The following is a 57,671-nucleotide window of genomic DNA, read 5'->3' as shown; positions in this document are numbered from 1 at the left end:
AGACGCACCGCCTGGGATCGAGTGCATCATAGGTGTTTCAACCTCTAAGTATCCGTGGCTGTCCAAGTATCTTCTCATAGACTGAATGATTTTGCTGCGCGCAATAAACGTTTTTTTGCTGTCCGGATTCACGATCAAATCCAAATAACGCTGGCGGTAGCGCTGCTCTATGTCTTTTAAGCCGTGATATTTATCAGGAAGCGGGCGAAGAGCCTTCGTTAAAAGGTCAAAGGATGTTGCTTTAACAGACAGTTCGCCAACATTCGTTTTAAACATGACGCCTGTGACGCCGACGATATCGCCCAAGTCGGAGCTTTTAAACAGTTCATACTGCTCTTCACCGACGCTGTCTTTTCTTACGTAAATCTGAATTTGACCTTGTAAATCCTGAATATGCGCAAACCCGGCTTTCCCTTTTCCGCGTTTTGTCATCATCCGTCCTGCAATGGTGACTTCAATTGCTTTCTCTTCTAACTCTTCTTTTGAAAACTGGTTGTACAGGTCGATCAGTTCGCCTGATTGATGCGAGCGGTCAAAACGCTGACCGAACGGATCTTTGCCGCTCTCCCTTAATTGACTCATTTTTTCCCGTCTGACTTGCAGTTGATCGTTCAATTCTTCATGATTATGCTCTTCATGACTCATCAGTATCACTCCGTTACTTTTATTCTTTCAGGAAAAAAGCAGAAAAACTGCCAGTGAAAACTGGCAGTGAGCAGAGGTCGGATTTATCCTACTTTTGCATCCTGAAGCTCTTTTGCCTCGGCTTCAATCGTAAACGCATCCAGCAGCTGAACAAGCTCATCTCTTGTTTCACAATGGTTGATTTCGTTCCGGACCTTTGCGTTTCCTCTTATGCCTTTTAAATACCAGGCTGCATGCTTTCTCATTTCGCGAACCGCTACATGCTCTCCTTTAAGCTTAATTAAACGGTCGAGGTGAAGCTTGCAGACAGAAATTTTTTCGCGCACTTTCGGCTCATCTTTCAGCTCGCCCGTTTCCAGGTAATGAACCGTACGGTAAATCATCCACGGATTACCCAAAGCGGCGCGGCCGATCATGACGCCGTCCACCCCTGTTTCATCAAGCATGCGTTTGGCATCCTGAGGCGTTTTCACGTCACCGTTGCCGATGACAGGGATTGAGACAGACTGCTTCACTTCTTTGATAATATCCCAGTTCGCCGTTCCTTCATACATTTGCACGCGGGTCCGGCCGTGAAGAGCCACCGCTTTTCCGCCTGCGCGTTCAACTGCTTTCGCATTTTCAACCGCATAGATGTGATCTTCGTCCCAGCCCATTCTCATTTTGACCGTAACGGGCTTATTCACGGATTCAACAACGGCAGAAACCATTTCATAAATTTTATTCGGATCGAGCAGCCATTTGGCTCCCGCATCGCATTTTGTAATTTTCGGTACCGGACATCCCATGTTTATATCAATAATATCAGCTGTCGTGTTTTGATCAACAAACTTTGCTGCTTCGACAAGCGTTTCCTTTTCACCGCCGAAAATTTGCAGGCTGAGCGGCTTTTCGCGTTCATCGATGTAAAGCATTCCCATCGTTTTTGCGTTATTGTAAAGGATCGCTTTGTCGCTCACCATTTCGGCGCACACGAGGCCCGCTCCGAACTCTTTGACAGTCAGGCGGAAAGCGGAGTTGCACACCCCGGCCATCGGCGCTAACACAACCCTGTTTTTCAATTCAATATCACCGATTTTAAACATTTTGAGTCCTCCTTTCTTATTCTTCTGATGGAGATAATTCCTCCACTGTTATATTTAACGTATTGGCTACATCCCTGAGCATGCTTTCCGACGGCATACGATTTCCCCGTTCTACCTCGCCTAGTACAGAAACGGATATACCGAGCGCTTTTGCAAACCCTTCTTGAGTATAACCTTTCAGCTTTCTGTACGCACGAATTCGTCTACCCCAGATTTCCGTTTCCATATCCTTACACCTTCTTGATTTTTTGCATGATCACAAGACCCCTCAAAATCCGGATAAATCTCCAGCAGCGGGACGAGTACAAACATACGTTCATGCATTCTCGGATGAGGAACTGTGAGTTGCTCTGTCTCAATATTTTCACGATTATACAGCAAAATGTCAAGGTCTGCCGTTCTCGGGCCCCATCTGACCTCGCGGGTCCGGCCGAGCTCATTTTCGATGCTTTGCGTCAAATTGAGCAGTTCAAACGGAGAAAGAGACGTCCTGACTTTTGCCGCCATGTTTAAAAATGGGTCCTGGTCGGTATACCCGACGGGATCTGTTTCATAAATCGAAGACACGTCGGTAACCGTCACGTACGGATGCTGATGAAGGAGAGCGACGGCTTTTTTTAAATATTCTTCCCGCTGGCCGATATTGGAGCCCAGCGCAATATATGCCGTATGTGTCATGTCCGCTTTCTCGTCATTTCGATAGCTACGGATTTATAGTGGCCGGGTATCGGCGGATCGGGTTTTGTCACTTTTACGGTGCATTCCTGAACCGTCTGAAATTGTTTGAGCACGCGCCCTGCTATTGTTTCCGCTAGGGTTTCGACGAGGTTGACCGGCTCTCCTTCCACGACCTCTTTGCAAAGCTTATAAAGCTCGGCGTAATTAATGGTTGCATCAATACGATCGGTTTTCCCCGCTTCATTCAGGTCAAGATAGACCGTCAAATCGACGCGAAATCGCTGACCTAGTTTGTTCTCCTCGTCGAAAACGCCGTGATACCCGTAAAACTCCATACCTTCAACATAAACTTTATCGATGATAAGCGCCTCCTTTATCAATCATGGCATCCATCATTTTCGCCATTCTTGAGATTTGCTTGACATCGTGAACCCTGACAATGTCGCACCCTTTTTGAATTCCCAGGCATACCGTCGCCCCCGTACCTTCTGCCCGCTCCTCAGGCGGAAGGTCCAAAACGCGGCCGATGAATGTTTTGCGCGAAGTCCCCAATAAAACCGGATACTCCAGATTGCAGAACGCTTCGAGCTGGTTCATGACGGCAAGGTTGTCCTTAAACGTTTTCGCAAATCCGATCCCCGGATCCAAGATGATGTGATGGTCCGGGACGCCGGCGGCTTTTGCAAGATTGATGCATTCCATCAAATCAGAAATCATGTCCGGTATCAAATTTGTATAATTCCGCTCATTGCGATTGTGCATTAAAATAATCGGCACATCGTGGGAAGCAGCGACCGGTGCCATGTCCGGATCTGCTTTTGCCCCCCATACGTCATTGATGATAGAAGCCCCGGCTTTTATCGCTTCATCCGCGACGCGGGCCTTATATGTGTCTATCGAAATCGGCGCATCGATTTCCTGAACCAGCTTTTCAATCACAGGTATGACCCTTTCCAGTTCTTCATCGGCAGAAACCTCAACGGAGCCGGGCCTTGTTGATTCTCCTCCGATATCAATGATATGCGCGCCGTCTTCTATCATTTGTTTCGCATGAATCAATGCGCGATCTATGCTGTTGTATTTCCCTCCGTCCGAAAACGAATCAGGAGTCACGTTTAAAATTCCCATAATCAACGTTTTGTCTTCATATGACAACGTATGGTGTTTTGCAATCAACCGTTTTGAACGGGCCAATGTTTGCGGCGCCATATCCTTCACCCTTTAGATCAGTTATAGTCTTTGATGCATTTTCTATCGTTAGTGTATACCTCTTGCAGACTTTTTGTCAGGCTTCCATCCTTTCCCGGAAACAGGGCATTGCCGATGTTCCGGAAAGGCACGATTTCCTGAACGGAATTGGTCATCCAGGCTTCATCCGCACCAAGCAGATGTTCCAACGGGTATTCCCCCTGCCTGACGTCGACATCCATTTTTTCAAGGCACTCCATGATATAGCGTCTTGTCACTCCGTCTAAAATCCCCGTCTTGAGTGAAGGTGTATACACGCATCCATCTCTTGTCCAAAAAATATTGGAAACAATTCCTTCAGCCACAGCTCCGCCGTCCGTCAGAAAGATCCCTTCTTTTAACGGATCATTTCCGATTTCTCTTTTTCCGTATAAATTATTCAAAAAATGATGGGATTTCAGGCGAAACAGGCCCTCCGGGGTATTTCTGCGGACGTTCAGCACAACCCCTTCCTTTTCAGCCGGTACAGCTGAAGGGTCAAAGGCATTCATGATCACCATGACGCAGGGCTGTTTGTACGAATCGGCAGAAAGCCCTGACGGAGAGGGGCCCGCAGATACATTCAAGCGGACCCTCGCATCTCCGTTTGGCGGCTGATTCAGCTCCAGAAGCCTGTTCAGCACGTCCGTTACATCATCCTTGTTAAGCGAAACTTCAATTTTCAGATCACTTACTGATTTTTCAAGCCGTTCCATATGCCGTTCCAAGAGGAATGGCTTCCCTTCATAAAGGCGAAATGTTTCAAAAACACCGATTCCATATAGAAAACCGTGGTCAAACGGAGAAAGCCTCGCTTCCCCCTCTTCCACGTATTGACCGTTCAGGTAAATGATCATGCATTCACTTTCTTTCGGTATGTCTTAATAAAGTTTTTCAGCATGTCTTTTCCGAAGGAGGTCATGATGGACTCCGGATGGAATTGGACGCCTTCAACCGGCAATTCCTTATGCCTGATCGCCATGATTTCTCCTTCTACCGTCCATGCTGATGTGACAAAGCATTCAGGCAGCGTTTCCGGCTTTACGATCAGTGAATGATATCGGGTGGCGGTCAGCGGGTTTTCAAGATTTTTAAAGATCGTTAACCCGTCGTGTAAAATCTCGGATGTTTTCCCGTGCATCAAACGTTCCGCCCTGACCACATCGCCGCCGAAGACCTGAGCGATCGACTGATGTCCGAGACAGACGCCGAAAATCGGAATCCTCCCAGCAAAAGCCCGAATTGCTTCAAGGCTGATCCCTGCTTCATCCGGACTGCACGGTCCAGGTGAAATCATCAGAAAGTCAGGGGACATGTCTTCGATATCTGCGATCGTGACCTCATCATTCCGCTTCACGACGAGCTCTTCGCCAAGCTCTCCTAAATACTGAACCAAATTGTACGTAAACGAATCATAATTGTCGATCATTAAAATCATTTCTCAACTCTCCTATGCTCTTTTTTCTCTTCTTCACTCAGCTCTATCGCCTTTTTCATCGCTATGGCCTTTTTGAACGATTCCTTGTATTCATGCTTAGGGTTTGAATCGATGACGATTCCCGCCCCCGACTGCATGAACGCATGGCCTGCTTTAACATAGATCGTCCGGATGACGATATTAAAGTGCATATCTTGATTATATCCGAACCATCCTATAGAACCAGTATAAAGCCCTCGCCGCGTCGGCTCAAGCTCCTCAATAATTTCCATCGTTCTGACTTTCGGCGCCCCGGTAATCGTTCCTCCCGGGAATACGGCATGGATTACGTCTACGGCGTCGCACTCATCTCTTATTTCCCCGCACACGTTTGACACAATGTGCATCACATGGGAGTACTTTTCAATCACCATAAATTCATTGACGCGAACCGAACCGTATTTTGATACCCTTCCAAGGTCATTTCGCTCCAGATCAACAAGCATGACATGTTCCGCGCGTTCTTTCTCATTCATGATCAGTTCGTTTGCAAGCGATTCATCCTCTGCCTCATCTCTTCCCCGGGATCTCGTCCCTGCGATCGGCCTTGTTTCAAGAAGCTTCCCTTTCTTTTTAATGAGCAGTTCGGGCGATCCGCAAATCACTTGAAAGTCGGGCGTCTCCAAATAGGCCATGTAAGGTGACGGATTCACTTCCCTTAACATTTTATAGACGTCAAATGGCGGTGCCGACAGCTTTTCTGACTGCCGCAAAGAGAGGTTAACCTGAAAGACGTCTCCGCTTGCAATGTACTGCTTTATTTTCTCCACGGCTTGTGAAAAACCGGCTTCGGTAAACGATGAAGCAAATGATGCGCCCCTGTTTTCAGCGGGCTCTTCACGTTTTACCGCTTCACCGTCCTCTAATTTCCACATCTTTTCTAGCAGATCCAGCTTCTCATGAGCTAGGGAGAGCTCGTCCCCTTCGGTGTGGGTGATCAGCCAAAGCTGCTCCTTTGCATGATCATAAACGGCCAAATCGTCGAACACGAGAAAAAATAAATCAGGCGTTTGCAGGTCATCGATTGACAGGAGCTTAAATTTTTCGATATACCGGGCATAATCATAGCTTAAAAAGCCGACAGCCCCTCCCTGAAAATCCGGAAAATCTGCAACCGTCTCCGTTTTCAGCGTTTGAAACCACCTTGTGAACTGCAAAAACGGATCTCCCTCTTTGAATATGGTCTCCCCTTTATAATGAATCGTTGTGATGCCATCTTTTCCTTTCGCTATGGCCACGGGATCAAGACCGGCAATGCTGTATTCGCCGCCTCTGGCGCTTTCCAGAAGAACATGATGTTCTTTCCCTTTGGAAAGGTGCTCATACCGCTGTAAGAAACGTTCATTGGAAAAGGAAAACGTTCTAGCTACGGGCCTTCGTTGTCTCATCGTATCATTCCTCTGCCGTTATTCTACTGTCCTTATTGTAAAGCATATCTTTTTTCTAGGAAAAGAGAATTTCGTTTCCAATCCGTAAAAAAACGCGAAAACACAAAAAACCGCCGACAATGTCGACGGCCTACAGGTTTCCGTACGTATTTATTCAAATTGATAAAGCGGCGTGCTCAAGTATCTTTCTCCGTTGCTCGGGAGCACCGCGAGCACTTTTTTGCCTTTGCCAAGCTTTTTGGCGACCTGAAGCGCGGCAAAAATTGCAGCACCTGAAGAGATTCCGCCGAGCACTCCTTCTTCTTTCGCTGCTTTGCGGGCATATTCGAAGGCTTCTTCATTTTTAACCGTGATGATTTCATCATAAACATCGGTATTCAAAATCTCAGGAACGAATCCTGCTCCGATTCCCTGTATTTTATGCGGGCCCGGTTTTCCTCCGGAAAGAACCGGCGAGTCTGTCGGCTCAACCGCGTATATTTTGATGGATGGGTATTTTTCTTTCAGCACTTCTCCTGCACCTGTGATCGTTCCGCCAGTTCCGATACCTGCGATGAACGCATCAAGACCTTCATCGCCGAATTGCTCCGCGATTTCCCGGCCTGTCGTACGGCGATGAATCTCAGCATTCGCAGGGTTGTTGAATTGCTGCGGCATGAAATAGCCGTGCTCTTTTGCAAGCTCTTCCGCCTTTTTAATGGCCCCTTTCATACCTTCCGCACCCGGCGTCAGCACGAGCTCAGCACCGTAAGCGCGAAGAAGGTTGCGGCGTTCAGAACTCATCGTATCAGGCATGACGAGAATCGCTTTAATGCCTTTTGCGGCAGCAACCATCGCCAGGCCGATTCCCGTATTTCCGCTTGTCGGCTCAATGAGGGTGTCTCCCTCTTTCAAAAGGCCTTTTTCTTCAGCGTCTTCGATCATCGCAAGCGCAATCCGGTCTTTTACACTGCTTCCCGGATTCATATACTCCAGTTTTACATATACATCGGCGCTGTCTTCGCCGGCTAGTCGATTTAATTTTACGATCGGTGTATTTCCAATTAAGTCATAAACAGAGTTTGCAACGCGAACCAATTATGAACACCTCAATTTCCGAGTATTTTTATTGGGATTATAAATAATTTATCAATATCAAAATATTTTGTCAATGTTTATTTTTTTCGGTCATAGAACCATGAAACATCCGCATCTTTCCAAAGCGTTTTGACCGATGCTTTATCACCCAATTGATCCATGGCAATCTGCCTTCGGATTTGTTTTTTCACTTGATCGTATGTAAATGCCCGCCCGTCAAGCTTTTCCTTTCGGAGGACGATCGCATAGCCTTGGCTGACTTTAAGCGGCTCTGTCGTCCATTGATCGTCTTTTAGACGTTTGGCCGTCTCTATGTATTCTGAAGGGACATTATCCCGCTGCTCGTTGACGAATCCAAGGTCTCCTCCGTATGGAGCCGTATACCGGTCTGTCGAATGTTCCGCGGCGGCTGCTTCAAAGCTTGAACCGTCCTTCAACTCTTTTAAGACCCGCTCTGCTTCGCTTTTATCTTTTACAACGATGTGCTTCAGCCGGTAGGAATCATCGAATGTGTATAAGTCCTTGTTTTTTTGGTAAAACGATTTTAATTCGCTATCAGAAATGACGACATCTTTCGTCAGCAGTTCTTCAAGAAGGATATTATGCCTGATTTGCTCTCTCCACTCTTTTTCCGTCGTGCCTTCATCCTCGTAAAAAGAATTGTATACGGCTTTGATCAGAAGAAATTCCCTGTCGATTTCGTCTTTAGAGACGCTGATTTTGTTTTTTTCAGCGAGCTGGTCGACGACCCGGTCATTAATCATATCCTCCAATGTTGATTTACCGTACCGCTCTTCCATTTTACTCAGCCATTCTTCCCTCGTAATTTCGTTATTGCCAATGTTGGCAATAACCTCCTGAGCACTTGAAGAAGAAGCGGTCATCGATTTTGTTAGGACGTATGCGATGACAATGCAATTGACGAAAAGTGCGCCCAATACGATCGGCACCAGTCTTGATTTCAAATTTGTTTCTCCCCTTTCCTGATTGTAAAAGACCCGCTAACGGGTAGCGGGTATTATATCTCATTCAGAAGCGCTTCAAGCTCTTCCTTTGTAAACAAATACGTTTCATTGCAGAAATGGCATTGCGCTTCGGCCTTGCCGTCTTCATCGATCATCGCCTGAATCTCCTGTTTGCCAAGTCCGATAATCCCTCTTGCAAAGCGCTCTTTTGAACAATTGCACGCAAAGCGGACGGGAACAGTCTCAAGCACTTCCGGCTCCTCTCCCAAGACGGCGCTAAGCACCGCTTCAGGTGTAAGGCCCTTTTGAATCAGCTTAGATATCGGCTCCACTTTAGATAAATTGGTTTCAAGCTTTGTAATGGTTGCATCATCAGTGCCCGGTAGCAGCTGAATGATAAACCCGCCGGCCGCCAAAATCGTATTGTCTGGATTGACGAGAACGCCGACACCTACGGATGACGGAACTTGCTCGGACGAAACGAGATAATACGTAAAATCCTCGCCGAGCTCTCCGGAAACGATCTCAACCTGACCCGTAAACAGCTCTCGCATCCCGAGATCTTTCACAACGCTTAATGTCCCGGAAGTTCCGACCGCTCTTCTGACGTCAAGCTTCCCTTGTTCATTCAAATCGAAATGAACGTGCGGATTTGAGACATATCCCCTTACTTCACCTTTTGCGTTCCCGTCGGCGACAATGGCCCCGATCGGCCCGCCCCCTTCGATTTTAACCGTAAGCTTGTCTTCGCCTTTCAGCATCGCACCGAGCATCACGGCCGCTGTCATCGTTCTGCCTAAAGCGGCAGAGGCAGTAGGCCATGTATTGTGGCGCCTTTGCGCTTCATGTATCGTTTCTGTCGTTCTCGCTGCATATGCGCGGACTTTGCCGTCATATGCTATGGCTTTTACTAAATAATCCATCGTCATCCTCCTAAACACTTTCCACGCGATTCCGTTCGTAAATCAGTTCCAGCCCCTTTAACGTAAGGAAGGGATCTACGACATCGATGCAGTCGGATTCATCAGCAATCAATGATGCAAGACCGCCTGTCGCAATTACTTTCGGATTTTGCCGCGATTGCCATTTCATCCGTTTGACAATGCCCTCGACCTGTCCGACATAGCCGTAAAGAATGCCGGATTGCATCGCGCTGACCGTACTTTTGCCGATGATGTTATCCGGCCGGGCAATTTCAATTCTCGGAAGCTTGGCAGCTCTCGAATAAAGGGCTTCGGTCGATATCGTGATACCGGGTGCGATCGCTCCGCCCATATATTCCTTATGCTCATTAATATAACAGTACGTTGTCGCCGTTCCAAAATCAACCACGATCAGCGGGCTTCCGTAGAGATGTATGGCCGCGACAGCATTTACGATGCGGTCTGCCCCGACCTCTTTCGGATTATCGTATTTGATATTTAATCCCGTTTTCATTCCGGGACCGACAATTTGCGGTTCGATGTGAAAATATTTGGTGCACATTCTTTCGAGCGCGAACATGATCGGCGGGACAACGGAAGAGATGATGATTCCTTCAATTTGGTCAAACATCAATCCCACATAATCAAATAAAGAACGAATGAGCATGCCGAATTCATCCTCTGTTTTATGGCGGCTCGTTTCGATGCGCCAGTGATATTCGAGCTCTCCGTTATGATATACACCGAGAACGGTGTTCGTATTTCCCACATCTATAACAAGTAACATCTTATCACCACTTTTGACTAGTTTCTCTTACTTGGACATAAAACATTCTACCATCATACAATACACGATGCCGATTCTTTTTGTAAACGAATCAAAACTGTCCGGGGAAACCGATGTCCGAACGAAAAACAAAAAAACTGCCAAAAGCAATGTTTGGCAGTTTTTCTTTCAAGAATGGAAAGCGAGCCGGTTACTCTTTTTCATCCTCTTTTTTCTCTTGATCTTCTCGTTTGTTGATGTTCACTTTCACATCATCTGTTTTCTCATGATCAGCTGAAACATCGCTGTCAGGAAGTCTTCCGTTTTCGTACAGATGCTTGATTTGCTCAGCATCGAGCGTTTCAACTTCCAGCAATGTTTGGGCGATCAATTCAAGTTTTTCGCGTTTCTCGGTCAGGATCTCTTTCGCGCGTTCATAACATTCTTTAATGATACGCTGAATTTCCTTATCGATTTCGTACGCGATCGCATCGCTGTAGTTTTGGTCATTGTTGAAGTCGCGGCCTAAGAATACCTGGCCGCCTTGCGACTGTCCAAACTGAAGCGGACCAAGTTTTTCGGACATACCGAATTCCGTTACCATCCGTCTTGCAATGTTCGTAGCGCGCTGGAAGTCGTTATGGGCTCCCGTGCTGACTTCACCGAAGATAATCTCTTCAGATACGCGTCCTCCAAGCAGGCCGACGATTTTATCAAGAAGCTCCGGCTTCGTTTGGAAATAACGGTCTTCCCTAGGCAGCATGACGGCATAACCGCCCGCTTGGCCGCGGGGAACGATCGTTACTTTGTGCACCATATCGGCTTCGTCCAGCACCAGGCCGATGACGGTGTGACCCGCTTCGTGATATGCCACGATATTGCGTTCTTTTTTGGAAATAACCCTGCTTTTCTTGGCAGGACCTGCAATGACACGGTCTGTCGCCTCATCAATGTCAGTCATGTCGATTTTCTTTTTGTCATGACGGGCCGCTACAAGAGCAGCTTCATTGAGAAGGTTCTCAAGGTCCGCGCCTGAGAATCCAGGCGTTCTCATCGCAATCGCTTTTAAGTTTACCGATTCATCAAGCGGTTTATTTCTCGCGTGTACTTTCAGGACAGCTTCACGTCCTTTAACATCCGGACGGTCAACCGTGATTTGACGGTCAAAGCGTCCCGGGCGCAGCAATGCAGGGTCTAGGATATCGGCGCGGTTTGTCGCAGCGATAATAATGATCCCTTCATTGGCGCTGAATCCGTCCATTTCAACAAGCAGCTGGTTCAGCGTTTGTTCACGTTCATCGTGACCGCCGCCAAGGCCGGCTCCCCGCTGGCGTCCGACGGCATCAATTTCATCGATGAAAATCAGACAAGGCGCATTTTTCTTTGCATTTTCAAACAAGTCGCGCACACGGGATGCACCGACCCCGACGAACATTTCAACGAAGTCTGATCCGCTTATGCTGAAGAAAGGCACGCCCGCTTCACCCGCACAAGCTTTCGCCAACAATGTTTTACCGGTTCCCGGAGGTCCGACTAAAAGCACGCCTTTCGGAATTCTCGCTCCGAGCTCAACGAATTTGCGCGGATCTTTCAGGAAGTCAACGACTTCTACCAGCTCTTGCTTCTCCTCATCCGCTCCTGCCACATCTTTAAATTTGACGCGTTTCTTTTCTTCGGTATAGAGCTTCGCCTTGCTTTTACCAAAGTTCATGACACGGCTACCGCCGCCTTGAGCCTGATTAAGCAGGAAGAAGAAAAGAATGAAGATAATAACAAAAGGGATTATGGTGGTAAAGAAGGTCACCCATCCGCTCGTTTCCTGAGCAGGTTCAACTAGCACCTTCATTTTCTTAGCGTCGGCAACAATCTGGTCTGCCCCGCTTCCTTCAGGTACATGGGTCAGGAAATACTGGTCTTTGGCATAATTTTTCAGCTGCCCTCTGACCTCATACACACCTCTCACAGGCTGCATGGAAACATTAGTAACCTTCCCGTTTTCAAGGTTTGAAACAAAGTCACTGTACGTCATATTTTCGGTTTTCGGATTTGCGGTTTGGAAGTAGCTCACAACTCCGATCACAACTAATAAAATAAGTAAATAAAAAATGGTATTACGGAAGACCCGATTCATTCCTTACCTCCTCCCACAGTAAGCACAACTATGTTCAATAGTATCATAGAAAATCGTTCCAATACAACAGATATCCCTTACCCAATCAGCTTTCATAAACCGCCGGTTTTAGCACTCCGATGTACGGCAAATTGCGGTATCGTTCCGCATAGTCAAGACCGTATCCTACAACGAAAGCATCCGGAACCTCAAAACCGACGTAGTCCGCTTTGATATCCGCCTTGCGCCCGCTCGGTTTATCAAGAAGGGTAACAATCTTAATCGACTTCGCCTTGCGGTATCGGAAGAGCTCTACAAGATAACTCAAAGTCAGCCCACTGTCGATGATGTCTTCAATAATCAAGATGTCACGGCCCTCTACAGACGTATCCAAATCCTTAATGATTTTAACCTCTCCGGAAGATACCGTGGAATTGCCGTAGCTTGATACATCCATGAAATCCATTTCCAAATAAGTATCAATATGCTTGATAAGGTCAGCCATAAATGGCATGGCCCCCTTCAATACACCGATGGCCAGCGGGAACTTGCCGCTATACTCTTCCGTTAAGGACGCGCCGAGCTCCTTGACTTTCTGCTGGATCTCATCCTCGGAGATCAAAATATTCTCAATATCGTGTTTCATTCTTTGCTAGCCCCCTACACTTTTCATGCTGTCTATATTGTAATACAATGCGATCATTGTTTGTAACATCAAGTTCCTCAAAATCGGTTTTTTTCAGACCCGGTATCCAGATAATCCTTCCTTCCGCGTCTGTCACAATGGGCCAGCTGTCTCTTTTCGCAAGAGGCACTTTTTCATCAATAAATATATCTTTTACCTTTTTTGAGCCGTTCATCCCTTTAAGTTTGATTCTGTCCCCTTTTTGCCTTGTCCGCACATAAAGGGGGAAATGAACCTGCCTGGGACTTGTTGCGAAAACATCATTTCCTCTCAACGCAAGGTCTTTGCCTTGTCTTGACACATGAAGGGAGGAGCCGCCCGGAAGCATCAGGTCTTCTTCGTCTGCTCCATTTATTTCATAATGATAGGAAATATTTTCACATTGCAACGGGTGAAATGTAAACAAACATGTATGATAAGATTTGACCACTTTTAACCCATTTGGAAAATCAAGCGAACCGGACGGATCTTTTTTTGAAATCCAATCCAGAAAGACTTTAATATGATGGGCTGAAAACGCAGATGGAACGTTTTCATAAAGATAGTTTAATATTAGTTGAACTCCTCTTCTTTGTAAAGGCAAAGGCAGTTCAAGAAGCCGCTCAGCGCTGATCGTGACGCTGGAACTTGACTTGTCTGTGATTACTGTATTCATTTTATCTTTCGTTAATGCCTGTAAGTATATTTCATCTTCAGCCAATGAATCGCCGACTGTTTGAAAACGCTTATGGACATCTTCCGACTCCGCCTTCAAGAAAGGGAGAACATGATGCCGGAACCTGTTCCGCGTATAATCATCTTTATCATTGCTCGGATCTGTTCTAAACGGTACATGATTCGCCTTGCAGTAATCCAAAATGTCTTTCTTGGAAAGACCGAGAAACGGCCTGATCAGCCACCCCTCTCCAAATCGCCGCTTTGGCCGGATGCCGGCTAGTCCTAAACCGACGGTTCCCTTCGCCAACTTCATCAGCATCGTCTCGATTTGATCATCTCCATGATGAGCGAGGGCCAAATATTCCGCACGATGCTTTTCCATCAGGTCTTTAAAGAAGCGAAAGCGCACTTCCCTTGCCGCCGCCTGTTTGTTGAGATTTTTTTCGGCTGCATACTTTTGAACGTTAATCTGCAGCGCCTCGCAAAGAATGCCCTCTGCTTCGCAAAATCCCTGTACAAACCGCATGTCCTGTTCAGACTCAGCGCCTCTGAACATATGATCGACGTGTGCGGCAATCAGTGTCGCTGAAGCAGGAATCGTATATTTCAACGCATGAAGCAGAGCCATCGAATCAGGTCCTCCGGAGACCCCGGCAATGATCGTCGCTTCGTCAAAAGACAGATCGTTTTTTTTCATAAACTCTTCAATACTTTTCACGATGTCCTCCCACTAAAAGCAGGCTGTATTTCAAAAGATATAAATATCCTAACACTTTCAATCATTCCCTGCAAAGAAGAGCTATCGCCGGATCATCTGCTCACATAAAAAAGAGGACGATATACGCAAAATAGAGAGCGAGGACGCTGACGACAATCAGCAATGTTTCAAAGATGCCCCCGGATTTCCGGCTCTTCCTTTTCAGTTTACGGCCGCTTCTCATCTGCTGACGCGACACGGCCGGTCTCCTTTGTGCCGCGCCATTCGGCGGAGCCGACACAGAAGAAGCATATCCGGTTCTTGATGAACGCCGGCTTTCGCTGCCGTCGGGGCGGCCGGCCTCAAGCAGGCCCTTCTTCATGTCATCAGCCGTTTTGTATGCTCCTTTAAAAGCCGATACCAGAACCGTTTTGTATGCTTTTAAAAACGGATGGCTGTCGATGACTGAAAGAAGCTGGCCCATCGGATTTCCGGTTTTTTTGAATTCTTTTTTCACCGCGCAATTTATCATGATCATCGCAACGGAAAACAAATCATACGAAGGTTCGGCCTTACGTGTCCCGCACGCCCAATACCCCCTGTCAAAAAACTCGGTGTATTCCTTTATTGCCCGGCCTTTCTTTGTCGTTCCCCCGACATCGATGCAGCGGATTCTTGCGGGGGACCCCGTTACGATCAGATTTTCAGGTTTTAAATCTCCAAATACCCACCCTTCGCGATGGATGATGGATAAATTGGACAGAAGCTGGCTGATCAATACAGGAATCCACTCTTCCCCTTTTTCGGCGATATAACGCAAAAGAAGCGGACCCTCTATATATTCCATGACATAAAATGAAAGTTTTTTGCCGGTGCCGGATACATGCATATCGTCCACGTCAAAAAAAGAAGGCCCCATTGCTCTTGCCTGGGCCTTTGAGAAAGATTTGAGAACATTCACTTCCGAGGTAATCGATAGGCTGTCTTCGCTTACTTTCAACGCCACGCGGCCTCCTTTGGAATCGGCCAGATAAACAACGCCATTAGCCCCTTTTCCAAGCTGTCTGATGATCTTATAGGAATGATTGTTCCACTTTCCAACAATGGTTGAACCCGGCTTTAGATTACCCGCCAAACTCGTTGAAGCGTCTTTCATCATCTTCTAACATGCTCCTTCTCGAGCCGATTTTTTTAAAATGCTGAATCGCTTCCCGGATTGCCGGCCCTGTCGGCGTAATGCCCCCGGCGGCAAGCTTCGAAAATATTGAGGAAAGGGATTCAAACTTTGGCGTCCAATCAAGCACGAGTTCGACCTCTTGTTTTTTCCCGGGAAATATAAACATCGCAAATTCGTTTTCGCCGATCCGGGAATTCAGACTGATGGACAGATCGATTAAAGCCTCTTTGACCGTCGGCAGCTTCGGGTTCATGCTGGCGCTCGTGTCGACAAGCACAAGGACGTGTAAATGAACGGTTTCTCCAAGTTCATCAACGACCTCCATAACCTCGCCGCGTTTATCCGGAGGCAGTTCATCCATTTCTGCATGTTTTCCGAGAATCTGTTTGAGCTCATTGTTCACAACGCCTTGGAGTGTTTGGGTCATTGCTTTTTTCGTGACCATCTGCACCGTCTGTGACAGCTGTGACGCATACACCACCTGATGAACGCCGCCTCCGGCGAGTGCGATGCCTTCGACTTCCTTCATTGCTTCTTGATCCATTGTATTCTCTTCCATAATTCCGATGACATTCACGGTTATTCCCTGCTCTTTTGCAAAGGCTGCCATGGCCTGCGGATCTTCACCGCGGTTTGAACAGCCGTCGGTAATCAGCAGGATTTGATTTAAGTGCCCCTTTTTCATTGCGATTCCTCCTGGACAAAGATATCTATTTAATTCCATCATCGCCAGAAGAAATCTGATTTATACGAATGCTAAGAAATCTCTTGGTTCTTTTGAAAAAAAGCAGGTGCAGGAATTGAAGCCCACTTCGGCGTATTATGGTCTATTCTGATGACGATCACCGTCATATCGTCCTCGATGAGCCCCGATCTCGTCCGGATCACCTCTTCCATGATTAAATCTGCGATTTCCTGAGGGTCTTCGGTTTTGAGCGACTTCAACTTCCTTTTCATCCAGAGATCGTGGTTTTCCACATGCCTCGGTCCTTCAAAAATGCCGTCGCTCATCATGATCAAAATGTCACCGGCTTTTAGCTGTTCGCTGACGACGTCAACGTCAAACTCGGAAATAATGCCGATCGGCAAATTGCTCGCCTGGACTTTGATGATTTGATCCGCTCTCTTAATAAAGCTCGGCGTTGAACCGATTTTTAAAAACTTGCAGCTTGCATCCTGGAGGTCGATGATCGATAAATCCAGCGTCGAGTAAATTTCGTCGGTCGTTCTTAACGACAGGATGCTGTTTATCGTCTTAATCGCGACTTTTTCGTCAATGCCCGACTGAAGGATTTTCTCCAGAAGCTTAATCGTCTCATTGCTTTCAAAGTGCGCTCTTGCGCCGTTTCCCATGCCGTCGCTGATGGCCGCGGCATACTTGCCGGCTCCGAGTTCCATCATATTGTAGCTGTCGCCGGAGACAAGGCCGCCGCCTTTTGCCGCATGGGCTGCACCCGTTGTCACGCGGTACGATTTCGCTGAGCCGAAGGCGACATGGCAGTATCCGTTTGGATGGCCGGCACATTGTTCTGCCTTGACGATAATTTGCTCTTCAAGAATATCGGAAAGCATCGGCGCAATGATTTTTTCGCATTCCCCGTGCCCGTTGCAAAACGGAATGCTCATTTCGATGTCAATGTTTCCTTGATCAAGGCAGTAAATTTCAACTTGCTGAATTTCAACGCCGAAATGCTGGAGCGCTTCCCTGATTTGTTCTTCCTGGATGAAATGCTGTTCCCTTTCCCTTTTTATTTCCCGAGAAAAGTCGGCCATCACCTGAGAAACGCCGAGAAGCTGCTCGGCAACAAGCCGCCTGCTGTCATCAACCTTTTGTTTTAAAGCCTGATTGGCTCTAAAATGAGTCAGCTCGTCCTCTATCAACGCTTCAACCTGTTTTGATTTTGAACAGTGCTGGTGAAATTCTTTTTTCAGCTTGCGGTTTTTATAATATTGCTTTTCTTCCGTTTCTTGCATAACCCGCTTCATTAAATCATATGTTTTATCAAAGTTCTGCACCCAGCATTTATTTTTCTTATAGCATGATTGACAGGAATGTTCCGTCACGGCGCTTAAAAACAAATCGATTTCCTTCTCTTTCACTTCATCCTCTGAAACGGTATGGTAAAAGGTAGAAAAACTGTCAGATAAAGCATGAAATACGCTTGAAAACTGATCAACTTTTTGAGCCGTGACATCGCGGATTTTTCTCGCGTATTGCTGCTGCTCCTGCGCATGCTCCGTCGTTCCCGGAATATGCTTGGCCACTTTTTTTGTAATCGACTGGGGTGTTAGCAGAAACAGCCCGATCGCGATCAGCGATTCATACAGCGTCGGTACAAGCTCGGCCGAGCCCCCGCCGTAAAGGGAAATCAGCAAAGAGCCGATCAGCAGGCCGACCGCCGCTCCCGCTTTTTTCCCCTCTTTCAGCAGGCCGCCGAGCAGTCCGGAAAAGGCGAGCAGGCTCATCTGGTATAGGTTTCCGATATTCGAGAGGCTGAGAATCAGCCCGGTCACAACCCCTACTGTACAGCCGATGCTGGCTCCGCCGATAAACGAGAAAGTTAGCACGACATAGCGGGCCAATATCAGTTCAGCCTGCATGCCTTGAAACGAAACCCCCGTAAGCCCGGTGAGAACAGATGCAATTAAAATCATAAAGCAAATGATCTCTTCGATTTTCAATGAATGCTTCGCCCGTTTAGATGTAACGATCGGCAGGCTTTGCAAAAAAATCAGCGTTAAAATAAACGATAATCCGGCTTCGACAAACGCCATAATGTAATGATAGCCTGAGACCGTTCCGTATTGAGCGTAAACAAAGCCGCACCTTGTCAGCGCCATCGCCAAAAAAACGACGACAGGCAATGTCCTGACACGGTCTTTTATAATAAGAGAGGTCATTTTTGAGCATACCGCAAATGATACAAGCGCCGCGAGAACGAACAGGGAATGCTGCGGGGATATGCTTAATGCGCCCGCCAGCAGCGCCAGACATGCCATGAGGGACTTGTCCTTTTTGATCAAAAGCATTGCTCCGAAAAATGGAAGAGCAAAGGGAATCACCTCTGACAAAATGAAGGCTCGTCCCAATAAAAAACCGATGACCATATAAATCAGCCCTTTATAAAAAAAGAGCGAATACAAGTGCTGCATCATGAGCTTTGTCATTTTGCCGAACCATGCATACATTTTTTGAACAAGAGGCCCCGCCATCGGGCTGTTAACTCTTCTTTCCGCTTTTTCCATGCTCTCATCTCCCACTGGATTATTCATTGCTTGCCATTATAACGAAAGATGAAATAGGATTTTGTCAAAAGAAGGTAACGATTCGAAAGAACTCTTCGACGGTTTCTGTAGAAAGCTTCAATCTCTCTTGGTAAGTCGAGTTCATTCTTGCTATTTTGCAGATTCAGCTATCTTTTAAGCAACAAAAAAACCGGTTTCCATGTGAAACCGGTTTTCGCGATGACCCGTACGGGATTCGAACCCGTGTTACCGCCGTGAAAGGGCGGTGTCTTAACCACTTGACCAACGGGCCTTCATAAAAGTAGCGGCGGAGGGGATCGAACCCCCGACCTCACGGGTATGAACCGTACGCTCTAGCCAGCTGAGCTACACCGCCATGTATTCAATTTGTTCTTTTAACGCACAAGTTCTATAATACAAAGGTTTATTCGCTCCGTCAATAGAAAATTGAATAAAATTTTTTCCAAAAAATAAAAAGGCATCCGTTGGGATAAGACGAATGCCTTTCGTTTATATAGAAAGCAGCAAGTTAACCTCTTCTTGCTCCGCGCCCTCCACGTTTTGATTCCGTGTTGCGTTTTAGAGACGATAAGCGATCTTCACTATCTTTCAAGAACTTATTCATTTTCTGTTCAAACGTTTCTTTAGAGCGGAAATCATTTCTAGGTCTTGATTGAGGACGGTCTACAGCCTTTTTGATGGACAAGCCGATCTTTCCATCTTTTTCTACGTTGATGACTTTCACTTCTACTTGATCTCCGACCTTCAGATGATCATTAATGTCCTTCACGTAATTATCGGCGACTTCACTAATATGAACAAGACCTGTTGATCCTCCAGGCAATTCAACAAACGCTCCAAAATTTGTAATACCTGTTACTTTCCCTTGCAACTTGCTGCCAACTTCAATCGACATAAAAAAAGTGCTCCTCCTTAGACTTAAAAAAGATCATTTGTTTAATTATACATAAAGAAAAAATTAAGTGTCAACAAGGCTACTTGCTCTTCTCGTCAAACTTGAAGATGATCTCGCCGTTCTTTGACAGGTAGTAATCCTTTCTGGCAAGCTCAGCGACGTAGTCCTCGTCCTTCAGCTTGACAATCTCATCCTTCAGATCGGATTTTTTTGCTTCCAGCTTATCCAATTCTTTCAAAAGCTGCGCTTTTTTCGCTTCCTTTGCATTGATATCGGACGCCTGCGACCATAGCGACCCGGCAAACACGATCGCCGCCAGCAGCACGACAGCTCCAAACACCGTCAACCGTCTGTATAGACCGCGTCTTTTTCTTTTTAAATACTGCTGTTTCCGTTCCATTTGTTCTTTATACTCATTCTGTATCTGAGATATATTGCGTTTCTTAAAATCGTTCAATATCAGACGGCCTCCCTTCACTTTTTCGAAAATTTCGTTTTGATTGTTATGAATAGTTTCTTTCCTTTTTTGAAAATTCCTGCTCCCTTTTGAAAAAAGCGCTTCAATGCCTGCCTAATGCGGACAGGAAGGAGCCTGAAGCATTGGCGGATAATAAAATAGAGCGGGTAACCGGCAATTTTTATAATCTTATATAAACATACCGCAAAAAATCGAAAAAGAACATAGATATATTTCAACGTTAACAGAACAATCGCAAAAATGGCATGAATCGTCCACACTACGGGACGGAACAGCATCATCTGCATCATTTTTGTGAGCATTCTGTAGATGAAGACGAAGAACGCGATCGTCCATTCCAGGATTTTGATGTAGACTCGCTTAAAAAGGCTTTGATATGCGGCAAAACCTAAAAGGACGGCTAAAAAAATATAGGTGCGGAATTCGCCTTCATTCACGCTAAGGAGAACGTAGAAAAACAGGAGACCTTGTACCATCCAAAACAGCAGGTCGTGAATGAACAAGAGCCACCTTGCCGTTTTCGGGCGAACCACAAAACGAGTGTAAGTATCAAGGGAAGCGCCCAGCCATGTCCCCATTCCGGCCATGGCCAGCATCGTGTAGAACTGTGTGGTCAGCGTCATTTAAACAACTTGCTAAAAAATCCTTTAGCTTTCTCCCCTTGCTGCTCATCCAAATAGACGAGATCAAGCACTCTTCCTTTAATGGAAACAACGCCTTTTTCTACATCCAGATTCTTCATCTGTAAGTTTTCGCCTCTGACCGCAAGCATCCCCATGACGGTATCAAGCAAAAACTCCTCATTGTCAAAACTCTCGACCTGTTTGACACCGGAAATATCTAACAGCTTGCGGCCTTTCATCATCACGTTATGTTCAGGAACAGATGACCCGCCGGAAGGGTTGTGCTGATCGTAATATAAACTCATCGATTCATCCCCCATATCCTCATACTTAGATTCGTTACTGCATTGTATGAGAGAGGGGATTTTTTTAGAACAAGCCTATTCTCCTCCGAGTTTTTCCTCTTTCAGCACGGTGTACATATTTGCCGCTTCTTCCTTTTTCGTCGTATCCTTCAATTCATTTACTTTAACGGTTACAAGTTTCTGGCCGAAGCGGACCTCTAGCTCGTCTCCTTCTTTTACGTCAGTGCTCGCTTTCGCCTGGTGGCCGTTGATCGTGATCCTGCCCTGATCAGCCACTTCTTTTGCCAGTGTGCGCCTTTTAATCAGTCTTGATACTTTGAGAAATTTGTCAAGCCTCATGGCTATCATCCCCTTTCCATGTCTTTCGCTTTATTCCAAAGTTCGTCCATTTCCTCCAGCGTCATGCTTTCAAGATCTTTATCGGAACGCTTGGCCGATTGTTCAATATACGTGAACCGTCTGTAAAACTTGGAGTTGGTCATCGCAAGCGCTTCTTCGGGTTCAATTTTATAGTAGCGGCCGATGTTGACGAGGGCAAATAAAAGGTCGCCGAATTCTTCCTTCATTTTCTCGCTGTGAGATTCGGCTTCGGACACTTCGAAAGAAAATTCTTTCATTTCTTCATTGACTTTGTTCCACATATCTTTCACGTCAGACCAGTCAAACCCGACCTTAGCGGCCTTTTTCTGAAGCTGGTTTGCTCTTGAGAGAGCCGGCAGCGGCTTCGGAATGCCGTCAAGAATCGATTTTTCAACTTCCTGTTTTTCTTGTTTTTTAATCTCTTCCCAGTTCGCCATGACGTCAGCCTCATTGCGTACAGAGATATCTCCGAAGACATGCGGATGTCTTCTGATCATTTTTTCGGTAATGCCGAAAATAACATCGTCGATGGTAAAAAGGCCGTCGTCTTCTCCAATCTGCGCATGGAGAAGAACTTGCAGCAGGACATCTCCGAGTTCTTCAGCGAGATGGTCCGGATCATCTTCATCGATCGCTTCAAGCACTTCATAGCATTCTTCTATTAAGTATTTTTTCAGCGATTGGTGAGTTTGTTTCCGGTCCCAAGGACAGCCCTCAGGCCCGCGCAATTCCCGGATAACGCGGCGGAAAGCCGAAAATTCTTGATACAGCAAAGCTTCGTCTTTGACGGGCGGAACATAAACGCTCGTCAAATTGGTGATGCCGACACTCCTATCCAGCTCATAAAGAGGCACCCTTCGGATCTCTTCCATGCTGCTTCCGGCCGCCGTTACAATGACGACTTCATAATCGTCGGGAAGCTTCTCCATCAATGTAAGCTTCACCTCCGAAGCCGTCATTTGATCATAGACCTGGCAAATGATCAAATGATGCCGAAGCTCGATTTCGTCTGCCGAAAATCCGACGGCGTCAACGAATTGGAATCCTTCGATCGGGTCGATCTTCAGGGCGTTGAACGTCGCATCAAGAAAACTGTGGCCCCCCTCCACCGCTACCTCAACCTGATGAAGATGTTGTTTATCAAGCAAAAGCTGAACGGTTTTTTCGGCTACAAACGGATGTCCCGGCACGGCGTAAAGCACGTCCTGGTGCTGCGCCTCCCGAAAAAGCGCCTCAGCGATTTCCTCGTACACCTCTTCAAATTGGTCGTGCTTTTCATACACATCATCAAAGAAATGAATCTTCGGTATTTCGTTTTTCAACTCTTCTATTAAAGGATGGTCTTTCGTCCTGACATAAAGCGTCTCTGCCCGGGTAAGACGTTTGTAAACGCCGAGGGTTAACTGGTTCATGTCGCCCGCCCCGAGGCCGATAACGGTTATTTTACCTGCCATGTTCGCCGCCCCTTTCTTTTTTTATCTCAACAGCTTGCTTACAAAAGGCACAAGCTCAAGTTCTTTCTCCGTAAACACGCGACATTTTAAGATGCTGAACAAATAGGCTCCCCCGCCGATGAAAACGGCAGTCATGCTTTCAACCGCCGATACCCATCTGCTTTCTTGCGGGATCACTGCTTCAAACGCGTACAGCCAAATCAATAATACGGCAGACATGATCAAGGCGGAGACGGCCATTCCGGCAATTCTATAATCCGAAAGCTTGAACAGGCCCTTCCTGTTCAGACGGAAAAGGTTGAGTCCCGCAACAGCTGCAAACGACATCACAGTCGCTGATGCTGCTCCGGAGATCCCGAAGGCGGGAATCAGCATCACATTCAGAACAGCCTTGAGGAAAAATCCTGATAAAACGGAGGCAGCCGGAAAAAAGGTATCTCCGAGACCCTGCAAAACGGCGGTTATCGTCATGGCAAGCGATGCAAAAAAGATCGACACGCTGAAGATTTGAAGCGACGCCGTTCCCTCGCTGTTTTTAAACAGCATGGTGTTCACCGGTTCCAAAATGCAAATGAGACCTGCCGCTGCCCCGATTCCGATGACCAGGCTCATTTTTAAGGAATACCGCGTTTTTTCCCGAACTTCCGTCATCTCCTGCTGTTTCTTCGCTTTCGTAAGGGACGGGACGAGAGCCGTCGAAATGCTCGCCGCAAAAACGGTTCCAAGCTGCAGGAGCGGCTGTCCCCTGTCATAAACGCCTTTTGTGTGCTTCGCCTCAACCTCACCGATGCCTTGACCGGCAAGCAGGGAATATAAGTTCAGCGCATCTACAAGCTGGATGAGAATCATCATAAGACTTGTGACACAGATGGCGACCGTATACAGGCAAAGCTGTTTTAAAATGGCCGTCGTGCTGATACCGGCCCGTACGTCAGGCAGATTCCTTTCCCCCTTGACCCAAAACACCGCCAATATCAAAAACGCCGTAAGGCCTCCGACCAGAGATCCAAAGGCAGCCCCGGCACCGGCGTCATATAAAGAATGGCCATTCTTGATCAGCCACCATGTAAAATAGAGAATCGCAGCAACACGGAACATTTGTTCTCCGATTTGAGAAAATGCCGTCGGCAGCATGAGCTCGTTTCCTTGAAAATATCCCCGGAATAAAGAGACGAACGGAAGCAGCAAATATGAATACGAGACGGCGCGAATAACCTCGGCGAGGCCTGGATCGCCCATCAGACCGGCAATTCCTTTCGCTCCGTTAAAAAGGAGAAGAAAAAAGCTAATGCCGACGACGGATATAAACAGCATGGATACGCGAAGAATTTTTGTTTGGCTTCCTGCTCCAAAATCATTCAAAAGCTTCGAGATAATAACGGGAAAGCCTGATGTCGCAAGCATTACCGAAATCCCAATCATCGGATACACTTGCTGAAAAATATAAAAACCGACATCTCCCACTATGTTTTGAAATGGCACTCTGTAGACAGCGCTCAATATTTTCGATAGAATTCCCACCAATGATAACACAAAGGCGCCTTGCCAAAGCCGTCTGCTTTGGACGTTTGAAAAGCTCATCTGCAAGCTCCTTTCAATGTGTTTCTCTTTAGAAAAACACAACGAAACGAGCTTATTATACCACATCCCGCATTATTCACCTTTAATTAAAAAAAGAACAGCCCGAAGGTGTGCTGTTCCAGTTGGTTGTTTCGGCATTCCGCTTTATCAGGAATGACAAAGGAAAAGGAATGAGACCTATTGTTCCATTTGGCGCGCTAAAAAACCTGCGGCAGTTTCAACTGCCTTATGTTCCACTTCACCAATCGACTGGTCTTTTGAAAAAATGACAACGGCTCCGATCGGATCACCGTTCGCAACGATCGGACCAATTGTATATGAAGCGACTTCCTCGTCAATCCCATCAATAAGCTGAATCGTTTTCGCATCCCCTTCCAGGACAGAGTTGCGCTGATCCATTGCTTTTTCAACCATATCGCTGATCGATTTATTTAAATAGTCTTTTTTAGAGCTTCCTGACACAGCAATAAACACATCCCTGTCGCAAATCAAGACGGAATGGCCCATGCTGTCATAAAGGGCGTCTGCGTACTCCTTCGCAAAATCTCCAAGTTCGCTGATAGGAGAATATTTTTTTAAAATAACCTCGCCATCGCGGTCGACAAAAATCTCCAGAGGGTCTCCTTCGCGAATGCGTAGTGTTCTTCTTATTTCTTTGGGAATGACGACCCGCCCCAAATCATCAATTCGACGTACGATACCAGTTGCTTTCATCTGTGCTGCCTCTCTTTCATTTGATGATATATCTGGTGGATAAAACAGAGCTGTGTATTTACTAACACTCTCCACTCTTGATTGATTTTAGTATCCGTCACATCAAATGTAATATACGTGAGAAACAACAAATTTTTACGATGAAGCGATCGTTTGTTTCTTGACGTTTTCCAGTCCTTTGAGAATATCCAGCAATGTTTCGAGCCATTCTTCCGGCTTGCGGTTTTTAACTTGTATCGAGATTTTCAGCTTTTTGCCTTCCATCCCGAGGCCGATCTGCCTGCCGTATTTGCTGCCAAGCTCAAACAGCTTTTGTCCGTCAATCTCGGCGCTCGCCTTCTCGTCGATCGTCAGTCTGACGGCGTCTTTATCCTGTTTGATCAGCTCGACGCGCTCTTTTATGGCGTATACTTTCATTTCCGCGATGGCAAATAAATATTCAACTTCCTTCGGATATTCGCCAAAGCGGTCGATCATTTCATCTTGAAGCTCATCTTTTTCTTCAATCGTTCCAATGGCTCTGAAGCGTTTATACATATCTATTTTCTGCTTGCCGTCCGTGACATACGATTGCGGAATATAGGCGTCAAGCTCCAAATCGATTTCCGGCTCAAAGCGTTCGATTTGCGCCGTGTCTCCCTTGCGCGCTTCGATCGCTTCCTTGAGCATTTGCGAGTATAAATCAAAGCCGACGGAATCAATGAAGCCGTGCTGCTGTGCACCGAGCAGGTTTCCGGCTCCGCGGATCGTCAAGTCGCGCATGGCGATTTTAAAGCCTGATCCAAGTTCTGTAAATTCTTTAATAGCCTGAAGCCTTTTTTCCGCCACTTCGGTCAGAACTTTGTCTTTTCGATACGTAAAGTAAGCATATGCGACCCGGTTGGAGCGTCCGACGCGTCCCCTTAGCTGATAAAGCTGTGAAAGCCCCATTTTGTCGGCGTCATGCACGATCAACGTATTGACGTTCGGAATATCGACGCCTGTCTCGATAATCGTCGTACTGACGAGAACATCGGATTCTCCCTCCAAAAAGTTGAGCATGACGGATTCGAGTTCATTTTCCGTCATTTTGCCGTGGGCATACGTCACCTTTGCATCGGGGACAAGCATCGAAATTTCCTCCGCTTTTCTTTCGATGTCCTCGACGCGGTTGTACAGAAAGTATACCTGTCCTCCCCTGGCAAGCTCGCGCTCGATCGCTTCCCTTACCAAGGCGCCGTTGTATTCGACAACATACGTCTGAACAGGAAAACGGTTTTCCGGAGGCGTTTCGATGACCGACAAATCCCTGACGCCGAGCATGGACATATGAAGGGTTCTCGGTATCGGTGTCGCCGTTAAAGTCAAAACGTCGACATTCGCTTTAATCCGTTTGATTTTTTCTTTATGCGTAACACCGAACCTTTGTTCCTCATCAATGATGAGCAAACCGAGATCCTTGTACACGACATCCTTTGATAAAAGCCTGTGGGTTCCGATCACGATATCGACCGTGCCGTTTTTCAAGCCTTTGATCGTTTCCGACGATTCTTTCCGCGTGCGGAAGCGGCTGAGCAGGCCGATTGTGACCGGATAATCTTGAAAACGCTCCAATATCGTTTCATAATGCTGCTGGGCTAAAATCGTGGTCGGCACAAGGATGGCAACCTGCTTGCCGTCAGCGACTGCTTTAAAAGCGGCTCTGATGGCCACCTCCGTCTTGCCGTAGCCGACATCGCCGCAAAGCAGCCGATCCATCGGGCGTTCTCTTTCCATATCTTTTTTAATTTCGTGAATCGATCTGAGCTGATCCTCAGTTTCCTGATAAGGAAAAGCCGCTTCAAATTCGCGCTGCATTTCGTGATCGGGAGAAAACGCGTATCCTTTGCTCGCTTCCCGCTCTGCATAAAGCTTGATCAAGTCGTCAGCGATATCTTGAACGGACGATTCCACCTTTTTCTTGACCCGCTTCCACTCGCTTCCTCCCAATTTGTACAGCTTTGGTTCTTTTCCTTCCGAACCGACGTATTTCTGCACCTGGTCAATTTGATCGACAGGCACGTAAAGCTTATCGCTTCCCTGGTAGTGAATATTTAAATAATCCTTGTGGATTCCGTTGATTTCAAGCGTTTCAATACCCAGATATTTACCGATTCCGTGGTTGACGTGAACGACATAGTCGCCGATTTGCAGCTCCGAGTAGCTCTTAATTCTCTCCGCATTCGTCATTTTTTGTTTGCGCGCTTGCTTTTTCACGCGCTTTTTAAAGAGTTCTTCCTCCGTGATGACGGCAAGCTTCATCAATGGAAGCTCGAAGCCCGTTTGTAGGCCGCCTTCCATGATATAAATCTGGCCTTGTGCGAGCGCTGTATTTTCATCGGCTTGGGCAGCTTCTATCTCATAATCTTCCAGGACGGATGCAAGTTTTTCGGCGCGTTCCCGGCTGTCCCCAAGAAAAACTGTCGTATATTTGGATTTTTTAAACCGTTCGATCTCGTTTTTGAGCACATTCATCTGCCCGTGAAAACTTTGCATTTGTTTGCTTGAAACATTCACGATGTTTTGCGGGCTTGTATGCTGAACATGCCTTAAAAACAGCGAATAGTACAAAATCGGGCGGGGCTGTTTTGCCATGAGGCTGTGAAAAGGAAATGACATCGAGATGTCATGAAGAATCTTGCCTTCTTCAAGAAGGCTCGTGATCCATTCGGCCTCTTCCTTTTGCAGCTGTTCTTCCATTTCGTGAATGCGGCTGACTTCGTCTAAAATAAGCAATGTATGAGACGGAAAATAATCTAGCAAACTAGCAGGCTTTTCATAGAAATACGAAAGGTATTTAACCATTTCCTGGCCGATGTTGCCTTCTGTAAGCCGTTCTTTATCCTCCTCGATGTTTTGATTGAGGATTTCTTTTTGTTTATCAAGCTTCAGCTTTTTCAGGCTGTCAGCAAGGCCTTTTTCCAGCTTCTCGAGAGCCCGTTTCCGGTCTTCTTCACGCACGATCAATTCTTTGGCGGGCCCGATCGTCACCTCATCGCGCGTTTCCAACGAACGCTGGTCATCTGAGCTGAACGTACGGATGGAATCGATCTCGGTATCAAACAGCTCAATCCGGATCGGATTGTCCTCAGTCAATGAATACACGTCGATAATGCCCCCGCGAATGCTGAATTCACCAGGAGCCGCCACCATATCGGTACGTTCGTATCCGATTTGGACAAGGGTTTGAATGAGCTTTTCCGGATCGATGTCCCGCCCCGTTTTTAAGTGAATCTGGCTGCTTTTCCATATGTCCACAGGGGGCAGCATTCTTCTGACGGCAGCCGCAGGTGCAACAACGATCGGCGTTTCACCGCTTGAAAGCCTATTCAAAACGTCCAGCCTTTGTGAACGCAGTTCAGGGCTCGCAACCGCAATTTCGGATGAGATTAATTCATTGACAGGATATAAAAGGACAGACTGATCTTTTATCAGTCCTGTTAAATCGTCTGTGATTTTTTGAGCTTGATAAAGGTTATGCGTAATCAAAAATAACGGACGGTTTGTTTCTTTTGAAAAAGCGGCTGTAAATAATGACCGTGCAGATCCGGAGAGCCCCGCAAGCAGCTGTTCTTTCAGCCCTTCGTTCAAACCGTTGACGATGGATTTAAAATCATCGCTTTTTGTAATAAAGGATTGAATATTATTCAAATGAGCCCCTCCTCTCTTCCTCAAATAGAAAAATGCTTTGGTCTAGTTTCTACACCAAAGCTTTTTATTGAATAAACGACCGATATTGATGATAATCCGGATTTCTTTCTAACGCTTCCTGACAATCTTCACATATCGTCTTTACGTGTAAATCCCCATTATCCATATAAGAAATCATATCGTTTCTTTCCTCATTTGTTAAGTGGTCAAAACCCAATTGTTTGCTGTTGACGTAAGAATGGTCAAGACTTCCTACTTTAACGCCGCAATGGCGGCAGTAATAATGCAATGCCATACGGGAACCTCCAATAACCAGTCTTTTTAAGACTAGTATGATCCGCTCCCGTTCGGCTTATACCTTTGCGTTATATTCATTCATAACTTCCAAAAAAGGTTTTTCCAAAGAAGCTTCACAGGCCTTAACCGTTTTTTGAACGGCTTCCCGAATGGCCGGCTCCTCTTCGTCCGTAAAAGCGCCAAGGACATAATCGACGATTTTCATTCCGTTTACAGGACGGCCGATCCCGACTCTGATCCTGTTAAAATCAGATGTCCCAAGATGCTGAATCATCGATTTAATCCCGTTGTGCCCTCCGGCGCTTCCTTTTGTCCTGAGACGGATTTTTCCGGTTGGAAGATCCAAATCATCATAAATCACTTTCATATTTTCAATCGGGACCTCATAGTAGTCCAAAAGAGGCCTCAAACATTCTCCCGATAAGTTCATATATGTAAGCGGCTTAACAAGTAGAACCTTTTTGCCGGAAACAAATCCGATTCCGTACTGTCCGTGAAATTTTGTTTTATCAAGGGCAATATCCCATTCCTTTGAAAGCTCGTCAATCGCCATGAAACCGACGTTGTGTCTCGTATTTTCGTACGTTTTACCCGGGTTGCCCAAACCTGCAAACACAAGCATTCTATTTCCTCCCTTAATCAAAACCCTTCCTCACCAGCCATGAGGGGGAGCGTCCTTAATTCCCCTCATTCTAGCACAAAAGACGTAACCGCGGGAGGATTACGTCTTAAGCATTTATTCATTTTTTTCCTCTTCATTGCTTTCTTCTGGTTCCTCAACTTCCTGGGCTGCTGATTCGGCTTCTGTTTCCTCTTGCTTTTGAGGAGGGAGTATGGATGCGACGACTTCATCCGGTTCATGGTTGAATGAATAATCGCCTGCCGGCCTGATATCGCCGACAGTTAATACATCGTTCACTTCAAGGTGTGAAATGTCCGCTTCAATGGCTTGGGGAATGTTCTGCGGCTTGGCTGTAACAGACAGCTCGTAAAGCGGCTGCTGAAGGACGCCTCCCTGCTTGATTCCTTCAGCTTCTCCCGTCAGATTCACGGGAACGGCTGCTTCCATTTCGGCTTCCATATCAACCACCTTGAAATCGGCATGGACAATCGAATCTTTCAACGGATCCGTCTGAACTTCAGTCACCATGACCGGGTACTGCTCACCGTTTACATCCAGATTGATAATCGTGTTTTTTCCCTCATCGCGCAAAATTTTTAAAAGCTTGACACTATCCAGCGAAACAGACTTGTTCTCTAAATCTTTTCCGTATACGACACCCGGCACAAATCCCGACAGCCGGATCTTTCTTAAAGAAGAGCGCTTGGAGCCTGTTCTTTCTTCCGCTTTTAAGATTGCCATATCCAGCACCATCCTATCGTAAGATTGGTTTTTCTAAAACCATACCCATAACGACAAAACTTTAAACCAGAATCAGCAAATTAATCGAACAGGAAGCTGACAGATTGCTTCTCGTGTACGCGGATAATCGCTTCTGCGAGCAGCGGAGCAACGGAAAGCTGCTTGAATTTCTCGATTTTCTTTTCTTCCGGAAGCTCGATGCTGTTTGTCACGACAAGCTCTTTAATTTTGGAGTTTTTGATTCTTTCAATCGCCGGACCTGAAAGAACGGGATGCGTGCAGCAGGCGTATACTTCGGATGCGCCGCTTTCGACAAGCGCATTTGCCGCAAGCGTGATCGTTCCTGCTGTATCGATGATATCATCGATTAAAATAGCGGTTTTTCCTTCAATATGTCCGATGATGTTCATGACTTCAGCCACATTCGGCTTCGGACGGCGTTTGTCGATAATTGCGATCGGCGCTTTGAGACGGTCGGCCAGCTTGCGCGCCCGCGTAACCCCGCCGTGGTCAGGAGATACGATAACAATATCATTCAAATTTTTCTGTTCAAAATAACTTCCTAAAATCGGAACACCCATTAAATGATCAATCGGTATATCAAAGAAACCTTGAATTTGCGGGGCATGCAAATCAAGTGCGATCACCCGGGTAGCGCCGGCTGTTTCAAGCAGATTCGCCACCAGCTTAGCAGTGATCGGCTCACGGGCCCGCGCTTTTCTGTCCTGACGGGCATAGCCGTAATAAGGCATCACGATATTAATCGTTTTAGCGGACGCGCGTTTCAATGCATCAACCATAATCAACAGCTCCATGATATTCTCGTTAACCGGAGCGCTCGTCGATTGAATGACATAGCAGTCACAGCCGCGGATGCTCTCTTCGATATTGATTTGCACTTCACCGTCGCTAAAACGTTTAACAGAACACTTTCCCAGCTCTACTCCGACGATCTCCGCGATTTCCGCCGCAAGATCCGGATTTGAGTTTAAAGAAAAAATCTTCAAATTGTCGTCTTCATATTGATTAGACATGGTAAACCTCCGATTTTAGGATTATTTTTTGTGTATATTCTTAACGTAGTCTTCCTTGTTGACCTGTCTTGCCCTGGCAATGGACAAAGCTTGGCCTGGTACATCGTCGGTAATGGTGGAACCGGCTGCCACGTAGGCGCCCTTGCCGATCGTAACAGGTGCAATCAGATTTGAGTTGCAGCCGACAAAAGCACCGTCTTCAACCTTAGTCATGAACTTATTTTTCCCATCATAATTAACGGTAATCGAACCGCAGCCAAGATTCACATCCGAACCAATTTCCGCATCCCCTATGTAGCTTAAATGAGAGGCTTTGCTTCGATCTCCGAATTCAGCTTTCTTCACTTCTACGAAATTTCCGATTCTGACCTCATTGCCGATTTTCGAATCAGGTCTGATATGGGCAAACGGGCCGATCGTTACGTCGTCGCCGATTTCGCTGTCTACAACCACGGATTGTTTAATGACCGTCCTGCTGCCGATCGTACTGTTTTCCAGCTCGCTGTTTTGGCCGATAACCGTATCCTCGCCGATCACCACCCGGCCTTTGATGACGGTTCCAGGATAAATGACCGTATCCCGGCCGATGACGGCCTCCGGAGAAATATACGTGTTATCGGGGTCGATTAAGCTCACGCCATTTTGCATATGGCGTTTATTGATGCGCTGCTTCATGTACTTTTCAGCTTGAGAAAGAGCGACTCTGTCGTTGACTCCGAGCGTTTCTTGGAAGTTATCAGTCTGATAAGCGGCAACAGTTTCACCTTGATTTTTGAGGATTTCAATAACGTCAGGAAGGTAGTATTCCCCTTGGACATTGTCATTGGACACCTGCTCGATCGTCCGGAAAAGAGCTTCATTATCAAAACAGTAGGTGCCTGTGTTGATTTCTTTGACAAGCCGTTCCTCATCTGTCGCATCTTTATGCTCGACAATTTTCGCAACATCTCCGTTTTCATTGCGGATGATCCGCCCGTAGCCTGTCGGATCCTCTGCAATCGCCGTTAAAATGGTCACCTTTGCCCCTTTTTCCTGATGCTCCCGGAGCATGGCTTCCATTGTTTCAGCCGTTAACAGCGGCGTATCCCCGCAAATCACGATCGTCGTTCCTTTTTCGCCGGCAAGAATCGATTTGGCCTGCTTCACAGCGTGCGCCGTGCCGAGCTGTGAAGCCTGAAGAGCGTACTCGCTCTTTTCCCCGAGCTGCTTTTTGACATCTTCCGCGCCGTGCCCGACAATTGTGACAAGTTTGGCCAATGATAGCTTAAGAGCTTCATCGACTACATGCTCGACCATCGGCTTTCCGCAAACAGGATGAAGAACTTTATACAACTTTGATTTCATTCTTGTTCCTTGACCAGCTGCTAATACAACTGCAAACCGCTTATCCATTTATTGGCCTCCATTATCCCTATTATCCATAGAAAAATATATCTTAAATATGAGTTGATTTCAAGCAAGCCCAAATGAGAAATCAGCAAATTGTCCAGACAAATTATGGATGGTTTTGATCATATTTGGAACCCGCCTGCTGTGCGTCATATGCCCCGCAGTTTCCGTTCCTGGGCCGCTCTTGTCGGAATGCCGATATTCGCCTGTTCTTTTTCCCCATTTACTGATATATGCTGCAATCAACCATATATTGTCATTTTGTTATCATACCATCATTTTTTTGCAAAATAAAAAGGGCTTCCATAAGCCCTCTTTTTAAGAAGCTCCAGCTTCTTCATATTCTATTTCCTCAACTTCACCTAAACGGTGATATTCATTTAACACCGCGTCCTGAATTTTTCCGCGGGTGCTTGAGTTGATTGGATGAGCGATATCACGAAACTCTCCATCAGGTGTACGCTTACTTGGCATCGCAACGAAAAGACCATTGTTTCCATCAATTACACGAATGTCATGGACTACAAATTCGTGATCCAGCGTGATGGATGCAATCGCTCTCATGCGACCATCGGTATTCACGCGGCGTAATCTTACGTCGGTAACTTCCACAGTAGTTCACCACCTTTTCCCAATATAAAAACATTAGTTTAACTATTCAACGGTTTTTTTTGTTTTCCTGCATATTTAAAAATATTTTTGCAATATTGGAATAAAAACACACAGAATTGTCAAATACCAAACAAAAAAAGATGATCTTGTAAACCAAAATCATCTTTTTAAAAAAAATCCTATTTCACGAGGGCAATAACTTCTATTTCAACGAGCGCATCTTTCGGCAGCCGAGCCACCTCAACGCATGACCGCGCCGGTTTATGCGTATCGAAATACTGGCCGTACACCTCGTTAACCTCTGCAAATTGATTCATATCCGCCAAAAACACTGTCGCTTTTACGACTGTTTCAAGCGAAGCTCCCGCTTCCTTTAGGACGGCTTTTAAATTGCGGAACACCTGGTGCGTCTGTTCGGTAATATCCCCGTTTACCATTTCGCCGGACGGAGTCAAAGGAATTTGCCCTGAGCTGTAAAACATGTTATTGACAATAATCCCCTGCGAATACGGTCCGATTGCTTCCGGCGCTTCTTTTGTCTGAACAACTTTTGTCATCTCAAACTCCCCATTCTTTATTCATTTTCTTTAAAAAACGCTTTAAAATTTCCGTTTTGGATTTCGACGTTTTTTTCCTTCATATCGATTTCCGAAAGGGTAAGAAGTGACATATATTCGTCAACCAGCCGTTCCTTTACTCCCTGAGCCTCTACGAGGACTCCGATTCCCGCTACATGCGCATTGAATTCATCCAGCAAATTGATCATGCCGTTGATCGTTCCGCCCGCTTTCATAAAATCGTCTATGATTAAAACGTGCGATCCCGACTGCAGGCTGCGCTTTGCAAGCGACATCGTCTGTATGCGATTGGATGAACCTGAGGCATAGTTGATGCTGACCGTTGACCCTTCAGTCACTTTATTATCCTTCCTGACGACAACGGTCGGCACGTCCAAATAGCTGGCGACCGCGTACGCCAGGGGAATTCCTTTCGTTGCCACAGTCATGACGACATCGATTTCCCTGTCTGAAAAAGCGGAAGCAAAAATTTTGCCGACCTTCGTCAACACGGACGGCTTTCCGAGAATATCCGTCAAATATAAATAGCCCCCGGGCAAAATACGTTCCGAATCAATCAATGACTTCCCGAGTGCACTGATAAATTCCTCCGCCTCCTCAAGCCTTACCTTCGGAATATATTTAACGCCTCCGGCCGCCCCGGGAACCGTCTGCAACGTTCCGATTCCCTGCTGCTCAAAGGTTTGCTTAATAATGGTTAAATCTTCACTAATTGACGATTTTGCAGATTGATACCGTTCTGAAAAGAAGGTTAATGGCACTAAGACATGCGGATGGGTCAACAAATAATTCGTCAGATCTACCAATCTGCCGCTTCGACGAAACTTCATGCACTTACCTCCAAAATCCGAATATTTCTAAAAATAATATAACTTAACATACGGATTTAATCAAGGTCATTTTGTTCCCCGATCATTCGCACAGCATATACCTGATCGCAAAACCCTCTTAACCCGTTATATATACGTTGCACTTTTGATTCATACTGAACAAGCCCAAACACTGTCGGACCGCTTCCGCTCATCAATACCGCATCCGCTCCGAAGCGCTTCATTTGGTTTTTAATCATTGCGACTTCAGGATGCATATTTAATGTAACCGATTCAAGCACATTCCCGAGTTTTTCACACATCTTATGAAAATTTTTCTCCTCAATGGCCGAAATCATACCTTGCACATCCGGATGTTCGATATTGTCAATCTTGAGCTGCCTGTACACTTCTGCGGTCGATACGCCGATCGTCGGTTTTGCAAGCAAGACCCAGCAATGCGGCGGCGTTTCAATGTGGCGGATCTTCTCTCCCCTTCCCGTTGCAAGAGCAGTCCCCCCATGAACGCAAAACGATACATCTGATCCGATCTCTGCGCCGAGATCAGCGAGTTCATTCACGGAAAGCTTCATATTCCACAGGCGGTTTAAGCCTCTCAGAACGGCAGCTGCGTCGCTGCTTCCGCCCGCAAGCCCCGCAGCTACCGGAATGACCTTCGTGATCAAAATTGAAACGCCTTTTTTAATGCCGTATCGTTTTTTCATCAGCATGGCCGCCTGATAAGCAAGGTTCCTCTGGTCATCCGGAACAAACCGGTTGTGGGAGGCAACCGTAACCTTATCCTCTGATAGCTCCGATAGCTCGACCCGATCTGCGAGGTCAATCGTCGTCATGACCATTTTCACTTCATGGTAACCGTCAGGACGCTTGCCGAGGACGTCGAGCGACAAATTGATTTTTGCCGGCGCCTTTTCTAAAATACGCAATCCAAATTCACCTACTTCTCCATCTAAACATAAGTATCCACATTGTAACATATTTTATAGTACAGGACGTACAAATGCACGTAGAGCGGCAAGGTTCGGACGTTTATAAAAAAAACGGAGGACGGCAGCGTCCTCCATTGTCACCCGTTTTATCGATTCTGTTGATTTTGAGCCATATGCTGTTCGGCTAATTCAATGGCCCGCTTTACCATGTTTCCGGCGTCTCTGGCCCGAATCGCTCCCCAGCCTTCGTTTTTTACAGTATCGTAAAACCCAAGATCTTTTGCCAATTCATATTTGAATTCCTCTGACATGATGCTTCGACGTCTGCCCATGCGAAACAGCCCCTTTCAAGTATCATACCATTAGCAGAACCTTCATCAAACGAGTGACATTTATAGCTTTGCTTCTTCCCCGTCAGATCTTTCCCGAAAAATATTGGATAAAAAAAGGCAAAACAAAAAGCAGTAAACATAATGTCTACTGCTTATTAAAGGGCTACTGAGCCCGTTTTGTCGTCAGAAAACCTTAATTCGACGGTCTCAGTAAGAATATCCGCATAACTGTATGAAACTCTCTCGAACGAATTCTCGTCCTGATCTAGTTGTATCACAAAAACAGAAGGGTACGTCTCAGCTAAAATGCCCGAACGCTCAATCGTTTTTCGGCGGCCTCCGTTTGCTTTTAACGTAAGCCTTTTTCCTAAATGTCCATCAAGCGATCTTTTAATATCGGACAACGTTTTCGCCATTGCAACCACCTCACTACACTCAGTATACTACAACAGCCCATTTTTGTCAAATAAAATTTAAATTATATCAACGTTTATGAGCTATTGTCAATAAAATAATTGTGAAAATTGTACGCCAACTTTCCCCTATTTTTCTCATTTTTCGTTTATTTATGTATGTTTTTTAAAAATAAGGCGATAATTTGACAAAAACCCGCCAAAATCGGGCGGGTTTAATCGGCTGCTTTCGTTTTATACGGCATTCCAATTCGCAAAACGCCCCGGGTTTCAATGCCTCCGAGCCCTTTCTCCCTCGTCAGCGTATTTCTGAGCACTTCCCAGACGTTAATTCGGTCCATAAAAGGAGTGAAGCTGATTTTTGCGACAATATAGACCGGATCAAGCGCGTGAATGTTAACTCTTGACGGTGAGCTTGCAAAATTGGCCCCCGCCTTGATCAATGATTCAAAATGGGACTGGCACGCCCCGGCAAAAATCACGAGCTGGTCGAGATGGGGGATTTTTTTTCTTGCTTTTTGAACGGTTTCGATAAAATCCTTTGAATGCCTGTAGGCATCCAAATTGTTGATGTCCCCTTTTTGTTTCGAATACGCGTCATGCCCTGTGATAACCAATAAATCCGGCCGGTACTCGTCAAGAAGCTCCTCAATGACGGCTGACATTTTCTTTTCATAACAATGGATGCCGTATACGGGAACCCCGATTTTTTCATACAACGTAAGGCACTTCTTTAAATAAGCCGAATCCCCGTCTAAATGTAGGACTCTTCCCGGCATATGAAAATACTGCTGTTGGTGGCTGTATTGATTTGTTGCACGGTATTCGTGTTTTTCGCGCAGCAGCTTATAATCCTGACGGAGCAAGTCGAGGGATTCCTTCATTTTTGTTTCTTCTTCCTGTTTTCTCATCAGGCGCTCAGCCTCGCGGACAATCTCCAGATCCGTTAAATGCGCGTCAGCGATTAACCTCACTTCATCCCCGTGCAAAACGGCTATCGGTTCTCCCTTTGCCGATTGATCGATTCGTATGATTCGAAATAAAATATCTCTTCGATAAGATTTTCTCACTACCATATCGCCTATTTTAAACTGCATGCTTTTCACTCCACACATAGACTAAGCCCTATTTAAACAATTGACAGACATTATAAAGGTGCTTCTTTAGCCTATGTATTTCGAGGTCAAGTGGTGAACAGATGGCAAGCTGCCACATGCCCATGAAAAAAAGCCTTTCTTTTACAGAAAGGCTCAGACCGTTGACAAAACAGGTCGGATTTTAAAAATCCGACCTGTTTTTGTCCATTTTATTCTATTATTTCGATCAGAAGGCTGGCGATTAGGACCCTTCCAGGTCCAATTCGCCAGCTTTTTCAGATTCATGGCAGCGAAAACAAGCATCGCCTGCATGGACAATTTTTTCTTTCCCCGTAGGGTTGTCCAGCGCAGGCCATGCTTATGTTTTAAATCGGCAAAAACTCGCTCGATCGTCTCTTTACGTTTGGCATAGATTTGTTTATTCTCTTCCGTATGCCGAAGATGATCAGCTTCGTCTAAATGATCCTGCCAGATATGTCTGTGAATCATCTTTCGATGATCTCTACTTTCTGTACATGTATGTAGTAATGGACATTGTTTACATCGTTTTGGATCTGAAGCATACTCTCGATAACCTTGCCGATTGGTTGTGCGATAGGAGAGAATATGGTCTTGCGGGCAGATATAGACATCATAAAATTCATCGTAAACATACTCGTGTTTTCTCATGAATCCTTTTTTGGTTTGCGGACGCGTGTAAGGCATAACAGGGCGAACGTTTTCTTCATGAAGAAATTTTGCGATAACCGGTGTTTTGTATCCGGCATCAACTGCGACCGTATGAGGCTTGGCAACGCGCTCTTTTACTTGTTGAAACAGCGACGCGAACACTTGGCTGTCATGGATATTGGCAGGCTCAACAACCGTTCCCAGCACAAATCCGTTCCGATCACAAGCTGTATGAAATCCATAGGCAAAAAGACGTTCTCGTTCGCCTTTGACAAAATATCCGCTCTCAGGATCAGTTGTACTTTCCTTTACTTCTCGTTCCTCTAAGCATCGCCTGGGCTTTAAGGGCTTTTTTCCGTTCGCTTCGCGATCGGCATTAATTTCTTGATCTAGCTGCTCCTGATAAGCTCTTGTTTCTTTTCTTACGATCTTTTTCACAAACTTTTTCTTATTGGCATTCGCTTTGACATGTGTGCTGTCGATGAAGGCGACCGAAGGATCGACGAGGCCGAGATCCATGGCTTGACGTAAAATCTTATAGAAGATTGTTTCAAATAGGTCTGTGTCATGAAAGCGACGTTCATAGTTTTTACTGAAGGTTGAAAAATGAGGGATTTTTTCAGAGAATCCATATCCAATAAACCAGCGATAGGCTACATCAGTTTCGATTCGCTTAATGGTTTCGCGCATGGAGCGATGACCAAACACGTATTGAATGAGCACCATTTTAATCAGTACAACAGGATCAATACTTGGACGCCCTTTTGAAGAATAAAGAGGGGCAACTTTTTCATAAATAAATGAAAAATCAATGGCTTCTTCCATCTTCCTGACCAAATGGTCTTCAGGTACAAGCTCACTTAAGGCAAAGACTTCAAGCTGTTCACGCTGATCTTTAGAGTGTTTGGTCAACATGGTAAAACCTCCAAAAATTAGATTCCACACACATTTTAACAAAAAAAGCTTGTCGATCAAGCCACTTTTTTTGTGACTTTGTCGACAAGCTGAGCCTTTCTTTTACAGAAAGGCTTTAGACAAGCGGTCGGAAAGCACGGCAAATTCCTCAATACTAAGCGATTCTCCGCGCCTCTTCCCGTCAATCTGCGAATCCTGCAGCGCTTTTTCAATGTCCGCTTTCTTCTCCTTGCCGTTCGGCAAGTTATTGACGAGATTGTTTAAAAGCGTTTTGCGGCGCTGGGCAAAGCTCGCCCTGACGACCTGAAAGAAAAACGACTCATCCTTGACCGCTACAGCCGGAGCTTCTCTCAGCGTCAGCTTGATGACGGCGGAATCCACATTCGGCTGGGGAACGAAAACCGTCTTCGGTACTCCCATGACCGTTTTCGGCTCAGTATAAAATTGAACCGCGATGGAAAGCGAGCCGTATTCTTTTGATGAAGGCTTTGCAGCCATCCGGTCTGCCACCTCTTTTTGAAGCATGACAACGATGCCTTTAAGCGGCAGATTTTCTTCCAAAAGCTTCATAATAATAGGGGTCGTCACATAATACGGCAAATTGGCGACAACCATCACTTCATCACAGTCCTGAAACTGCTCGTCCATCACGGCTTTAACATCGGCTTTAAGGACGTCCTGATGGATCACAGTCACATTGTCATAAGGCGCCAACGTATCCTTTAAAATGGGCAGAAGCCTTTGGTCAATTTCAAAAGCCGCCACTTTCTTCGCGCGCTTTGCCAATTGCTCGGTCAAAGCTCCGATTCCCGGACCGATTTCAATCACGCCCGTACGCTCCGTCACTCCGGCGTGGTCGACGATTCTGTCCAGGATATTCGTATCAATTAAAAAATTCTGTCCCAAGCTTTTTTTAAAAGAAAATCCGTATTTATCGAGTATTTCTTTTGTCCTTTTGGGGGTGGCGATGTCTTTATTCATTCTTTTCCTCCCGCAGCACAGCATCCAGAGCGCTTAAATAATCGCTTTTTTTAATTTGAAACATCTGCAGACGCTTTTGAAGCTGCTTTCCGTTTGTATATCCAATATTTAAAATCTCACCGAGCCGCTCCCGTCTTTTTTTGGCAAGAGGGCCGCCGATCAAACCGGCTTCGATTAAATCGCGGGCTTCGATTTCCGGCTCAGTCGGTTCCATTTCCTCCTGAACGGTCTTCAGGCAGGCTCTGATGCTTTCAACCGATGCATGCTCAACGCCGATTCCCCGCTTGTTTTTAGGCTTTGCCAAATCTTTCGGCAAAAATGCATGCTTACATCCGGGCACTTTTTCAGCGATCGTTTTTCTGATTTTTTCACCCGGAAAATCGGGATCCGTTAAAATAATAACGCCCCGCGTTTTTTGAGCGAGCTGAATTCGTTTTATCACATCTTCCCCGATGGCGGAACCGTTCGTTTCAATTGTGTCCGCATCAACAGCGGACTTGACCTTTGCTGTATCGTCACGTCCTTCGACAACGATGATTTCCTTAATCTTCATTTCTTCCTCCGCAAGTTGAAAAACATTTTTAAAAAAACTGAAACCTTTTTGTAATAAAACCGTCTAATTGATTAGAAAACAAGATGGATCTATTATAACCAAAAAAACAGAGGGCGCAAAATCCCTCTGCTTACAAACAGAATAATAAATATATATTTAGTTCAGAACCTTAATTTTAACTTTTTTGCTTCCCCACCGGTAAGCTGCAGACTTGTTCGGAAAGAACACGTCGATTTTGCGGCCTTTGATTGCCGAACCTGTATCGGCAGCAATCGCATAGCCGTATCCTTCCACATGGACTTTAGTGCCCAATGGAATAAAGCGCGGATCCACCGCAATGACCTTGGAGCCCGGATTGTTCTTTAAATTGACACCCGTTGCCGTGTGTCCCGAGCAGCCGCTGCAGCTTGCTGTATACGCTGTTGAAGACACGTAGAACTCTTTTCCAGAGGCTTCATTGCCGCGCGATACATTTGCGCTCACTTGCGCTACGGTTTTTTTCTTCGTGCCGACGGCGATGATTTTGGCTTTGCTTTCTTTTGCTGTTTCCTCTTTAATCAATTCCCTGGAAACTTCTTTGCCGTTTTTCTTCACAACGGCATAGTGCTTTTTAAGCTTGCCGTGTTTGCCTTGCTGAACCACCTTTTCCGTGCCTTTTTCCAAAGATGCATCCTCTTTCTTCCGCACGTCAAAAGGAATGTCCTCTTCCACTACATCGGTGACCTTTTTGATACGAGTAATGTGAATATCCGCCTGATCCTTCGTCAGCTTTTCATCCAGCGCAGGCTTGACTTCATCCTCGCCCTTTATGCTGATCTTATGATGTCTTAAAAAGTCAGCGACAGTAGTCGAAGTTGTCCATATGTCTTTATTTTTGCCGGCATCCTTTACAGTCACTTTAAAAGCTCTTTGCAAAGTCAGCTTCATGTCTTTTTTTATCTCTTTATCAACTGAGGGATCAATTTGATCATGTTCCGCCAACTCTAGATTTAACTCTTTAAGAAGTTTGCCGACTGTTCCCGCTGTCGTCCACACTTGCTTTTCCTCACCGTCCATCGTCAAAAGGACCGGTTTGGCAGCAACGTATTCAACATTCATGTTGCTCGTGATTTTTGTATCTTCAGCGGGAGAGATGTGATCTTCTTTCCTCGTTTCGATGTTTAAGCTTTTCATCAGCTCACCTACCGTTTTCGCATGCGTCCGTACGCTCTGCTTTTTCCCGTTAATTGAAATCGAGACCGGCTGTTTTGTGAGCTCATTTGCTCCGTAAGCGGTTCCTGTGCCTGCCACCAGCAGTCCGGCAGCAATCAGAACCCCTCTGCTTCTGCTAAGCTTTACGGAAAACAGCTTTTTCATTTTTTGTATGATGAAAAACGCCTCCTTCTCCTCGGGGAGATTATATAGAGTATCTACAAGCCTGTCAACCCTCCTCCCTTTTTAACCGCAAGCCGCCATTACTTTTATTATGGGAAAACAACCTCATAAAAGAAAGAAAGACTTGTCGACAAAGATATCCTATGAGTGTAAACAGACATGTAGAACTTCTAAGAATCAACTCCCGAAAAGACAAGCTTGCGCAAAGATTGACATCAAATGCTGTCAGCTGATGCCGAAAAGTTTTTTTGCATTTTCGGTGGTAATGGCAGCCACTTCTTCATACGTCATTCCTTTTAACTCTGCGATCTGTTCCGCGACCAGTTTTACGTAGCTTGGTTCATTCCGCTTTCCTCTGAAAGGATGCGGCGTCAGATACGGGCAATCCGTCTCGATCAGAAGTCGGTCATTTGGTACTTGCTTGACGACTTCTTTCGGTTTTTTTGCATTTTTAAATGTGACCGGACCGCCGAAAGATAGGTAGAAATTCATATTGATGCATTCTTTCGCCACCTCGGCGCTGCCTGTAAAGCAATGCATGATTCCGCCGACTTCCTCGGCCCCTTCTTCCCGCAAAATCGTGACGACGTCCTCAGTCGCATCCCGGTTGTGGATCACAATCGGAAGGCCAACTTCCTTTGCCAAAGCAATTTGCTTGCGGAACACTTCTTTTTGAACGTCTTTCGGCGACTTATCCCAGTGGTAATCGAGGCCCATTTCGCCAATTGCCACGACTTTCTCATGGGAAGAAAGCTCTTTAATCCATGCAAGGTCCTCATCTGTCATGTCGATTGCATCAACCGGATGCCATCCGATTGCCGCGTAAATAAAGTCATATGTCTCAATCAGTTCCATGGCCCGCTTGATCGTTGGCCGGTCAAAGCCTACAACGACGATATTCTCGACCTTTTCTTCCTTTGCCCGGTCGATGACATCTTCCAAATCCTCGTTAAACTGCTCTGCGTTTAAATGTGCGTGTGTATCAAATAACATAAAACATGCCACCCTTTTCGTATGTATTGTCGATAAAAACAAAAGGTGTTCGACGAAATGTTACACGTGAAACACCTTTTGTCAGATTTTATTTGATTCGCGTACCGTTTGCTAAAGAGCTGTCTACAGTTGCAAGCGACAGAACGCCGTTGTCCTCACCGGCTAAAATCATCCCCTGAGACAATTCTCCTCTTAGTTTTACCGGTTTTAAGTTTGTTACACAAATGACTTTTCGTCCGACTAATTCTTCAGGCCTGTAATGCTTGGCAATCCCAGATACGACCTGGCGTTTTTCAAAGCCCAGATCAAGCTGCAATTTTAACAGACGATCGGCTTTTTTAACAGGCTCCGCCTGAAGGACTTCAGCTACCCTGAGCTCTGTGCTCATAAAGTCGTCAAATGTGATTTCCGGGAGCCGTTCCGGTGCTGCTTCTTCTGTTTTCGGTTCTTCTTTTGGAGCCGTTCCCTGCATTTTTGATTTGATATATGCAACCTCTTCTTCGGCTTCCAGCCGCGGGAACAACGGTTCTCCTTTTTGAACCTTCACCGATTTCAACTGTCCGAAGCTTGTGATGCTCTCCCACGTTTTTAATGACGGATCTGCCACGCCGAGCTGTGCAAAGATTTTTTCAGGCGTTTGCGTTAAGAACGGCTGCAGCATGACCGCCGTGATTCGCAGAGATTCAGCCAGATGATACATCACGGATCTTAGTTCGCCTTCTTTTTCTTTATCTTTGGCAAGAATCCAAGGTGCGGTTTCATCGATATATTTATTCGTTCTGCTGACAAGCTGCCACAGGGAAGAAAGCGCCACGGAAAATTCCATGTTTTCTATCGCCTGTTCATAAGATTTGATCGTTTCTCCTGCAAACGATGACAGAGATTCGTCATACTCCGTTACCGGACCTTGATATGATGCAATCTCACCGTCAAAATATTTGTTGATCATAGCGACCGTTCTGTTCAAAAGGTTTCCTAAATCATTCGCCAAATCATAATTAATCCGCTCAACGAACCCTTCAGGGGTGAAGACGCCGTCAGAGCCGAACGGCACTTCGCGAAGCAGGTAGTAGCGCAGCGCGTCAAGTCCGTATCTGTCGATTAATGTAACGGGATCTACAACGTTCCCTTTTGATTTGGACATTTTTCCGTCTTTCATCAATAGCCATCCGTGGGCAAAAACCTTTTTAGGTAAAGGAAGGTCCAATGCCATCAGCATGATCGGCCAGTAGATCGTATGAAAGCGGACGATTTCCTTCCCGACAAGGTGAACATCGGCAGGCCAGTACTTTTTGTAAAGTTCATCGTTCTCCGTGCCAAAGCCGAGGGCCGTTATATAGTTAAAGAGGGCGTCTATCCATACATAAACGACGTGTTTTGGATTGCCCGGCACCTTGATGCCCCAGTCAAACGTCGTCCGGGATACGGCCAAATCTTCAAGGCCCGGCTTGATAAAGTTGTTGATCATCTCGTTTTTACGGGATTCAGGCTGAATAAATTCAGGATTTTCTTCATAAAAAGCGAGCAGGCGGTCAGCATATTTTCCCATGCGGAAGAAATAGGATTCCTCTTTAATCAGCTCAACAGGATGCCCGCTGTCAGGACTTTTTCCTCCGATGATTTCCCCTTTTTCATTTCGTTCAACGTCGACGAGCTGAGTCTCCGTGTAGAATGTTTCATCAGGGATGCTGTACCAGCCCTCATATTCATCAAGATAAATATCCCCGTTGTCGAGCAGCTTTTGAAAAACCTTTTCGATGACGACCTTATGGCGTTCTTGTGTCGTCCGAATGAAATCGTCGTTGGAAATATCGAGCTTTTTCCAAAGCTTCTGAATATCTTCTGCCGCACGATCCACCAATTCCTGAGGTGCAATGTTTGCCTCTTCAGCCTTTTGCTGGATTTTTTGGCCATGCTCATCCGTTCCGGTTAAGTATCTGACATCGTAGCCTCTCAGCCTTTTATACCGGGCCATTGCATCCCCGGCAACTGTGGTGTAGGCGTGTCCAATATGTAATTTTCCACTTGGGTAGTAGATCGGTGTTGTAATGTAAAACGTATTTTTTTCTTGCGGCATGATGGAACCTCCCAATTAAAATGTCAAAAAACTCCCGCCCAAAGGACGAGAGCGGCAAGTGTCTTCATTCAATATATCGTTGATTACATATTCCCTCTTTATATGATACCATCTTAGCCTTTAAGTTCAAGAAAATATACATATCGAAAAACAAGGAATATGGTCGATTACACATTATTTTTTTGAGTATCCTATTCAACTTCGACAAAAAAATACTTTCATTGTCGAATAATGTCGTATATAATCGATATGAAGAAAAACCTTAGTTCGAAAGTCTTGATTTAAGGGCATATTTTAGGATTATCGATTGGTTTTATCATCTTCAAATCCCTTGTTTCATCAGTTCTCTCAAGGTCTTTTGACTATAAGATCTAATTTTTACAAACTATAGAAAAGAAAATGATTGACGTTTATTGGAAACCTTGTTATGCTAGGACTGTAAGGATTTTGTCGAATAATGACGAAGATTATAACACTTATTAAAATAAGAATCTTTCGGGAGGAGAATGAATATGAAATCTACAGGTATTGTACGTAAAGTTGACGAACTAGGACGCGTGGTGATTCCGATTGAACTTCGCCGTACGCTTGGAATCGCAGAAAAAGACGCTCTTGAAATCTATGTTGATGACGAAAAAATCATCTTGAAAAAATATAAACCAAACATGACTTGCCAAGTAACTGGCGAAGTTTCTGATGACAACCTTAAACTTGCCGGCGGTAAACTGGTTCTTAGCCCAGAAGGCGCTGAGCAAATCATCAATGAAATTCAAGCACAGCTTCAATCTCTAAAAAATTAATTTGATTATAAAAAAACCGCTCTTGCCAAAGCAAGAGCGGTTTTTTTCAATTTTGGATATGATATGCGTCATAGATTTTTCGTTTTGGAACGTTTCGGTCAACAGCAGCTTTTTTGATGGCTTCCTTGGAATGAAACCCTTTGCTGATATAATGTTCGACATGTTCTTTTGCCGAGAGATTTTCCCACCAGGCCGCTTCTTCGGCAACAGTTTCACCGCACCCTTCAACGACAAGGCAAAACTCTCCGCGCACTTGTTCTTCCCCGGCCCATGTCAGCACTTCCTCTATCGTTCCTCTTATAAATTCTTCAAATTTTTTGGTCAGCTCTCTCGTCACCGCGATCCGGCGGTTTCCGAATACCTCGTAAATCGCCGACAGCGTTTCCTTCAACCGATGGGGCGATTCATAGAAAATCACGGTTTCCTGTCTGTTTTTTAATCCGTCAAGCTGTTTTTTTCTCTCTTTTTTGTTCCGGTCCAAAAACCCGAAGAAAAAAAAGGGCTGAGGGGGAAGACCGGAAGCGATCAGAGCGGTTAACGCTGCATTCGCACCGGGCAAAGGCACGACATATCCGCCGATATCGATAAAGTCGCGGACGATTTCAGCACCGGGATCAGATATAGTCGGCATTCCGGCGTCGCTGACAAGCGCGACGTCTTTTCCTTCCTTCAGCCATTCCAAAATTTTATGTCCGCTGCTTTCTTTATTATGTTCATGGTAACTGACAAGTTGTGTTTCGATGTGATATACATGACACAATTTCTTCGTCTGCCGGGTATCCTCCGCAGCAATGATATCAGCCGTTTTCAATGTTTCAACGGCCCGAAACGTCATATCCTCTAAATTGCCGATCGGTGTAGGAACGAGGTATAACGTTCCCATTTGTGATCGTTGGTCAAAGCTCTGTTGACGATTGATGATGAACACCCGCCTTTCGCTTTTCTTCTATATAGCTTTCTTTGTTTTTTCTTGATAATTTTTTGAAATAATATTCCGCCTGCATGGCCTCTCTTTTTGTCGAAAAGCGTTCCGCATAGTGCAGCTTTACAGGGAGCCTTGCTCTTGTATATTTTGCGCCTTTTCCGTCATTATGGGTTTTCAGCCGCTTTTCAATATCGTTCGTATATCCCGCATACAAGCTGCCGTCCCGGCATGACAGCACATAAAAATAGTGGTTATTTGTCTCCATATAGTATCTTCCTTATCTCACTTGTATATTGATCGTGTTCATCATATACAAAAAGAGGCGGCAGAATCTTCAGATCAGGGCGGCCGTCTTTGATGCCCTCTACTAAAATCGTATTGGCTTCTTTCCCCTGCTTCGGATACACAAACTGCACACGCTTCGGCTCTATTTGATACGCCTTCATGAGTTCAAAAATCTCGAGCAGCCTTCCCGGTCTATGGACAAGAGCGAGCTTTCCGCCCTGCTTTAAAAGCTTGCTGCCGACACGGACAACATCTTCAAGCGTGCAATAAATTTCGTGCCTGGCAATCGCCAGGTGTTCATTAAGATTTTGTTCCGTTTTTTGCGGCGTCTTAAAGTAAGGGGGATTGCATGTGACAACATCGGCTCTATTGTGTCCGAGCACCTGCGGCATATTCTTCAAATCGTCTCTGATGAGATGGATCTGTTTTTGCAGATTATTGTATTCCACGCTTCTTACAGCCATGTCGTACAATCTGTCCTGAATTTCAACCCCGGTGATTTCCGCTTTTGAGCGTGTGCTGAGAAGCAGCGGAACAACTCCGTTTCCCGTGCAAAGGTCGATGATCTTTCCTTTTTGAATCGGAACATATGCAAACTTCGACAGGAGGACTGCATCTAAGGAAAACGCAAACACTGTCGGGCTTTGCACGATTTTCATATCCTCTGCCAGCAAATAATCGAGTCGCTCATCATCTTTTAATTCAATCATGTTTTTTCCCTTTCCGAAAAAAATCTAGTCTTGGCGCTTATTCCGTTAAAAGGGCTTCCGTTTTGATCCGGAAGCCCTTCCTTTATTTTTTATTTAAAAACGAGAGGCAGAAAAGGCAGTCTCCTTCTTTGCGGACGCTTCCGTAATGAATGTTGCAAATGTGGAAGCCTTCCTGATACAGGCGCGCCAAATTGTCATGGCCTTCACCAATATCAGCATGCCCCGTCTTCTCCGCTTTTAACTCCTTCCCGCCTGCCTTTGCCGTCTTCAGCCTTTGATCGGTTTCTTCCAGCCGCTTGCGCAAATGTTCGTTTTCAAGCTGCAAATGGTTGTTTTCTTCGATCATTTCCCCGATATGCTGCTTGAGGTCTCCCAGCTGACGGTACAGAGATCCTATTTGTTCTTCTAAACTTATGACTGTATCAAACAATTCTTTTTTATCCAAGGTTTCACACCTCGTTAATCTGTGGTTTGTGCAGATACGACACCTTCTTGCAGCAGCTCATCCCACGTATATTCCACAACTTTTTCGCAGTTTGTCAGTTCAACCTGAAGAATGCGTTCGAGAATATTCAGCCCGACGACTTTCGCCGGTCCGTTAGACGTGGCGATCACTTCCCCGATATCCGGAAGCTGCTCCTTCGCCGTTTCATATTCGTCATTTTCGTATTTCAAACAGCACATGAGCCGTCCGCATAGTCCGGAAATTTTCGTCGGATTAAGGGACAGGTTTTGATCTTTCGCCATTTTGATGGAAACCGGCTCAAAGTCTCCGAGAAAAGTCGAACAGCACAGCATTCTTCCGCACGGTCCGATGCCTCCGAGCATCTTTGCTTCATCCCTTACTCCGATTTGTCTGAGCTCGATCCTCGTTTTGAAAATGGAAGCCAGATCTTTTACGAGCTCCCGGAAATCGACTCTTCCGTCGGCCGTAAAGTAAAATATGACTTTATTCCGGTCAAATGTGAATTCGACATCGACCAATTTCATCTCAAGACCGTGCTCATTCACTTTTTTCTGGCAAACATCAAAGGCGGAAAGAGCGGCCTCTTGATTTTCCTCGACAATCAGGCGGTCGCGCTCATCGGCCACCCTGATGACCTTGCGCAAAGGCAGCACCACATCGTGCTCGTCTACCTTCTTATTCGCGATGACGACTTGCCCGTATTCAACACCGCGAACCGTTTCAACGATCACACAGTTGTCTTTATCTATCTTAAATCCATTCGGATCAAAATAATAAATTTTGCCCGCTTTTTTAAAGCGAACACCAATGACATTATACAAGCTTATCCCTCCTGCAGCATTAAAACCAAGTGCTCCATTAAACCTTGAGCATTAACATTGGAATAAAGCCGTTTTTTTGCTTCTAAAACAGCAAGAATCTGGTTTGTCACTCTTTGTTGCGTTGATTGCAGCGCGTGCTGTTTTAATGTTTGGAATAAGTCCTGAAATAGTATTTTATCTTCATGTCCTATCTGAATGGACAATATATCACGGTATATAAATAAAAGCATATCAAGACCCATTTCTTGGTGGTCTTTCTCCTTGAAAAAGGGCATCCACTGATCTTGAATATAGAAAAAAGCATGTCCTTTTCGCTGGTGTAAGACTTCATACAATTTTATCACTTTCGCTCTGGACTCTGCAAACTGATCATTTCGACTCAATTCGAGCGCTTCCGATAAATTGTTTGTCATATTCGACAAAAGGGCTGCAAGATGCGAGGAGACCTCTTGTTTGATCAGTTCCTTTTCAATCGATTCGGGCAGCAGCGATTGAAACGCCAGAACCTGACATCTCGATATAATCGTATCAAGCAATTTCTGCGGCTGTTCCGTTAAGAGCACCGCTATCGTATCATTGCTCGGCTCTTCCAAAAACTTCAGCAGGCTGTTTGCGGCGTTTGCCGTCATCTGATCAGCGTGCGAAATAATGTAGAGCTTTTTATGAGATTCCAGGCCTGTTTTTGAGAACTCTTCCTGAAGAGCCTGGATTTGTCCCTTTTTGATGGACAGGCCGTCCGGGTGAACGACGTGTACATCCGGGTGGTTGCCGGAGGCAATCCGCTGACAATTTCGGCACGATTCGCAAGGTTCCACGCCCTTTTCAAGGCAAAAAAAACTTTTCGCCAGCAGCATGGCCGCGTCTAATTTTCCGGTCCCTTTTCGCCCTTCAAACAAATAGGCGTGGGCAAGCCGGTTTCTTTCTATACTATTTTGCAAAAGCTTCATAACCCGCGGCTGAAGCTTTTGCATTTCTGTCCAGGTTGTAGCCATACGATCACTCTCTATGTGTAAAGGTTTATCAATAAACCCTTTATTTCCCCAATTCGTTCCAGCAGTTCAATGGAGGGCTTTTCTTGATCAAGCAGTTCCTCCGTCAGTTGAACGAGCTTTTCATCAAGCTCTTTGACAATGCTCAATGTCCTGCTGTTTCCATACAAGTCAAAACTCCTCGAATTCTCAACCGTCAGGCCGTTTTCAACGGCTTCTTTCACAAAGCGCTTGATTAAGCCTTTAAATCTCGCCAAATCTTTAAAATTTCTCGACTTTGCAAGGCGCTTCCCAAACGCCTCAATATCCGACAAAAGCACTGTCAGCTGTTCGAATCTGAGCTTGCCGGTTTGGATGTTTATCTTTTCCTTAAACGAAGCAGAAATGTTCTCTCCTCTGGCGGGAGGAGTCTGCTGTTTTTCTATCATCGTTCGCAGTTCTTGACTTATTTTCATATCCTCAGCCCTTAAAATTGATGGAATTGTTCAATCGGCAGCACAAACACGGTCGCTCCGCCCACTTCTACTTCAACGGGGTAAGGGACATATGAATCCGCGTTTCCGCCCATTGGTGATACAGGAGCGATCAGCTGATCCCGTTTACTTCCGTTTTCTTTAATCAGACTCAATGCTTTATCAACCCGAATATCTTCGACGCCCAACATAAAGGTTGTGTTTCCCGACTTCAGAAAGCCGCCGGTGGACGCAAGTTTTGTCACGCGAAAATTATGATCAGTCAAAGCCTTTAAAAGCCGATTGCTGTCTTGATCCTGAACAACCGCTATGATTAGTTTCATTTTAAAAGCCTCCTAAGGATATTCTTGTTACCATTATAACAATAGAATGGGAAGCAGGTCACAGTCGAATCGTTTTTAATGCTTCTTCAATGATTTCGTTTACGCTTTTTTGCACATGCTCAATAGACCGGCTCGCATCGACTGTTCTGAAGCGGCCGGGAAAACGGTTTATAACCTCCTGATAGCCTTTTTGAACGAGCGTATGAAAATGGAGTTGTTCAAGATCAAGACGGTTTTTCTCACGCGAATCATTTGCATTGATCCGTTTGATGCCTTCTTCCGGATCAATGGCAAAGTAGATGGTGATATGCGGCATCATGTTTCCGATTGCAAATTGATTAATGGATAGGACTGCATCAATTCCAAGCCCTCTTGCATAACCTTGATAAGCGAGGGAGCTGTCGATAAAGCGGTCGCATAAAACGATTTTCCCGTCTTCAAGAGCCGGCTTTACCTTTTCAACCAGGTGCTGCCTTCTCGCCGCTGCATATAAAAGCGCTTCTGTTTTCGGGTCCATGGCCGTGTTTTCCGGATGTAAAATGACCTCGCGGATTTGTTCTGCTATTTCAATGCCGCCCGGCTCCCTTGTTGCGAGAACGGAATGGCCGTTTTTCCTTAATTCTTCTGCTGCCCCTTGAAGTATGGTTGTTTTCCCTGCACCTTCAGGGCCTTCAAAGGTAATAAATAAACCGTTCATGATTTCTCCTCTTCTATATATACAGTTAGTTGTTTTTGTTTTAAGTGGCTGCTTCCTTGAATGTGTACGTGCAGATCGACAAGCCGGGACAACCGGCGGATACTCTCTTGCTTCACCCTTTCCCCTTCCATGATGAGAGGAATGCCCGGCGGATACGGAATTACCTGTTCTGCGCTTACCCGTCCTGCGGCCTCGCTGAAAGGCACTGACTCCGTTTTAAAAGATGACAGGGTGATTTTATCGTAAGGCAGGGTCGTGATTTTCTCCACGGGCTCTCCGATCTGAACCTGGCTGTGAATCCCTGGTGATCTGCTTTCTATTTCCTTTCCAATCCTCCTGATCGTCTCAGGATCCAAGCTTCTTTTTCCTTCCAGCGGCAGGATAAACAGTACCTGCCTTTCATCTGCCAGTTCAGGATGCACGCCATTTTGCTCAAAGATCTTCTTTAATTCGTAGCCTGAGTGGCCTTGCTTCGATCTGACGCACACTTTCAGCGGGTCTTGCTGAATGAGGGGATCGGCCGGTTCTGCGATCTCTACACCTGCTATATTCAAAAACTGCTCTTTCATAGCGGTGATCTCTTTCTCTGCACGTTCCATCCTGTTTGTTTTTAGCAGATGTTCTGCATAGGCCCTTGCCAAATCCAACGACGCCATAATCGGATAAGACGGGCTGCTGCTTTGCAGCACGGTTAAATAGTGCACAAGCCGATCCCTGTCGATTCTCCGGCTGTTAAGATGCAAAAAAGACCCCATTGTCATGGCCGGCAGCGTTTTATGAGCAGACTGAACGACGGCATCGGCTCCTGCCTCCAGAGCTGACTGCGGAAAAGGACGTCCCAGCACAAAATGAGCGCCGTGTGCTTCATCGACCAAAACAGGCATGTGGTGTTTATGGGCTTCTTCGACGATCGGCTTTAAATCGGCGGCATGACCGTAGTAATTAGGATATGTCAGCATGATGCCCTTTGCCGTCGGATATTTTGAAACAGCCTCTTTCACTGTTTGCTGCAAAACGCGTGTCGGAACAGCCATCTCATCATCAATTTCAGGCGTTAAGAATACCGGACGTGCTCCGGCGAGTTCGACCGCATGAAAAACCGATTTATGGCAGTTGCGCTGAACGAGCAAAAGGTCGCCCGGCCGGCAAACCGAAAGAATCATCGCCAGGTTCCCGACAGTCGATCCGTTCACGAGAAAAAAACTTTCTTTTGAACCGTAGAGCTCGGCTGTTAAATCTTGCGCCTCTTTAATAATGCCTGAAGGTTCATGCAAATCGTCAAGCCCTGTCAATTCTGTCAAATCTATTTGAAGGATGGAATTAAACAGTGACTTTCCTTCATCAAAAAAGACATCTCCATTGTGATGTCCCGGAACGTGAAAAGAATAAGGGTTTTCTTTGGCATGGTTTACCAATGCTGTGAATAGAGGTGTCTTCATATCATCCGATCCTTTAATATGACAACTGATTTCTGCCCTTATTATACCCTTCCGGATGAATAACTTAAAGAAGGACCTTATGGTAAATCTTTATCATCTTTTATGAAGGGGGGTGATTTCATGTTTACCAGCTTGGCCTCTAAGATCTTCTTCCATCATCCTGATTTCTTCTTCTGCATGAAGGCGTTTGGTGCGGCCTTCTTCTTGAATTTTAATGGTCTCTTCAAGTGTGGCGATTAAGTTTTCCTGGACTTTTTTCAACGTGTCGATGTCGACGTAACCGCGCTCGTTCTCTTTGGCGGTTTCAATTGTGCTGCCTTTCAGCATCTCCGCATTTTTTAACAGCAGCTCGTTTGTCGTTTTTGATATCTGATTTTGAGTCTCCGCAGCACGGCGCTGGCGCAGCAATATCAAAGCGATGGCCACTTGATTTTTCCAAAGCGGTATCACCGTCATAATCGAAGATTGGATCTTTTCAACGAGCACCCGGTTTGTATGTTGAATCAACCTGATCTGAGATGCGCTCTGCATTGTGATTTGTCTGCTTAACGTCAAATCATAGATCCGTTTATCCAGGCGGTCTGCAAATTGAATCATGTCGTTCACTTCTTGAGCAGCCATTTGATTTTGTACTGTTTCGTTTTTTTCTTTTAGCGCCGGAATGGTTATTGTATTTAACTCTTTCAATTTCAGCTGTCCAGCTGCAATATAAACATGCAGCGCTTCATAATATTCATTATTTTTTTCATACAGCTGTTCAAGCATCTGATTGTCCTTGATCAGCGCGTTTTTGGCATGCTCAAGCTTGACGCTGATTCTGTCAATTTGGGCTCCCGTTTTCTGATACCTTGATAATACTTCTTGAACCGGGCTGGGCATCCTTCCAAAGATACGCGAAAACAGACTTTTTTTTGCAGGCTTCAGCTCATCGGGACTGACCTGTTCAAGCTTTTTCATAAGGTCGTTCAAAATATTCCCGATTTCGCCGACGTCGTTTTTTTGAACGTGCTCAAGCATGGCATGCGAAAAATTCAACAGTCTGGATTGAGCCTGGTTTCCAAACCAATCAAGGCTTTGGTGATTCTTTGGATCAATCTGCTCTGACAGCTGCAATGCTTGACGGCGTTTTTCCTCAGGCAGCGAATCAACCTCTTTTTCTGCCTGTCCAAAGGATACGGGCAAACCGCCTTTCTTCTGCCATGGCGATTGATACTGGCTCATTCAGCTTTTCCCCTCCTGCTTTCTAATGAATGCTTGGCGACATCCAGCTCAAATTCCAAATCGTCGATATCCGGCTTAATCAAGTCGTAAAGGTCCTCTTCCAATTGCTTGGCAAGTTGGTCAATTGTCATGCGGGTTTCGCTTAAGGACACTTCAAGTTTTGCGCTTCGTTTTGGCTGCGAGGCTAAAAAAGCATATTTTTCGGTCAGTTCAACAATCGAATCAAGGCTTTGATAATAAAAACGTTCTACTTGATAAAAACGCTTCGGTTCTTGTTTTGTCAGCATATAAATTTTCCGGACAATCCGCAATATTTCCAGGTTTTCCTTGATGGTTTGAATGTTTTTGACTGCAAACAGGGACTTTCTCAATCTGGCGATTTTTAATTTCGCTTCCTGTAAATTTTGCTTGATGTATGCGTATTCCCGTCTTGTCAGCTGATGTTGTTTTAAAATTACATGTGTTTCATACCATTTGCCCCCAAGGTAAATCACGGCCCAACCCGCACAAGCATAAAGAGAAGACAGCAGAAACATCTGGTTAAAAGCAAAGAAGCTTGTCAGCCAAAGAAGCACAGACATCGTGCTTGCGATTAATACACGAAGCAAAAATTGAAGGATCTGTTTCATCACCATCTACTCCCCACGCATTTCTTGATTCCCGATAACACAAAGTTCCCGCAATTATAGAAAAAAGACACCTTCGTCCAGATGCCTAAAAAGTCAATGTGTCAAGTTTCGATAATACCATTATACATGGCCTTCATATGAACATAAAGTTTTCCGTTCAGCGGCAAAAAAAAAGACCTGGAAACGGTCTAAGAATACAATGGCGGCGTACGGAGACTTTTTAATTTTTTGACGTAATCAGAATATTGGGGATCTGAGGTTGATGTAGAAATAATCTTTTTTTCGCAATCCGCACATAGAAATTTTGTATAAAGGTGAATACCTTCGGCTTTTTTTTCCTCACAAATGATACACGTTTCCCCATGATCAGACTTGCTCATTCATTCCACCTCCATGGGCTTCAGTATTCCCGAAAAACAACATTTGTATACAAAATTAAGAAAGTTTTTGAAGGTTAGATTAGTATATGTAAGCGGCAGACTTTAGGTGTCTGTATCACAATATCGACATCTGTGCCGCCTTGGACGGATAACCTGTGTTATGGTTGCCGGTTGTCATAAGAACTCCCAATCTATGAAATCAATTTGATTGGTGTAGCATATATACAAAAAAGGCCAGCTTTACTAAGCTGGCCTTTCGGGTTGCTTGGCGGCGTCCTACTCTCACAGGGGGAAACCCCCAACTACCATCGGCGCTGAAGAGCTTAACTTCCGTGTTCGGCATGGGAACGGGTGTGACCTCTTCGCCATCGCCACCAAACTTATATTGAGAGGTGTTCTCTCAAAACTAGATAACGATATGACATTCAATTTGGTTAAGTCCTCGATCGATTAGTATCTGTCAGCTCCATGTGTCGCCACACTTCCACCTCAGACCTATCAACCTGATCATCTTTCAGGGATCTTACTTCCTTGCGGAATGGGAAATCTCATCTTGAGGGGGGCTTCATGCTTAGATGCTTTCAGCACTTATCCCGTCCGCACATAGCTACCCAGCGATGCCCTTGGCAGAACAACTGGTACACCAGCGGTGCGTCCATCCCGGTCCTCTCGTACTAAGGACAGCTCCTCTCAAATTTCCTGCGCCCGCGACGGATAGGGACCGAACTGTCTCACGACGTTCTGAACCCAGCTCGCGTACCGCTTTAATGGGCGAACAGCCCAACCCTTGGGACCGACTACAGCCCCAGGATGCGATGAGCCGACATCGAGGTGCCAAACCTCCCCGTCGATGTGGACTCTTGGGGGAGATAAGCCTGTTATCCCCGGGGTAGCTTTTATCCGTTGAGCGATGGCCCTTCCATGCGGAACCACCGGATCACTAAGCCCGACTTTCGTCCCTGCTCGACTTGTAGGTCTCGCAGTCAAGCTCCCTTGTGCCTTTACACTCTGCGAATGATTTCCAACCATTCTGAGGGAACCTTTGGGCGCCTCCGTTACCTTTTAGGAGGCGACCGCCCCAGTCAAACTGCCCACCTGACACTGTCTCCCTGCCCGATAAGGGCAGCGGGTTAGAAGGTCAATACAGCCAGGGTAGTATCCCACCGATGCCTCCACCGAAGCTGGCGCTCCGGTTTCCAAGGCTCCTACCTATCCTGTACAAGCTGTACCAACATTCAATATCAGGCTGCAGTAAAGCTCCACGGGGTCTTTCCGTCCTGTCGCGGGTAACCTGCATCTTCACAGGTACTATAATTTCACCGAGTCTCTCGTTGAGACAGTGCCCAGATCGTTGCGCCTTTCGTGCGGGTCGGAACTTACCCGACAAGGAATTTCGCTACCTTAGGACCGTTATAGTTACGGCCGCCGTTTACTGGGGCTTCAATTCGCACCTTCGCATAAGCTAAGCGCTCCTCTTAACCTTCCAGCACCGGGCAGGCGTCAGCCCCTATACTTCGCCTTACGGCTTCGCAGAGACCTGTGTTTTTGCTAAACAGTCGCCTGGGCCTATTCACTGCGGCTCTCTCGGGCTTGCACCCTAACAGAGCACCCCTTCTCCCGAAGTTACGGGGTCATTTTGCCGAGTTCCTTAACGAGAGTTCTCTCGATCACCTTAGGATTCTCTCCTCGCCTACCTGTGTCGGTTTGCGGTACGGGCACCTCTCACCTCGCTAGAGGCTTTTCTTGGCAGTGTGGAATCAGGAACTTCGCTACTATATTTCACTCGCCATCACAGCTCAGCCTTTGCGGGAAACGGATTTGCCTATTTCCCAGCCTAACTGCTTGGACGCGGATATCCAATACCGCGCTTACCCTATCCTCCTGCGTCCCCCCATTGCTCAAACGGTGAGGAGGTGGTACAGGAATATCAACCTGTTATCCATCGCCTACGCCTTTCGGCCTCGGCTTAGGTCCCGACTAACCCTGAGCGGACGAGCCTTCCTCAGGAAACCTTAGGCATTCGGTGGAGGGGATTCTCACCCCTCTTTCGCTACTCATACCGGCATTCTCACTTCTAAGCGCTCCACGAGTCCTTCCGGTCTCGCTTCACAGCCCTTAGAACGCTCTCCTACCACTGTTCGCAAGAACAGTCCGCAGCTTCGGTGATACGTTTA

Annotated in this window: 59 protein-coding genes, 2 tRNA genes, 2 rRNA genes and 1 pseudogene (2 of these 64 only partly in view); 1 reads left to right on the top strand and 63 read right to left on the bottom strand. The window is 45.9% G+C overall.

The genetic code is table 11. The annotated features are described in order from the left end of the window. From lysS to metG, 48 genes and pseudogenes are all read right to left on the bottom strand, one after another. Window positions 1–645, bottom strand: the beginning of a protein-coding gene (gene lysS, locus MHB78_RS00510) for a lysine--tRNA ligase (protein ID WP_046131820.1). The gene continues 855 nt to the left of window position 1, outside the view; 645 of the gene's 1,500 nt are visible here — the first part of the coding sequence; its start codon is at window positions 643–645; the stop codon falls past the left edge of the window. 83 nt (window positions 646–728) lie between these two features. Then, on the bottom strand, window positions 729–1,730 hold the full coding sequence (gene dusB, locus MHB78_RS00505) for a tRNA dihydrouridine synthase DusB (RefSeq protein WP_046131819.1): 1,002 nt from the start codon (window positions 1,728–1,730) through the stop codon (window positions 729–731). A gap of 16 nt (window positions 1,731–1,746) precedes the next feature. Then, the gene (locus MHB78_RS00500) at window positions 1,747–1,956 is read right to left on the bottom strand and encodes a helix-turn-helix transcriptional regulator (protein ID WP_046131818.1); all 210 of its coding nucleotides are present in this window, start codon (window positions 1,954–1,956) and stop codon (window positions 1,747–1,749) included. Continuing rightward, the gene (gene folK / locus MHB78_RS00495; RefSeq protein ID WP_046131817.1) at window positions 1,908–2,408 is read right to left on the bottom strand and encodes a 2-amino-4-hydroxy-6-hydroxymethyldihydropteridine diphosphokinase; all 501 of its coding nucleotides are present in this window, start codon (window positions 2,406–2,408) and stop codon (window positions 1,908–1,910) included. Before folK ends, MHB78_RS00500 begins: the two co-directional genes overlap by 49 nt. Continuing rightward, on the bottom strand, window positions 2,405–2,767 hold the full coding sequence (gene folB, locus MHB78_RS00490; protein ID WP_082094136.1) for a dihydroneopterin aldolase: 363 nt from the start codon (window positions 2,765–2,767) through the stop codon (window positions 2,405–2,407). Before folB ends, folK begins: the two co-directional genes overlap by 4 nt. Beyond that, on the bottom strand, window positions 2,760–3,617 hold the full coding sequence (gene folP, locus MHB78_RS00485; protein ID WP_046131816.1) for a dihydropteroate synthase: 858 nt from the start codon (window positions 3,615–3,617) through the stop codon (window positions 2,760–2,762). The genes folB and folP overlap by 8 nt, the downstream gene beginning before the upstream one ends. A gap of 17 nt (window positions 3,618–3,634) precedes the next feature. After that, the gene (pabC, locus tag MHB78_RS00480) at window positions 3,635–4,492 is read right to left on the bottom strand and encodes an aminodeoxychorismate lyase (protein ID WP_046131815.1); all 858 of its coding nucleotides are present in this window, start codon (window positions 4,490–4,492) and stop codon (window positions 3,635–3,637) included. Then, entirely contained in the window at window positions 4,489–5,073 is a 585-nt protein-coding gene (gene pabA / locus MHB78_RS00475; RefSeq protein WP_046131814.1) for an aminodeoxychorismate/anthranilate synthase component II, read from the bottom strand. The genes pabC and pabA overlap by 4 nt, the downstream gene beginning before the upstream one ends. Next, a complete protein-coding gene (locus MHB78_RS00470) occupies window positions 5,070–6,500 on the bottom strand; it encodes an anthranilate synthase component I family protein (protein WP_046131813.1) in 1,431 nt (476 codons plus the stop codon). The genes pabA and MHB78_RS00470 overlap by 4 nt, the downstream gene beginning before the upstream one ends. Before the next feature lie 150 nt (window positions 6,501–6,650). Beyond that, complete coding sequence (cysK, locus tag MHB78_RS00465; protein WP_046131812.1) at window positions 6,651–7,577, bottom strand: cysteine synthase A; 927 nt, start codon at window positions 7,575–7,577, stop codon at window positions 6,651–6,653. Window positions 7,578–7,654: 77 nt separating this feature from the next. Next, on the bottom strand, window positions 7,655–8,542 hold the full coding sequence (locus MHB78_RS00460) for a peptidyl-prolyl cis-trans isomerase (RefSeq protein ID WP_046131811.1): 888 nt from the start codon (window positions 8,540–8,542) through the stop codon (window positions 7,655–7,657). 53 nt (window positions 8,543–8,595) lie between these two features. Next, on the bottom strand, window positions 8,596–9,465 hold the full coding sequence (gene hslO / locus MHB78_RS00455) for an Hsp33 family molecular chaperone HslO (RefSeq protein WP_046131810.1): 870 nt from the start codon (window positions 9,463–9,465) through the stop codon (window positions 8,596–8,598). Between the two features lie 10 nt (window positions 9,466–9,475). After that, the gene (locus MHB78_RS00450) at window positions 9,476–10,252 is read right to left on the bottom strand and encodes a type III pantothenate kinase (protein WP_046131809.1); all 777 of its coding nucleotides are present in this window, start codon (window positions 10,250–10,252) and stop codon (window positions 9,476–9,478) included. 190 nt (window positions 10,253–10,442) lie between these two features. Next, the gene (ftsH, locus tag MHB78_RS00445; protein ID WP_046131808.1) at window positions 10,443–12,362 is read right to left on the bottom strand and encodes an ATP-dependent zinc metalloprotease FtsH; all 1,920 of its coding nucleotides are present in this window, start codon (window positions 12,360–12,362) and stop codon (window positions 10,443–10,445) included. Window positions 12,363–12,447: 85 nt separating this feature from the next. Further along, on the bottom strand, window positions 12,448–12,987 hold the full coding sequence (gene hpt / locus MHB78_RS00440; protein WP_046131807.1) for a hypoxanthine phosphoribosyltransferase: 540 nt from the start codon (window positions 12,985–12,987) through the stop codon (window positions 12,448–12,450). Further along, the gene (tilS, locus tag MHB78_RS00435) at window positions 12,971–14,401 is read right to left on the bottom strand and encodes a tRNA lysidine(34) synthetase TilS (protein ID WP_046131806.1); all 1,431 of its coding nucleotides are present in this window, start codon (window positions 14,399–14,401) and stop codon (window positions 12,971–12,973) included. The genes hpt and tilS overlap by 17 nt, the downstream gene beginning before the upstream one ends. A 100-nt stretch (window positions 14,402–14,501) precedes the next feature. Beyond that, complete coding sequence (locus MHB78_RS00430; RefSeq protein WP_046131805.1) at window positions 14,502–15,539, bottom strand: serine/threonine protein kinase; 1,038 nt, start codon at window positions 15,537–15,539, stop codon at window positions 14,502–14,504. After that, window positions 15,505–16,242 (bottom strand): VWA domain-containing protein, encoded by a 738-nt coding sequence (locus MHB78_RS00425; RefSeq protein ID WP_046131804.1) that lies wholly within the window; start codon window positions 16,240–16,242, stop codon window positions 15,505–15,507. The genes MHB78_RS00430 and MHB78_RS00425 overlap by 35 nt, the downstream gene beginning before the upstream one ends. A 71-nt stretch (window positions 16,243–16,313) precedes the next feature. Next, complete coding sequence (spoIIE, locus tag MHB78_RS00420; protein WP_046131803.1) at window positions 16,314–18,803, bottom strand: stage II sporulation protein E; 2,490 nt, start codon at window positions 18,801–18,803, stop codon at window positions 16,314–16,316. A 220-nt stretch (window positions 18,804–19,023) separates the two neighbouring features. Continuing rightward, window positions 19,024–19,095 (bottom strand) — tRNA-Glu (locus tag MHB78_RS00415). Window positions 19,096–19,105: 10 nt separating this feature from the next. After that, window positions 19,106–19,179, bottom strand: a tRNA-Met gene (locus MHB78_RS00410). A gap of 153 nt (window positions 19,180–19,332) precedes the next feature. Continuing rightward, window positions 19,333–19,719 (bottom strand): S1 domain-containing RNA-binding protein, encoded by a 387-nt coding sequence (locus MHB78_RS00405; RefSeq protein ID WP_006640405.1) that lies wholly within the window; start codon window positions 19,717–19,719, stop codon window positions 19,333–19,335. 79 nt (window positions 19,720–19,798) lie between these two features. After that, window positions 19,799–20,176: a septum formation initiator family protein gene (locus MHB78_RS00400; RefSeq protein ID WP_046131802.1), complete on the bottom strand. Its 378-nt coding sequence runs from the start codon at window positions 20,174–20,176 to the stop codon at window positions 19,799–19,801. 17 nt (window positions 20,177–20,193) lie between these two features. Next, a complete protein-coding gene (gene yabQ, locus MHB78_RS00395; protein ID WP_046131801.1) occupies window positions 20,194–20,820 on the bottom strand; it encodes a spore cortex biosynthesis protein YabQ in 627 nt (208 codons plus the stop codon). Further along, window positions 20,817–21,125, bottom strand: coding sequence for a sporulation protein YabP (gene yabP / locus MHB78_RS00390; protein ID WP_046131800.1), 309 nt, complete (start codon window positions 21,123–21,125; stop codon window positions 20,817–20,819). The genes yabQ and yabP overlap by 4 nt, the downstream gene beginning before the upstream one ends. A 75-nt stretch (window positions 21,126–21,200) precedes the next feature. Then, the gene (locus MHB78_RS00385) at window positions 21,201–21,464 is read right to left on the bottom strand and encodes an RNA-binding S4 domain-containing protein (protein WP_046131799.1); all 264 of its coding nucleotides are present in this window, start codon (window positions 21,462–21,464) and stop codon (window positions 21,201–21,203) included. 5 nt (window positions 21,465–21,469) lie between these two features. After that, the gene (gene mazG / locus MHB78_RS00380; protein ID WP_046131798.1) at window positions 21,470–22,939 is read right to left on the bottom strand and encodes a nucleoside triphosphate pyrophosphohydrolase; all 1,470 of its coding nucleotides are present in this window, start codon (window positions 22,937–22,939) and stop codon (window positions 21,470–21,472) included. 21 nt (window positions 22,940–22,960) lie between these two features. Beyond that, window positions 22,961–24,520, bottom strand: a complete 1,560-nt coding sequence (locus tag MHB78_RS00375; protein ID WP_065894140.1) for a polysaccharide biosynthesis protein — start codon at window positions 24,518–24,520, stop codon at window positions 22,961–22,963. 177 nt (window positions 24,521–24,697) lie between these two features. Then, a complete protein-coding gene (spoVT, locus tag MHB78_RS00370; RefSeq protein WP_046131796.1) occupies window positions 24,698–25,234 on the bottom strand; it encodes a stage V sporulation protein T in 537 nt (178 codons plus the stop codon). A gap of 135 nt (window positions 25,235–25,369) precedes the next feature. After that, window positions 25,370–28,903, bottom strand: coding sequence for a transcription-repair coupling factor (gene mfd / locus MHB78_RS00365; RefSeq protein WP_046131795.1), 3,534 nt, complete (start codon window positions 28,901–28,903; stop codon window positions 25,370–25,372). A 64-nt stretch (window positions 28,904–28,967) separates the two neighbouring features. Next, entirely contained in the window at window positions 28,968–29,198 is a 231-nt protein-coding gene (locus MHB78_RS00360; protein ID WP_046131794.1) for an anti-sigma-F factor Fin family protein, read from the bottom strand. 57 nt (window positions 29,199–29,255) lie between these two features. Further along, entirely contained in the window at window positions 29,256–29,822 is a 567-nt protein-coding gene (gene pth, locus MHB78_RS00355; protein ID WP_046131793.1) for an aminoacyl-tRNA hydrolase, read from the bottom strand. Between the two features lie 114 nt (window positions 29,823–29,936). Further along, window positions 29,937–30,563: a 50S ribosomal protein L25/general stress protein Ctc gene (locus tag MHB78_RS00350; RefSeq protein WP_046131792.1), complete on the bottom strand. Its 627-nt coding sequence runs from the start codon at window positions 30,561–30,563 to the stop codon at window positions 29,937–29,939. Between the two features lie 80 nt (window positions 30,564–30,643). Next, on the bottom strand, window positions 30,644–31,597 hold the full coding sequence (locus MHB78_RS00345) for a ribose-phosphate diphosphokinase (RefSeq protein ID WP_046131791.1): 954 nt from the start codon (window positions 31,595–31,597) through the stop codon (window positions 30,644–30,646). A 21-nt stretch (window positions 31,598–31,618) separates the two neighbouring features. Further along, window positions 31,619–32,989 (bottom strand): bifunctional UDP-N-acetylglucosamine diphosphorylase/glucosamine-1-phosphate N-acetyltransferase GlmU, encoded by a 1,371-nt coding sequence (gene glmU / locus MHB78_RS00340; RefSeq protein ID WP_046131790.1) that lies wholly within the window; start codon window positions 32,987–32,989, stop codon window positions 31,619–31,621. 315 nt (window positions 32,990–33,304) lie between these two features. Continuing rightward, the gene (gene spoVG, locus MHB78_RS00335; protein WP_006640390.1) at window positions 33,305–33,598 is read right to left on the bottom strand and encodes a septation regulator SpoVG; all 294 of its coding nucleotides are present in this window, start codon (window positions 33,596–33,598) and stop codon (window positions 33,305–33,307) included. 179 nt (window positions 33,599–33,777) lie between these two features. Continuing rightward, complete coding sequence (gene ridA / locus MHB78_RS00330; protein ID WP_046131789.1) at window positions 33,778–34,155, bottom strand: 2-iminobutanoate/2-iminopropanoate deaminase; 378 nt, start codon at window positions 34,153–34,155, stop codon at window positions 33,778–33,780. A 6-nt stretch (window positions 34,156–34,161) separates the two neighbouring features. After that, a pseudogene (gene purR, locus MHB78_RS00325) lies at window positions 34,162–35,006 on the bottom strand (pur operon repressor); the annotation flags it as partial. A gap of 56 nt (window positions 35,007–35,062) precedes the next feature. After that, on the bottom strand, window positions 35,063–35,932 hold the full coding sequence (gene ispE / locus MHB78_RS00320; RefSeq protein WP_046131787.1) for a 4-(cytidine 5'-diphospho)-2-C-methyl-D-erythritol kinase: 870 nt from the start codon (window positions 35,930–35,932) through the stop codon (window positions 35,063–35,065). A gap of 149 nt (window positions 35,933–36,081) precedes the next feature. After that, window positions 36,082–36,267 carry a small, acid-soluble spore protein, alpha/beta type gene (locus tag MHB78_RS00315; protein ID WP_046131786.1) on the bottom strand — a complete coding sequence of 62 codons (186 nt, stop codon included), beginning with the start codon at window positions 36,265–36,267 and terminating at the stop codon, window positions 36,082–36,084. Window positions 36,268–36,422: 155 nt separating this feature from the next. Beyond that, a complete protein-coding gene (locus MHB78_RS00310) occupies window positions 36,423–36,683 on the bottom strand; it encodes a Veg family protein (protein ID WP_046131785.1) in 261 nt (86 codons plus the stop codon). 212 nt (window positions 36,684–36,895) lie between these two features. Beyond that, window positions 36,896–37,777 (bottom strand): sporulation peptidase YabG, encoded by an 882-nt coding sequence (gene yabG / locus MHB78_RS00305; RefSeq protein ID WP_046131784.1) that lies wholly within the window; start codon window positions 37,775–37,777, stop codon window positions 36,896–36,898. A gap of 153 nt (window positions 37,778–37,930) precedes the next feature. After that, window positions 37,931–39,361 (bottom strand): IS1182 family transposase, encoded by a 1,431-nt coding sequence (locus MHB78_RS00300; RefSeq protein ID WP_065894389.1) that lies wholly within the window; start codon window positions 39,359–39,361, stop codon window positions 37,931–37,933. 102 nt (window positions 39,362–39,463) lie between these two features. After that, window positions 39,464–40,342, bottom strand: coding sequence for a 16S rRNA (adenine(1518)-N(6)/adenine(1519)-N(6))-dimethyltransferase RsmA (gene rsmA, locus MHB78_RS00295; RefSeq protein ID WP_046131732.1), 879 nt, complete (start codon window positions 40,340–40,342; stop codon window positions 39,464–39,466). Continuing rightward, window positions 40,335–40,895, bottom strand: a complete 561-nt coding sequence (gene rnmV, locus MHB78_RS00290; protein ID WP_046131733.1) for a ribonuclease M5 — start codon at window positions 40,893–40,895, stop codon at window positions 40,335–40,337. The genes rsmA and rnmV overlap by 8 nt, the downstream gene beginning before the upstream one ends. 156 nt (window positions 40,896–41,051) lie before the next feature. Next, window positions 41,052–42,251, bottom strand: coding sequence for a G5 and 3D domain-containing protein (locus MHB78_RS00285; RefSeq protein ID WP_046131734.1), 1,200 nt, complete (start codon window positions 42,249–42,251; stop codon window positions 41,052–41,054). Window positions 42,252–42,494: 243 nt separating this feature from the next. Next, on the bottom strand, window positions 42,495–43,262 hold the full coding sequence (locus MHB78_RS00280; RefSeq protein ID WP_046131735.1) for a TatD family hydrolase: 768 nt from the start codon (window positions 43,260–43,262) through the stop codon (window positions 42,495–42,497). Window positions 43,263–43,350: 88 nt separating this feature from the next. After that, on the bottom strand, window positions 43,351–45,339 hold the full coding sequence (gene metG, locus MHB78_RS00275) for a methionine--tRNA ligase (RefSeq protein WP_046131736.1): 1,989 nt from the start codon (window positions 45,337–45,339) through the stop codon (window positions 43,351–43,353). 506 nt (window positions 45,340–45,845) lie between these two features. On the opposite strand from metG, the gene abrB reads away from it, so the two are divergent. Further along, complete coding sequence (gene abrB / locus MHB78_RS00270; RefSeq protein ID WP_087962552.1) at window positions 45,846–46,139, top strand: transition state genes transcriptional regulator AbrB; 294 nt, start codon at window positions 45,846–45,848, stop codon at window positions 46,137–46,139. 46 nt (window positions 46,140–46,185) lie between these two features. Here abrB and rsmI read toward each other — a convergent pair whose 3' ends face one another. The 15 genes from rsmI to MHB78_RS00195 form a co-directional block, all read right to left on the bottom strand. Further along, window positions 46,186–47,061, bottom strand: a complete 876-nt coding sequence (rsmI, locus tag MHB78_RS00265; RefSeq protein ID WP_046131748.1) for a 16S rRNA (cytidine(1402)-2'-O)-methyltransferase — start codon at window positions 47,059–47,061, stop codon at window positions 46,186–46,188. Further along, the gene (locus MHB78_RS00260; RefSeq protein WP_046131737.1) at window positions 47,036–47,329 is read right to left on the bottom strand and encodes a GIY-YIG nuclease family protein; all 294 of its coding nucleotides are present in this window, start codon (window positions 47,327–47,329) and stop codon (window positions 47,036–47,038) included. Before MHB78_RS00260 ends, rsmI begins: the two co-directional genes overlap by 26 nt. After that, window positions 47,316–48,059 (bottom strand): tRNA1(Val) (adenine(37)-N6)-methyltransferase, encoded by a 744-nt coding sequence (locus MHB78_RS00255; protein WP_046131738.1) that lies wholly within the window; start codon window positions 48,057–48,059, stop codon window positions 47,316–47,318. The genes MHB78_RS00260 and MHB78_RS00255 overlap by 14 nt, the downstream gene beginning before the upstream one ends. Window positions 48,060–48,141: 82 nt before the next feature. Then, entirely contained in the window at window positions 48,142–48,504 is a 363-nt protein-coding gene (yabA, locus tag MHB78_RS00250) for a DNA replication initiation control protein YabA (RefSeq protein ID WP_046131739.1), read from the bottom strand. A 14-nt stretch (window positions 48,505–48,518) separates the two neighbouring features. Beyond that, a complete protein-coding gene (locus tag MHB78_RS00245) occupies window positions 48,519–49,346 on the bottom strand; it encodes a stage 0 sporulation family protein (protein ID WP_046131740.1) in 828 nt (275 codons plus the stop codon). Between the two features lie 2 nt (window positions 49,347–49,348). Further along, window positions 49,349–50,338 carry a DNA polymerase III subunit delta' gene (holB, locus tag MHB78_RS00240; protein WP_046131741.1) on the bottom strand — a complete coding sequence of 330 codons (990 nt, stop codon included), beginning with the start codon at window positions 50,336–50,338 and terminating at the stop codon, window positions 49,349–49,351. An 11-nt stretch (window positions 50,339–50,349) separates the two neighbouring features. After that, window positions 50,350–50,790: a YaaR family protein gene (locus MHB78_RS00235; RefSeq protein ID WP_046131742.1), complete on the bottom strand. Its 441-nt coding sequence runs from the start codon at window positions 50,788–50,790 to the stop codon at window positions 50,350–50,352. Window positions 50,791–50,801: 11 nt separating this feature from the next. Then, a complete protein-coding gene (locus MHB78_RS00230; RefSeq protein ID WP_046131743.1) occupies window positions 50,802–51,131 on the bottom strand; it encodes a cyclic-di-AMP receptor in 330 nt (109 codons plus the stop codon). Between the two features lie 58 nt (window positions 51,132–51,189). Beyond that, window positions 51,190–51,828, bottom strand: a complete 639-nt coding sequence (gene tmk / locus MHB78_RS00225) for a dTMP kinase (RefSeq protein ID WP_046131744.1) — start codon at window positions 51,826–51,828, stop codon at window positions 51,190–51,192. Then, complete coding sequence (locus MHB78_RS00220) at window positions 51,825–53,267, bottom strand: aminotransferase class I/II-fold pyridoxal phosphate-dependent enzyme (protein ID WP_046131745.1); 1,443 nt, start codon at window positions 53,265–53,267, stop codon at window positions 51,825–51,827. The genes tmk and MHB78_RS00220 overlap by 4 nt, the downstream gene beginning before the upstream one ends. A 93-nt stretch (window positions 53,268–53,360) precedes the next feature. Continuing rightward, complete coding sequence (locus tag MHB78_RS00215) at window positions 53,361–54,488, bottom strand: toxic anion resistance protein (RefSeq protein WP_082094134.1); 1,128 nt, start codon at window positions 54,486–54,488, stop codon at window positions 53,361–53,363. Further along, window positions 54,485–55,117 (bottom strand): 5-bromo-4-chloroindolyl phosphate hydrolysis family protein, encoded by a 633-nt coding sequence (locus MHB78_RS00210; protein ID WP_046131746.1) that lies wholly within the window; start codon window positions 55,115–55,117, stop codon window positions 54,485–54,487. The genes MHB78_RS00215 and MHB78_RS00210 overlap by 4 nt, the downstream gene beginning before the upstream one ends. 188 nt (window positions 55,118–55,305) lie before the next feature. Beyond that, window positions 55,306–55,497 (bottom strand): sigma factor G inhibitor Gin, encoded by a 192-nt coding sequence (locus MHB78_RS00205; RefSeq protein ID WP_046131747.1) that lies wholly within the window; start codon window positions 55,495–55,497, stop codon window positions 55,306–55,308. 263 nt (window positions 55,498–55,760) lie between these two features. After that, a 5S ribosomal RNA gene (gene rrf, locus MHB78_RS00200) occupies window positions 55,761–55,876 on the bottom strand. Window positions 55,877–55,927: 51 nt separating this feature from the next. After that, window positions 55,928–57,671 (bottom strand): 23S ribosomal RNA (locus MHB78_RS00195) (it continues 1,187 nt past the right edge of the window).

Source organism: Bacillus sp. FSL K6-0138, from assembly GCF_037982765.1.
GTDB classification, from domain to species: domain Bacteria; phylum Bacillota; class Bacilli; order Bacillales; family Bacillaceae; genus Bacillus; species Bacillus glycinifermentans.
This window is presented reverse-complemented; position numbering and strand designations above follow the sequence as displayed.

Excerpts from the sequence above, each read along its gene's own strand:
- dusB (WP_046131819.1), bottom strand. The coding sequence starts at position 1,730 with ATGTTTAAAATCGGTGATATTGAATTGAAAAACAGGGTTGTGTTAGCG.
- MHB78_RS00500 (WP_046131818.1), bottom strand. The coding sequence starts at position 1,956 with ATGGAAACGGAAATCTGGGGTAGACGAATTCGTGCGTACAGAAAGCTG.
- folK (WP_046131817.1), bottom strand. The coding sequence starts at position 2,408 with ATGACACATACGGCATATATTGCGCTGGGCTCCAATATCGGCCAGCGG.
- folP (WP_046131816.1), bottom strand. The coding sequence starts at position 3,617 with ATGGCGCCGCAAACATTGGCCCGTTCAAAACGGTTGATTGCAAAACAC.
- pabC (WP_046131815.1), bottom strand. The coding sequence starts at position 4,492 with ATGATCATTTACCTGAACGGTCAATACGTGGAAGAGGGGGAAGCGAGG.
- pabA (WP_046131814.1), bottom strand. The coding sequence starts at position 5,073 with ATGATTTTAATGATCGACAATTATGATTCGTTTACGTACAATTTGGTT.
- MHB78_RS00470 (WP_046131813.1), bottom strand. The coding sequence starts at position 6,500 with ATGAGACAACGAAGGCCCGTAGCTAGAACGTTTTCCTTTTCCAATGAA.
- hslO (WP_046131810.1), bottom strand. The coding sequence starts at position 9,465 with ATGGATTATTTAGTAAAAGCCATAGCATATGACGGCAAAGTCCGCGCA.
- MHB78_RS00450 (WP_046131809.1), bottom strand. The coding sequence starts at position 10,252 with ATGTTACTTGTTATAGATGTGGGAAATACGAACACCGTTCTCGGTGTA.
- ftsH (WP_046131808.1), bottom strand. The coding sequence starts at position 12,362 with ATGAATCGGGTCTTCCGTAATACCATTTTTTATTTACTTATTTTATTA.
- hpt (WP_046131807.1), bottom strand. The coding sequence starts at position 12,987 with ATGAAACACGATATTGAGAATATTTTGATCTCCGAGGATGAGATCCAG.
- MHB78_RS00430 (WP_046131805.1), bottom strand. The coding sequence starts at position 15,539 with ATGATGAAAGACGCTTCAACGAGTTTGGCGGGTAATCTAAAGCCGGGT.
- MHB78_RS00425 (WP_046131804.1), bottom strand. The coding sequence starts at position 16,242 with ATGAAAAAGGGGCACTTAAATCAAATCCTGCTGATTACCGACGGCTGT.
- spoIIE (WP_046131803.1), bottom strand. The coding sequence starts at position 18,803 with ATGGAAAAAGCGGAAAGAAGAGTTAACAGCCCGATGGCGGGGCCTCTT.
- MHB78_RS00405 (WP_006640405.1), bottom strand. The coding sequence starts at position 19,719 with ATGTCGATTGAAGTTGGCAGCAAGTTGCAAGGGAAAGTAACAGGTATT.
- yabQ (WP_046131801.1), bottom strand. The coding sequence starts at position 20,820 with ATGACGCTGACCACACAGTTCTACACGATGCTGGCCATGGCCGGAATG.
- yabP (WP_046131800.1), bottom strand. The coding sequence starts at position 21,125 with ATGAGTTTATATTACGATCAGCACAACCCTTCCGGCGGGTCATCTGTT.
- MHB78_RS00385 (WP_046131799.1), bottom strand. The coding sequence starts at position 21,464 with ATGAGGCTTGACAAATTTCTCAAAGTATCAAGACTGATTAAAAGGCGC.
- mazG (WP_046131798.1), bottom strand. The coding sequence starts at position 22,939 with ATGGCAGGTAAAATAACCGTTATCGGCCTCGGGGCGGGCGACATGAAC.
- MHB78_RS00375 (WP_065894140.1), bottom strand. The coding sequence starts at position 24,520 with ATGAGCTTTTCAAACGTCCAAAGCAGACGGCTTTGGCAAGGCGCCTTT.
- spoVT (WP_046131796.1), bottom strand. The coding sequence starts at position 25,234 with ATGAAAGCAACTGGTATCGTACGTCGAATTGATGATTTGGGGCGGGTC.
- MHB78_RS00360 (WP_046131794.1), bottom strand. The coding sequence starts at position 29,198 with ATGGCATTGCATTATTACTGCCGCCATTGCGGCGTTAAAGTAGGAAGT.
- pth (WP_046131793.1), bottom strand. The coding sequence starts at position 29,822 with ATGCTTGTGTTTGCAGGTTTGGGCAACCCGGGTAAAACGTACGAAAAT.
- MHB78_RS00350 (WP_046131792.1), bottom strand. The coding sequence starts at position 30,563 with ATGGCAATCTTAAAAGCGGAAGAAAGAACAGGCTCCAAGCGCTCTTCT.
- MHB78_RS00345 (WP_046131791.1), bottom strand. The coding sequence starts at position 31,597 with ATGTCTAATCAATATGAAGACGACAATTTGAAGATTTTTTCTTTAAAC.
- glmU (WP_046131790.1), bottom strand. The coding sequence starts at position 32,989 with ATGGATAAGCGGTTTGCAGTTGTATTAGCAGCTGGTCAAGGAACAAGA.
- ridA (WP_046131789.1), bottom strand. The coding sequence starts at position 34,155 with ATGACAAAAGTTGTTCAGACAAAAGAAGCGCCGGAAGCAATCGGACCG.
- MHB78_RS00315 (WP_046131786.1), bottom strand. The coding sequence starts at position 36,267 with ATGGGCAGACGTCGAAGCATCATGTCAGAGGAATTCAAATATGAATTG.
- MHB78_RS00310 (WP_046131785.1), bottom strand. The coding sequence starts at position 36,683 with ATGGCGAAAACGTTGTCCGATATTAAAAGATCGCTTGATGGACATTTA.
- yabG (WP_046131784.1), bottom strand. The coding sequence starts at position 37,777 with ATGCAGTTTAAAATAGGCGATATGGTAGTGAGAAAATCTTATCGAAGA.
- MHB78_RS00300 (WP_065894389.1), bottom strand. The coding sequence starts at position 39,361 with ATGTTGACCAAACACTCTAAAGATCAGCGTGAACAGCTTGAAGTCTTT.
- rsmA (WP_046131732.1), bottom strand. The coding sequence starts at position 40,342 with ATGAATAAAGACATCGCCACCCCCAAAAGGACAAAAGAAATACTCGAT.
- rnmV (WP_046131733.1), bottom strand. The coding sequence starts at position 40,895 with ATGAAGATTAAGGAAATCATCGTTGTCGAAGGACGTGACGATACAGCA.
- MHB78_RS00285 (WP_046131734.1), bottom strand. The coding sequence starts at position 42,251 with ATGAAAAAGCTGTTTTCCGTAAAGCTTAGCAGAAGCAGAGGGGTTCTG.
- MHB78_RS00280 (WP_046131735.1), bottom strand. The coding sequence starts at position 43,262 with ATGTTATTTGATACACACGCACATTTAAACGCAGAGCAGTTTAACGAG.
- metG (WP_046131736.1), bottom strand. The coding sequence starts at position 45,339 with ATGCCGCAAGAAAAAAATACGTTTTACATTACAACACCGATCTACTAC.
- abrB (WP_087962552.1), top strand. The coding sequence starts at position 45,846 with ATGAATATGAAATCTACAGGTATTGTACGTAAAGTTGACGAACTAGGA.
- MHB78_RS00260 (WP_046131737.1), bottom strand. The coding sequence starts at position 47,329 with ATGGAGACAAATAACCACTATTTTTATGTGCTGTCATGCCGGGACGGC.
- MHB78_RS00255 (WP_046131738.1), bottom strand. The coding sequence starts at position 48,059 with ATGATTGAATTAAAAGATGATGAGCGACTCGATTATTTGCTGGCAGAG.
- holB (WP_046131741.1), bottom strand. The coding sequence starts at position 50,338 with ATGGCTACAACCTGGACAGAAATGCAAAAGCTTCAGCCGCGGGTTATG.
- MHB78_RS00235 (WP_046131742.1), bottom strand. The coding sequence starts at position 50,790 with ATGAAAATAAGTCAAGAACTGCGAACGATGATAGAAAAACAGCAGACT.
- MHB78_RS00230 (WP_046131743.1), bottom strand. The coding sequence starts at position 51,131 with ATGAAACTAATCATAGCGGTTGTTCAGGATCAAGACAGCAATCGGCTT.
- tmk (WP_046131744.1), bottom strand. The coding sequence starts at position 51,828 with ATGAACGGTTTATTTATTACCTTTGAAGGCCCTGAAGGTGCAGGGAAA.
- MHB78_RS00220 (WP_046131745.1), bottom strand. The coding sequence starts at position 53,267 with ATGAAGACACCTCTATTCACAGCATTGGTAAACCATGCCAAAGAAAAC.
- MHB78_RS00215 (WP_082094134.1), bottom strand. The coding sequence starts at position 54,488 with ATGAGCCAGTATCAATCGCCATGGCAGAAGAAAGGCGGTTTGCCCGTA.
- MHB78_RS00210 (WP_046131746.1), bottom strand. The coding sequence starts at position 55,117 with ATGAAACAGATCCTTCAATTTTTGCTTCGTGTATTAATCGCAAGCACG.
- MHB78_RS00205 (WP_046131747.1), bottom strand. The coding sequence starts at position 55,497 with ATGAGCAAGTCTGATCATGGGGAAACGTGTATCATTTGTGAGGAAAAA.